This is a genomic window from Kitasatospora sp. NPDC001309 (assembly GCF_042896295.1).
Taxonomy (GTDB): domain Bacteria; phylum Actinomycetota; class Actinomycetes; order Streptomycetales; family Streptomycetaceae; genus Kitasatospora.
The window spans coordinates 55,031-112,701 of the sequence record NZ_JBIAXC010000013.1 but is presented as its reverse complement, the minus strand read 5'-3'; the positions used below and the strand labels follow the sequence as shown (position 1 = coordinate 112,701).

Sequence of the window (57,671 nt, the reverse complement as noted above, 5' to 3'; positions counted from 1 at the left end):
GCCCGAGGAGCCCGAGCACCCCGAGGAGCCCGAGCACCCCGGGGCTTCCGGGGAATGACGCACGGCGGCGGGCCCCCGAACTCCCGGGGGCCCGCCGCCGCGGGGCGTCAGCGCGCGCTGGCCTCGTGCACGAAGGCGACCAGGCGGCTGAGCGCGTCCGGGTCCATGGACGGCATCACGCCGTGGCCGAGGTTGAAGATGTGGCCGCTGGTGCCGAGCGCCTGGGCGGCGTGCAGCACCTCGCGGGCCTTGGTCTCGACGACCTTGGTGGGCGCGTACAGCACCGCCGGGTCGAGGTTGCCCTGGAGGGCCTTGCCCGCGCCGACCCGCTCGGCGGCGACGTTCAGCGGCACCCGCCAGTCGACGCCGACGATGTCCGCGCCGGCCTGGCCCATCAGCCCGAGCAGCTCGCCGGTGCCGACGCCGAAGTGGATCCGCGGCACCCCGTAGTGGGCGACGGCGTCGAAGACCTTGGTGCTGGCGGGCATCACCGAGCGGCGGTAGTCGTCCGGGGCGAGCGCGCCGACCCAGGAGTCGAACAGCTGGACCGCGGAGGCGCCGGCCTCGATCTGCACCTTGAGGAAGGCGGAGGTGATGTCGGCGAGGCGGTCCAGCAGGGCGGCCCAGAGCTCGGGCTGCCCGTACATCATGGCCTTGGTGTTCTCGTGGTTCTTGGAGGGCCCGCCCTCGATCAGGTAGCTGGCGAGCGTGTACGGCGCGCCCGCGAAGCCGATCAGCGGGGTCCCGCCTAGCTCGTCGACCAGCAGGCCGACGGCCTCGGTGACGTAGGGGACGTCGTCGGGCTCCAGCGGGCGCAGCCGGTTGAGGTCCTCGAAGGTGCGGATCGGGTCGGCGATGACCGGGCCGATGCCGGGCTTGATGTCCACGTCGATGCCGACGGCCTTGAGCGGCACCACGATGTCGCTGAAGAAGATCGCCGCGTCCACCTTGTGCCGGCGCACCGGCTGGAGGGTGATCTCCTTGACCAGCTCGGGCCGCATGCAGGACTCCAGCATGGGGATGCCCTCGCGGACCTTCAGGTATTCGGGCAGCGAGCGGCCCGCCTGGCGCATGAACCACACCGGCGTGTGCGGCACCGGCTCGTGCCGGCAGGCGCGCAGGAACGCGGAGTCGTGCGCGGCGCCGCGGCGCGCGGGGGTGCTTCGGCCGTCGGGGGTGGCCGCCGTCGGGTCTGCCGTAGTCTCGCTCACGGGTCAAATCTTCGCACGCGCCCGGGGGCACCCTTCCCGGGTGGTCTCGTCGGTTCCTCCAAGATCTGGCCGGGTTTGCCGTTCCGGCACGCCGCTCGGACGGAAGTTGCGGCGATAACCCCGGTCTTCGACCTAGTCTTCGGGTCATGGCAGCGGTCGGCGGGCACCCCGCGCAAGGTGGCGGAACAGGTGGCGGAACGGGTCGGGAGGGGGCGCCGAGCGAGTTCCGGGCCGCCGTGGAGGCCCTCGACGGGGCCCGGCTGCGGCCGGAGCTCCAGCTCTCCCCCGCGCCGGCCCCGCGCCGGCTGGCCCCGTACGCCTTCGCGCTGACCGCCACCGTGGAGGTGGACGACGAGGAGCTGGCCGACGGCCGGCTGGTCCTGCTGTACGACCCGGCCGGGCAGGAGGCCTGGAACGGGGAGTTCCGGGTGGTCACGATGACCCGGGCGGAGCTGGAGCCGGAGATGGCCGGCGACCCGCTGCTCTCCGAGGTCGGCTGGGCCTGGCTGCTGGACGCGCTGCAGGCGCACGGCGCCGGGTACGCGGAGCCGTCCGGCACGGTGACCCGCTGCGCCTCGCAGTACTTCGGCGGCCTGGCGGACCGCCCCGCGGCGACCGAGATCGAGATCCGGGCCTCCTGGACGCCGGCCGACGGCCGGTTCGAGCGGCACCTGGCGGCCTGGGGCGACCTGCTCTGCATCAGCGCCGGACTGCCGCCGGCCAACCCGTCCCCGCCGCCGGCCGAGGTCACGTCACTCGGTGGAGTGGTCCCGATGCCCGCCCGGCGACGCCCCCGGTCGCACTGAAGGGTGGCGTCCGGGCCGGACGGCACCGTCCGCCCCGATGCCACCCCCAGGACTGACGGAGTGTGGCTTCGGCCCTGCCCTGCGTCAATTACCTGCTCAAAGTCGATCGATCTGTCATGGATCTGATCGATTTTGTACGAATTCCAGGCATGTCGCATCAGTCATATGCGCGATTTGTCCGTATTGTTACTCACTAGATCGTGATCTTTCGCTAAAGCCGGGCACGGTAGCTGCCGAAGCAGACTGTGACCCTTTCCGAACGCGGAACACTCCGACCGCCCCCTCGGGGTTCCGTCCGCCACTCCCCGCAGGAGGCCTGGTGTCGGTCCTTCTTGAGCACCCCGCAAACGTGGTCGCCTACCGCCCGACCAAGCCCACCGCCATGGTGGTCATCGCCGATCCCCGCGTCCGAAACACCGTCACCCGCCACCTCTGGGCGCTCGGCGTCCGCGACGTGATCGAGGTGTCCTCGATCGCCGAGGCCCGCCCCCGGGTCTCCACCCCGCGCGACATCTGCGTCGCCGACGTCCACCTGCCGGACGGCTCCGGACTCACCATCCTCGCCGAGACCCGCGCCGCGGGCTGGCCCAACGGCCTGGCCCTGTCCGCCGCCGACGACATCGGCGCGGTCCGCAGCGCGCTCGCGGGCGGCGTCAAGGGTTACGTGGTCACCGGCACCCGCACCAACGTCGCGATGCCCGGCCGCCCGGGCCTGCCGCTCGGCGCCGCCGGGCTGGCCGGCCGGATGCGCCGCCCCGGGATGCCGGGCATGCCGGGTGCCGCCGGTGCCCCGGGCGCACCGGGTGCCCCCGGAGCGCCGGGCCCGCAGCAGACCGCCTACCGCGAGCTGTCCGGCCGCGAGGTCGAGGTGCTGCGGCTGGTCGCCGAGGGCCAGTCGAACAAGGCGATCGGCGTCGCGATGGGCCTGTCCGCGCTCACCGTGAAGAGCCACCTGGCCCGGATCGCCCGCAAGCTCGGCACCGGCGACCGCGCCGGGATGGTCGCGGTCGCGCTGCGCACCGGCATCATCCACTGAGCCGGCCGGGGCCGAAACCGCTCCGCGAACCGTCGGCGGCCCAGGAGGAACGTTCCTCCTGGGCCGCCGCACGCCCGTCCGGCGGCACCCGGGGCTCCGGGCCCGGCGGTCCGTCAGCCGGGCGCCCGGGCAGCCGGTCGGGCGGCCCGGCGGGTGACCCGGCGGGCGGGCGATCAGCAGTCTGACCAGTCCGACAACACTCCCAGTTCCGGTGACCGTCGTACCCTTGGTAGGTGACCGACGCCGTAGCAGCCATCCCAGAAGAAGCAGCCCCGGTCCCGCTCCTCGAACCGAAGGAGGGGATCCCGCCCGTCGTGGCGGACGAGCAGGCGCTGGCCGCCGTCGTCGCCGCCTTCGCCGCGGGCACCGGACCTGTCGCCGTCGACGCCGAGCGCGCCTCCGGCTACCGCTACGGGCAACGGGCGTACCTCATCCAGCTGCGCCGCGCGGGCGCCGGCTCCGCGCTGATCGACCCGATCGCCTGCCCCGACCTGAGCGGACTGGGCGCCGCCATCGCGGACGCCGAGTGGGTGGTGCACGCCGCCACCCAGGACCTCCCCTGCCTCGCCGAGGTGGGCATGAGACCGGCCCGGCTGTTCGACACCGAGCTGGCCGGGCGGATCGCCGGCTTCGCCCGGGTCGGCCTGGGGCCGATGACCGAGAACGTGCTCGGGCTGAGCCTGGCCAAGGAGCACTCGGCGGTCGACTGGTCCACCCGCCCGCTGCCCGAGCCGTGGCTGCGCTACGCCGCTCTGGACGTCGAGGTGCTGGTCGAGCTGCGCGACGCACTCGAACAGGAGCTGGACGCCCAGGGCAAGCTGGACTGGGCCCTGGAGGAGTTCGCCGCGATCGCGGCCGCGCCCCGCCCCGCCCCGCGCACCGACCCGTGGCGGCGCACCTCGCAGCTGCACAAGGTCCGCCGGCGCCGCCAGCTGGCCGTGGTGCGCGAGCTGTGGCTGACCCGCGACCGGATGGCCCAGGAGCGCGACGTCTCCCCGGGCCGGGTGCTCTCGGACGCCGCGATCGTCAACGCCGCGCTGGCCATGCCGCTGAACATCGCCGCGCTGCAGGCCGTCCAGGGCTTCGGCCCGCGGCTGCACCGGCGCCAGCTGGACCAGTGGCTGGCGGCCGTGCAGCGCGGCCGGGAGGTCCCGGAGAACCAGCTGCCGCCGGCCGCCGCCCCGCACGACGGGCCGCCACCGCCGCGGGCCTGGGCGGAGAAGGACCCGGTCGCGGCCGCCCGGCTCTCCGGTGCCCGCGCCGCGGTCAGCGAGCTGGCCGAGCGCCACCACCTGCCCGCCGAGAACCTGATCACCCCGGACCTGGTGCGCCGGGTCTCCTGGGAGCCGCCGGCCGACCTGAGCGGCGACGGCGTGGCCGCCGTGCTGCGCCGGCTCGGCGCCCGGCAGTGGCAGGTCGACCTGGTGGCGCCGGTGGTCGCCGCCGCCTTCGCCACCGCCGCCACCGCCGGCACCGCCGAGGCCTGATCCGGCCGGAGCGCCCGGGCCCGCCCACGCGGCCCCGGCCCCGCCGACCGACTCCCGTGAGGGGGCGCCGTCCGTTACGGACGGCGCCCCCTCACGGCGTTCCCGGGGAGCCTTCCTGGTCGCGGTGGTGCCGGACGTGTCGCGGGACACATGGTCAGAACCCTCCGAGGGGCCTGGGCAGGTTGGTTACCGACCGGTAGCATGGCTTCTGACGCGGCGCCGCTCGGGATCTTCCGGCGGCAGCCTGCACACCCGAAATGTTGGTCCCTGGGAGGAGAGCCCCCGTGCCTCGTACCGCGAGGGACGTCGTCTTCGTCGATGGCGTCCGCACCCCGTTCGGCAAGGCCGGCCCGAAGGGCATCTACCACGAGACCCGCGCCGACGACCTCGTCGTCAAGTGCATCCGGGAACTCGTGCGCCGTAACCCGAGCCTGCCCGTCGAGCGCATCGACGAGGTCGCCATCGCGGCCACCACGCAGATCGGCGACCAGGGTCTGACCATCGGGCGCACCGCCGCCCTGCTGTCCGGCCTGCCGAAGTCCGTGCCCGGCTATTCGATCGACCGCATGTGCGCCGGCGCCCTGACCGCCGTGACCGCCACCGCGGGCGGCATCGCCTTCGGCGCGTACGACGTGGTCGTGGCCGGTGGCGTGGAGCACATGGGCCGCCACCCGATGGGCGAGGGCGTGGACCCGAACCCGCGCTTCGTCTCGGAGAAGCTGGTCGACGAGTCCGCCCTGTTCATGGGCATGACCGCGGAGAACCTGCACGACCGCTTCCCGCACATCACCAAGGAGCGCTGCGACGCCTACGCCGTGCGCTCCCAGGAGAAGGCCGCCAAGGCGTACGCCAACGGCGACATCCAGCCGGACCTGGTGCCGATCACGATCCGCAACACCAACCCCGAGGTCGGCGAGACCGGCTGGGGCCTGGCCACCGTGGACGAGCCGATGCGCCCGGGCACCACGATGGAGTCGCTGGCTGGCCTCAAGACCCCGTTCCGCCCGCACGGCAACATCACCGCGGGCAACTCGGCCGGTCTGAACGACGGTGCCACCGCCTCGCTGCTGGCCGCCGAGGACGTCGCCGAGGAGCTCGGCCTCCCGGTCAAGATGCGCCTGGTCTCCTACGCCTTCGCGGGCGTCGAGCCCGAGGTCATGGGCATCGGCCCGGTGCCGGCCACCGAGAAGGCGCTGGCCAAGGCCGGTCTGACCATCGACGACATCCAGGCCTTCGAGGTCAACGAGGCCTTCGCCGTCCAGGTGCTGTCCTTCCTGGACCACTACGGCATCGCGGACGACGACGAGCGGGTCAACCCGTTCGGTGGCGCGATCGCCTTCGGCCACCCGCTGGCCTCCTCGGGCGTGCGCCTGATGAACCAGCTGGCCCGCCGCTTCGAGCAGCGCCCGGACGTCCGCTACGGCCTCACCACGATGTGCATCGGCTTCGGCATGGGCGGCACCATCATCTGGGAGAACCCCCACTTCGAGGGTGGTAAGTGAGCATGAGCAACACCACTGAGCTGCTCCAGCAGGGCGCCGAGCTGTTCCCGGGCGAGGTCGTCACGACCGCGCACGTGCGCCACCTGGACCTGCCGCTGCAGGCCGGCAAGCTGGCCATGATCACCCTGGACAACGGCTTCGACCACACCAAGCCGACCACCTTCGGCCCGGGCTCGCTGCTCAAGCTGTCCGAGGCGCTGGACCAGGTCGAGGCCGAGGCCGCCGAGGGCAGGATCGTCGGCGCCGCGATCACCGGCAAGCCGTTCATCTTCGCCGTCGGCGCCGACCTCAAGGGCGTCGAGCTGCTCAAGCAGCACGCCGACGCGCTGGCCATCGGCAAGGGCGGCCACGAGGTCTTCAAGCGGATCGCCGCGCTGCCCGTCCCGACCTTCGCCTTCTACAACGGCGCGGCCATGGGCGGCGGCGTCGAGGTCGGCCTGCACTGCGACTACCGCACGGTGTCCGCGGGCGTTCCGGCCTTCTCGCTGCCCGAGGTCTTCCTCGGCCTCGTCCCCGGCTGGGGCGGCTGCACCATCCTGCCGAACCTGATCGGTGCCGGTAAGGCCGTCAAGGTCATCATCGAGAACTCGATGAACCAGAACAAGCAGCTCAAGGGCAAGGACGTGTTCGAGCTGGGGATCGCCGACGCGATCTTCGAGCCGGCCGACTTCCTGGAGCAGTCGCTGCTGTGGGCCGCCCAGGTCCTCAAGGGCGACCTGGTCGTCGAGCGCGAGGCGATCGACCGCGGCAAGGCCTGGGACGACGCCGTCCTCTGGGGCCGCATGGTCGCCGACGCCAAGGTGCACGGGGCCGCTCCGGCCGCGTACAAGGCGCTGGACATCATCGCCGCCGTCAAGGACGCCGACCTCGCCGACAAGGCCAGCCTCCAGGCCGGCTTCGACGCCGAGGACGCGGCCCTGGCCGACCTCATCATGAGCGGCGAGCTGCGCAGCGGCATCTACGCCTTCAACCTGGTGCAGCGCCGGGCCAAGCGCCCGTTCGGTGCGCCGGACAAGTCGCTGGCCCGCCCGGTCTCCAAGGTCGGCATCGTCGGCGCCGGCCTGATGGCCTCGCAGCTGGCGCTGCTGTTCGCCCGCCGTCTGGAGGTGCCGGTGGTCCTCACCGACATCGACCAGGAGCGCATCGACAAGGGCGTCGGCTACGTCCACGCCGAGATCGACAAGCTGCTAGGCAAGGGCCGGATCGGCCAGGACAAGGCCAACCGCCTCAAGGGCCTGGTCAGCGGCTCGCTGGACAAGGCCGTGGCCTTCGGCGACGCGGACTTCGTCATCGAGGCCGTGTTCGAGGAGATGGGCGTCAAGCAGACCGTCTTCGCGGACCTGGAGGCCGTGGTCTCGCCGACCTGCGTGCTGGCGACCAACACCTCCTCGCTGTCGGTCACCGAGATGGCCTCGAAGCTCCAGCACCCCGAGCGGGTCGTCGGCTTCCACTTCTTCAACCCGGTCGCGATCCTGCCGCTGCTGGAGATCGTCCGCGGCGAGCAGACCGACGACGCGTCGCTGGCCACCGCCTTCGCCGTGTCGAAGAAGCTCAAGAAGACCTCGGTGCTGTGCAAGGACGCCCCGGCGTTCGTGGTGAACCGGATCCTGACCCGCTTCATGGGCGAGATCCAGAACATCATCGACGAGGGCACCCCGATCGCCAGCGTCGAGAAGGCCGTCGAGCCGCTCGGCCTGCCGATGTCCCCGATCGTGCTGCTGGAGCTGGTCGGCCCGGCCATCGCCCTGCACGTCTCGGAGACCCTGGCCGGCGCCTTCCCGGAGCGGTTCACCGTCTCCGAGAACCTCGGCAAGGTGGTCAAGGCCGGCAAGCGCGGCTTCTACACCTGGGTGGACGGCAAGCAGGTCCTCGACCCCGAGGTGCTGGAGCTGCTGACCTTCGGCGACTCGGTGCTCACCGAGGAGCAGGTCCTGAACCGCTCCCTGGAGGCCGTGGCCCAGGAGATCGGCCTGATGCTGGAGGAGGGTGTCGTCGGCGAGGCCCAGGACATCGACCTCTGCATGATCACCGGTGCCGGCTGGCCCTTCCACCTGGGCGGGATCACCCCGTACCTGGACCGTGAGGGCGTCTCGGAGCGGGTGACCGGCAAGAAGTTCCTCGCCCCCGGCGTGGCCTCGGTGCCCGCGTAAGGCGTAGCGGTACGAGCGGAGCCCCCGGCGACCTGGTCGCCGGGGGCTCTCGCGTACGCGGTGCCGGGCCTCGGTACTCGAGGCGGTACCTCGGTGCTCGAGCGGTGCCTCAGTGCTTGAGGCGGTAGACGACGGTGTCGCCGATGACGCCGATCATCTCGTAGTGGGTGTCCAGCAGGTTCTCGATCCGCGGGACCAGCACCGGCTGGTACGGGGCGACGCCGGAGTCGTCCACGAAGACCTCGGGCAGGCCGTTGGCGAGTTCCTTGTCGAAGGTCTGCCAGGCGTTGTTGACGCTGAACTGCTCGCCGACGTTGCCGCTGCCGTCCTTGCCGCCGCTGTAGTTGGTGAGGAAGCCGGCGGTCAGGTAGCGGCTCGCGGGCTTGCGGTCGGCCAGCCAGTACAGCTCGGGGTGCATGCCCCAGACCAGCACGGTGTCCTTGGGGGTGGTCTGGGCGGCGACCGCGGTGGCGACCTCGGTGTTGCGGCTCATCTGCTCCCCCGGCCAGGCCAGCGCCAGGCCCCAGAAGACCGTGGCGGCGACCGTGGTGTACACCAGGACGGGCTTCCAGCGGATCGCCGAGGTGGCGACCGCCCCGGTGCCCAGCAGCACCAGCGGGGGCATCAGCTGGAGGTAGTAGTGGCCGAAGAAGTGGAAGCCCACGCTGACCGCGACGGCCGAGGAGAGCAGCCAGACCCACAGGTCGGTGGTCGAGCCGTGCTCCTCGCCGGCCACCGGCAGCGGGCGGTGGCGGTACTTGAACCAGAGCCGGCGGCCGACCGGGAACAGGAAGCCGAGGCCCGCCGCGGCCAGGATGCCGAGGTTGCCGAAGGCCCGGCCGAGCATCTGCAGCCAGGCGCCGCCGAAGGAGGCGTAGTCGCCGCTGCCGGTGACCACCCAGAAGAGGAAGCCCTTGGGCTTGGTGAGGATGACCGCCACCAGCGCTATCGGCACCGCGAAGCCGAACCCGATCTTGAACAGGGCGGGCGGCCAGCGCACCCCGCGTCGGCGGGCGTCCTGGAGGAGCATCCAGAGCACCGGCAGCAGCACCGCGCCGCCGGTCTGCTTGGTCAGCGAGCAGAGCGCGACCGCGATGCCCGCGGCCAGCCAGCGGCGGCGCTCGGCGTACCGGAAGGCGGCCACCATCGCGGGCAGCATGAAGACCTCGAAGGTCGCCGCCTGGGTGTCCTCCGGGGAGAGCCCGATGGAGACCAGCAGGTAGAGCAGTCCGGCGCCGGCCCCGGCCCGGTTGCCCCAGCGGCCGCGGGCGATCGAGGCCAGCAGGATCGCGGTGACCAGGTGGGCCGCCACCGCGAGGGTGCGCAGCGGCCACAGCGAGGCGGAGCCGAAGACGGCGAAGCAGGCCTGGTAGAGCCAGGGCAGCAGCGGCGGCTTGCGGTCCACCACGGTGTCGTAGAGCACCCCGCCGTCCGCGAGCATCCGGGCCTGGGTGGCCAGGAAGCCTTCGTCCGGACTCCAGACGGGCCGGGCGAAGGACGGGATGTGGGTGGCCACCGCGACCAGGGTGAGCAGCGGCACCAGCCTCGTCCAGTACCCCTGTCGGATGTGGGTACGGGCGCGCGCGGGCAGGCGGTCGACCAGTCCGTCGAGGCGGGGGCGGGTGGGGGTGGGCACGGTTGACAACCTACCGGGCGGGAACGGCGCGGAGAGCGCCGGTCCCGCCATTCAGTGCGATTGTCAGCTCGTCCCGCGACGAACTGTTACGCAGAGACGACAATCGGGCGTCGGCGGAACGGGCGGCGGGTGGCCGGCCCGTTCCACCGGGGGCGGTTCAGGCCTCGACCGGCGCCGCGTCCAGCTTGGCGACCAGGGCGCCCACCTTCTCGGCGATGGCGGGGGCGGTCAGGCCGATCTCGGCCAGGATCTCGTTCCGGCTGGCGTGGTCCAGGAACTCCTGCGGGATGCCGAAGTCGCGCACCGGTACGTCCACGTCCGCGTCCCGCAGTGCCTGCGCGACGGCCGCGCCGACGCCGCCCACCCGGCCGTTGTCCTCGATCGTGACGACCACCCGGTGCTCGGCGGCCAGGCCCGGCAGGGCCTCGTCCACCGGCTTGACCCAGCGCGGGTCCACCACGGTGGCGGTGACGCCCCGGGCGGCCAGCAGGTCGGCCACCTCCAGGCTGGTCGGGGCCATCGCGCCGACCGAGACGATCAGCACGTCCGCGCGGTGGGCGCCGGAGGGCTCCCCGGCGGCGCGCAGCACGTCCATGCCGCCGACCCGGCCGACCGCGGCGACGGCCGGACCGACCGAGCCCTTGGAGTAGCGCACCACCGTCGGGGCGTCCTCGACCTGGACGGCCTCGCGCAGCTGGGCGCGGACCTGGTCGGCGTCGCGCGGGGCGGCCAGCCGCAGGCCCGGGACGACCTGGAGGATCGACATGTCCCACATGCCGTTGTGCGAGGCGCCGTCCGTGCCGGTGACGCCGGCCCGGTCCAGTACGAAGGTGACGCCCAGCTTGTGCAGCGCGACGTCCATCAGGACCTGGTCGAAGGCGCGGTTCAGGAAGGTCGCGTAGACCGCGAAGACCGGGTGCAGCCCGTTGGTGGCCAGGCCGGCGGCGCTGGTGACGGCGTGCTGCTCGGCGATGCCGACGTCGAAGATGCGGTCCGGGAACTCCTTGGCGAACGGCGCCAGGCCGACCGGGTGGAGCATCGCGGCGGTGATCGCCACGATGTCCTCGCGCTCGCGGCCGAGCGCGACCATCTCCTCGCCGAAGACCGAGGTCCAGTCCTTGCCCGAGTTCTTGACCGGCAGGCCGGTGTCCGGGTGGATCACGCCGACGGCGTGGAAGCGGTCCTCGTCGTTGTTCTCGGCGGCGTGGTAGCCGCGGCCCTTCTCGGTGAGGCAGTGCACGATCACCGGGCCGCCGAAGCCGCGCGCCTTGGTCAGCGCCGACTCCAGGGCGGTCAGGTCGTGGCCGTCGATCGGGCCGATGTACTTGAGGCCGAGGTCCTCGAACATGCCCTGCGGGGCGATGAAGTCCTTGAGGCCCTTCTTGGCGCCGTGCAGCGTCTCGAACAGCTGCTGGCCGACCACCGGGGTGCGCTGCAGGGCGTCCTTGCCCCAGGACAGGAAGCGCTCGTAGCCCTGGGTGGTGCGCAGGGTGGCGAGGTGGTTGGCGAGGCCGCCGATGGTCGGCGAGTAGGAGCGCTCGTTGTCGTTGACGACGATGACGACCGGCAGGTCCTTGGCGTCGGCGATGTTGTTCAGCGCCTCCCAGGCCATACCGCCGGTGAGCGCGCCGTCACCGATCACGGCGACGACCGGGTCCGCCTTGCCCTGGATCTTGTTGGCCTTGGCCAGGCCGTCCGCGTACGAGAGGACCGTGGAGGCGTGCGAGTTCTCGATCACGTCGTGCTCGGACTCGGCGCGCGAGGGGTAGCCGGACAGGCCGCCGCTCATCTTCAACCGGGAGAAGTCCTGGCGGCCGGTGAGCAGCTTGTGGACGTAGCTCTGGTGGCCGGTGTCGAAGAGGATGCGGTCGCGCGGGGAGTCGAAGACCCGGTGCAGGGCGATGGTCAGCTCCACCACCCCGAGGTTGGGTCCGAGGTGGCCGCCCGTCTTGGAGACCTCGGTCACCAGGAAGGTCCGGACCTCCTGGGCCAGTGCGGCCAGCTGTCCGGGCGTGAGCCGGTCGAGATCGCGCGGTCCCCGAATGCGGGTCAGCAGGGCCACCCGTTCCTCCTCGTTCAGTGTTCGCGGACCACGGACGGTCCGACGGGCGTCGCCGCCCGGTCCGGCGGCAGGCCGGTGGTCGCGGCCGGTACCGACCGGTCGAGTCTAATGTCCGCTACGCGGACGCCGAGCGGCGCGCCCGGTGCCACCGACCGGTTACCGCCATTCCCGGAGGTCGGTCGGGGGGCGCGGGTCAATCCTCATTGACGAACGGACGTTCTCCGGCGGTTGCGGCCGGACGGGTGAACGGGGGGAAGGCGGTCAGTGCCGGCCGAGCGCCCCGGACTCGCCCATCTCGCTCATGACCAGGGCCAGCGCGCCCAGCACCTCGGCCCGGCCGCCCAGGGTGCCGGGGACCACCGACAGCTGGCGGGCCGCGCTGGGGATCGCGTAGCGGGCCACCGAGTCGCGGATCGGGGCCAGCACCAGCTCACCGGCCTCGGCGAGGTCGCCGCCCAGGATCACCCGGCGCGGGTTGAGCAGGTTGCACAGGGTCGCCACGCCCGTACCGATCTGGCGCCCGGCGTCGGCGATCACCCGGCGGCAGCCCAGGTCGCCCTGGTGGGCCAGCTCCACCACCCGGGGCAGGGTGAGGTCCGGGCCGAGGGTCGAGGTGAGCAGCGACAGCAGGTAGCGGGAGCCGACGAAGGTCTCCAGGCAGCCCCGGTTGCCGCAGCGGCAGACCGGGCCCGCCTCGTCCAGGGTGATGTGCCCGATCTCACCCGCGGTGCCGCCCGGACCCCGGTAGATCTGGCCGTTGACGACCAGGCCGGCGCCGACCCCGCTGGCGATCTTGATGTAGGCGAGGTCGCTCAGGCCGCGGCCGGCCCCCCAGACCAGCTCGCCCAGCGCGCCCAGGTTGGCGTCGTTGTCCACGTGCACCGGCATGCCGAGCCGCTCCGCCAGCTCCCGGCCCGGGGCGATGCCCGTCCAGCCCGGCAGGATCGCGGTCGAGCCCAGCGCACCGGTCTCCACGTCGATCGGGCCGGGCACGCCGAGGCCCACCCCGATCACCTTCTCGGGACGGAAGCCGGCCTGCGCGAGGAGGCGCGCCACCATCGCCTCGGCGCGGTCGAAGCCCTGCGCGGCCGAGACGTCCACGTCGATCGGGGCGCTCTCCTCGGCCAGCACCCGGTGGGCGAGGTTGCCGACGGCCACCCGCAGGTGGGTGTGGCCGAAGTCGATGCCGACCACGATGCCCGCGTCCCCGCTCAGCGAGACGCTGCGGGCGCGGCGGCCGCCGGAGGAGGTGTCGGCGACCACGACGGTGCCGCTCTCCTTCAGTTCCCGCACGATGTTGGAGACGGTGGCCGCGGAGAGGCCGGTGCCGCGGGCGATCTCGGCCTGGGTGAGCGAACCGGCCATCCGTACCGCGCGGAGCACCCGTTCCAGGTTCGCCCGGTGCAGGGACGACTGTGAGCCCGGTGTGTCCGTCGACATGATCCACCCTCCCAGGGTGGGGAACCCTCCGCCGGGTGTCCCCTTCAACTCCTGAAGGGTACGGGTCGGGGGCCGGCGGGTGGGGGCCGCTGCGCGGGCCCGCGGCGGGCGGGGGCGCGGGGGCTAGCGGTGGGCCGGGGTGCGGGGCTCGCGGCGGGCGGGGCGTGGGGGCGGGGTGGCCGGGGGGTGAAGGTGTTGCGCGGTGGGGGAAGGCGGGGCCCGGATCGGGTGGTCCTGGGAGCGGGCGAAAACCGGCCGCCACTAGCATGGTGCCCAATCTCACCCGTCCCACCGGGCCGCGGTCGGTACCGGCAGGGGGACGCATCCAGACATGACGGGGAATCAGATGGCAGGGGATCACCCTACGCCGGGTGCAGGCGATGCATCCGGCAGCGGCCCGCAGGGCAATCGGGGCGTTTCGTTCGGGCGGCCGGCGGGCGGTGTGGATCCTGCCGCCGTCGCGGACCAGATGACCCAGCTCGACGGCTCGGCGGTTCCGGGGCAGGGCGGGCCGCCGGCCCAGCCTCCGATGCCCCCGGCACCCCCGGCGCCCCCGGTCCAGCCCCCGGCGGGTGGGGCCGACTACGCCGCGTACGCGCCGACGGCCGCCGGGATGCCGGCCCAGCCTCCGGCGGGTGCGCCGATCGGCCCGTACGACCCGGCGCCCGGCGGGGGCTACCCCGGGGCGGACGCGGGGCAGGGCTACGGCGGCGGGTACAACTACCAGCAGCAGCCGGGCTACTACCCCGGTGCGCCGGTGCCGGCGGCCCCGAAGCAGCGCAACCCCGTGATGCTCTGGGGCGGGATCATCGGCGGTGTGCTGGCGATCGCCATCGTGATCGGGCTGGTCGTGCTGCTCAAGCCCAGCCCCAAGCCGGACCCGGGCCCCGGCCCGGTGGCGAACTCGGGCGGCACCAGCACCGTCGGCGGCGACAACGGCGGGAACACCGTCGCTCCGGCGCCCGCGCCGGACGGCACCAAGGCCACGTTCAACGTCGCCTGGAACGCCCCGACGCCCTCCAACACCGATGCCACCAACCAGCTGCTGGGCATCTGGGGCACCGACAAGTACGCCGTCCGCGTCGACAGCGACGGGGTCAAGGCCTACAACCTGGTCGACGGCAAGCAGGCCTGGAACATCCCGGTGCCGTCCGGCAGCAAGGAGGTGTGCAGCGCCTCGTACACCGCCAACTCCAAGAACGTCGCCGCCGTCGCCTTCAACACCGGTGACTACGACTGCTCCACCATCGGCGCCGTGGACCTCACCTCGGGCAAGCTGCTGTGGACCGTCAAGGCCACCGCCGACCGGCTGTCCCAGCCGACCCTGAGCGTCACCGACAACGTGGTCGCCGTCGGCGGCAACGCGGTGGCCGGGCTGAACATCTCCAACGGCCAGCCCGCCTGGCAGTACCAGCCCCGCGACAAGGACTGCACCATGCGGGCCCGCGCGGCCGGCAGCCAGATCGCCATCAGCGACCGCTGCTACATGACCAGCGGCCCGAAGTCGCAGCTGGTCATCGTGAACGCCGACTCCGGCAAGGCGGCGAGCAGCCCGATCACCCTGACCGGCACGATCGAGCAGGTCGACTCGGTCGTCCAGGACAAGCCGCTGGTCCTGGTGATCACCAACGGCCCGAACGGCGACTACATCCTGCCGTTCGACAAGGACAACAAGCCGGGCAACCAGATGTCCGTCAAGGAGGCCGGCTCGGACAGCCTGCGCCTGTCCGGCCAGGACACCGCCTTCACCCGCAACGTGGTGAGCGGCAGCACCCTGTACGTCCAGGTCAACCCGACCAAGCCGGCCATCAACGCCTACGACCTGAACACCGGCAAGCGCCTGTGGGCGGCCAGCCCCGGTTCGGCCAGCGGCAGCGACATCCGCCTGGTCACCGGCACCGACAAGGACGGCAAGGTCCGCGCCCTGGTCTCGCAGGGCTACGACAAGCCGTCCCGGCTGGTGACGCTCTCGCCGACCGACGGCTCGATGACCGACATCGGCACCGTCGCGAACGCGAACGGGAAGTTCGACATCAGCATGAGCACCTCGGTGTACTACGTCTCGGACGACGGCAACGCGGTCTACGCGTTCCGCCGGTACACCAACACCGACGGTCCGCTGACCAAGTGGCGGAAGTGACGCACTCCGGTCGGTGAGGGCAGTGAGGGCGGGGCGGGTCGGGGCCGGTGGGCCCGGGCCCGCCCCGCCCCCGTTCTCCGGCCGGTTCTCGGGCTGGGTTCTCGGGCCGGGTTCTCGGGGCGGGATTTCCGGGCGGGTTTCCGGCCGGGTTCTCCGGTCGGGATTTTCCGGCCGGGCCGCTCGTCGGGCATGCGAGGATTCGGTCCATCAGCCTGACGAAGGAGTGCAGCGAGTGCCCGGCACCAACCTGACCCGCGACGAGGCCCGTACCCGGGCCGACCTCATCCGGGTGGACGCGTACGACATCGAGCTCGACCTCGGCTCGGCCCGCGAGGGCGGTACCTTCCGGTCCACGACCGTGGTCCGGTTCTCCGCCACGACCCCCGGCGCCGACAGCTTCATCGACCTCGTCGCCCCCGGCGTCGAGGAGATCACCCTCAACGGCACGTCGCTCGACCCGGCGAGCTTCGCCGACAGCCGCATCCCGCTGCCCGGCCTGGCGGCGGAGAACGAGCTGCGGGTCGTCGCGAACTGCGCCTACAGCAACACCGGCGAGGGCCTGCACCGGTTCGTCGACCCGGTCGACGGCGAGACCTACCTGTACACCCAGTTCGAGGTGCCGGACGCCCGCCGGGTCTACGCGAACTTCGAACAGCCCGACCTCAAGGCCACGTTCAGGTTCACCGTGACGGCCCCCACCGGCTGGGTCGTGGTGTCCAACTCGCCCACCCCCGAGCCGGTCGGCGAAGGCCCCACCCAGGTCTGGGAGTTCGAGCCCACCGGCCGGATCTCCAGCTACATCACCGCGCTCGTGGCCGGCCCGTACGTCGGGGTCTTCGACACCTACGAGAACGGCGAGCAGCGCGTGCCGCTGGCCGTGTACTGCCGCCCCTCGCTGCGCGAGTTCCTCGACGCCGAGGCGATCTTCGAGGTCACCAAGCAGGGCTTCGACTACTTCCAGGCGAAGTTCGACTTCCCGTACCCGTTCCCCAAGTACGACCAGCTCTTCGTCCCGGAGTTCAACGCCGGCGCGATGGAGAACGCGGGCGCCGTCACCCTGCGCGACCAGTACGTGTTCCGTTCCAAGGTCACCGACGCCGCGTACGAGGCGCGCGCCGCGACGATCCTGCACGAGCTCGCCCACATGTGGTTCGGCGACCTCGTCACCATGGAGTGGTGGAACGACCTCTGGCTCAACGAGTCCTTCGCGACCTTCGCCGAGGCCGTCTGCCAGGCCGAGGCCCCCAGCTCCAAGTGGCCGCACTCCTGGACCACCTTCGCTAACCAGATGAAGACCTGGGCCTACCGGCAGGACCAGCTGCCGTCCACCCACCCGATCATGGCGGAGATCAACGACCTGGAGGACGTCCAGGTCAACTTCGACGGCATCACCTACGCCAAGGGCGCCTCGGTGCTCAAGCAGCTGGTGGCGTACGTCGGCCAGGACGCCTTCTTCGAGGGCGTGCGCGCCTACTTCAAGCGCCACGCCTGGGGCAACACCCGGCTCAGCGACCTGCTCGGCGCCCTGGAGGAGGCCAGCGGACGCGACCTCAAGGCGTGGTCCAAGTCCTGGCTGGAGACGGCCGGCATCAACGTGCTGCGGCCGTCGGTGGTGCTGAACACGGACGGCGAGATCGAGTCCTTCGCCGTGCTGCAGGAGGCCCCCGCGCTGCCGGCCGGTGCCAAGGGCGAGGCCGTGCTGCGGCCGCACCGCATCGCGATCGGGTTCTACGAGCTGGTCGACGGTTCGCTGGTGCGGACGGACCGGATCGAGCTGGACGTCGACGGCCCGCGCACCGAGGTGCCGGAGCTGGTCGGCCGCCACCGCCCGGCCGTCGTGCTGCTGAACGACGACGACCTGTCGTACGCCAAGATCCGGCTGGACGAGGACTCGATGGCCGTCGTCACCGAGCACCTCGGCGGCTTCACCGAGTCGCTGCCGCGCGCGCTGTGCTGGGCCTCCGCCTGGGACATGACCCGCGACGGCGAACTGGCCGCCCGCGACTACCTGTCGCTGGCGCTCTCCGGCATCGGCCGGGAGAGCGACATCGGCGTCGTGCAGTCCGTGCAGCGCCAGGTCAAGCTGGCCCTGGACGCCTACACCGACCCGGACTGGAGCGAGCAGGGCCTGCTCCGCTGGGCCGCCGCCGCCGAGGAGCACCTGCGCACCGCCGAGGCCGGCAGCGACCACCAGCTGGCCTGGGCCCGCACCTTCGCCTCGGTCGCCCGCACGGACGCCCAGCTCGACCTGCTGGCCGGGCTGCTGGACGGCTCGGTCGAGCTCAAGGGCCTCGCCGTGGACACCGAGCTGCGCTGGGCGCTGCTCGCCCGGCTCTCCGCCACCGGCCGGGCCGACGAGGCCGCGATCGTCGCGGAGCTGGAGCGGGACAACACCGCGGCCGGCCAGGAGCACGCGGCCAGCTGCCGCTCCGCCCGCCCGACCGCGGAGGCCAAGGCCGCGGCCTGGGCCTCGGTGGTGGAGTCGGACACCCTCACCAACTACGTGCAGGAGGCCGTGATCGCGGGCTTCCAGCAGTCGGACCAGCGGGAGCTGCTGGCGCCGTACGCGGAGAAGTACTTCGCCGCGGTGAAGGACATCTGGGAGACCCGAAGCCACGAGATCTCGCAGCAGATCATCGTCGGCCTGTACCCGGCGTTCCAGGTGACGGAGGAGACGCTCGCCGCCACGGACGCCTGGCTGGCCTCGGCCGAGCCGGCGCCGGCGCTGCGCCGTCAGGTCGTCGAGTCGCGGGCCGGGATCGAGCGCGCGCTCAAGGCCCAGGTGGTCGACAAGGCGGCCGGGGCTCGCTGAGCCGGCTGGTGACCTGCCGTTGAAGGCCCGAAGGGGCGCCGGACGGATCGTCCGGCGCCCCTTCGGGGTTCCTGCGGGTCCTGGTGGACCTGTCGCGCGTCCTCGGCGGACGCGGAGGTTTCTCGCGGTTACTTCTTCTTCTTGCCGTAGGGAAGACCCGCGAGGGCCGCGATGACGACGAACGCGGCGAGCGGGATCAGCACGTACAGGCCGATGGTCTGGCCGACGCTCAGGCCGGCACCCGGGTCGTCGCCGTCGTCCCTGGTGAGGGCCATGGCGGGCGACGACAGCAGCATCATCAGCGTGACCGTTGCGGAGACCGCGCCGGCTCGCAAAGCGTTCCTCTTGTCCACGATTCCAACTTACCCGCCGCTTACGGGAGGGCGCGCGTCGGGGTGGTGCTGGGGGTTCCGCTTGCGGGATCCGGCCTACGGGGTCCGGGGGGCGGGGGGTGTGTCGCCGGCTGTGAGGAGCCGGCCGAGCAGGCGGGCGGTGGGGGCGGCGGCGAGGCGTTCCAGGGTGACCGGGGCGCCCGTGCCGTCGGCGATCGGCAGGCGCCAGTTCGGGTACTGGTCCCAGGTGCCCGGCAGGTTCTGCGGGCGCGGATCGCCGACCAGGTCCGGCAGCCAGACGCCCACCAGCTCGGCCGGGGTCCGGTCCAGGAAGCGGTACAGGGCGGGCATGGCGAGCGGCTCGTCGGGCGCGAGCAGGCCGAGGGCGGTCAGTTCGGCCCGCCAGGCCGCCAGTTCGTCGGCGGCCTCCTGCTGCTCCTCCGCGAGCGGGCGGGCCAGCAGGCCCAGGCGGTGGCGCAGCTCGACGTGCTCGCCGGAGAGGCGGGCGGCGGTGCTCGGCAGGTCGTGGGTGGTGAGGGTGGCCAGGCAGCCGGGGCGCCAGCGGTCGGGGGGCAGGATGCCGCCGTCGGACTGCCAGTCCCGTTCGAACCAGAGGACGGAGGTGCCGAGGATGCCCCGGTCCGCCAGCTCCTCCCGTACCCCCGGCTCGACCGTGCCCAGGTCCTCGCCGATCACGGCGGTACCGGCCCGGTGGGCCTCCAGGGCCAGCACGCCGAGCATCGCCTCGGCGTCGTAGCGGACGTAGGCGCCCTCGGTGGGGGGATGGCCCTCGGGCACCCACCAGAGGCGGAACAGGCCCATCACGTGGTCGATGCGGAGCGCTCCGGCGTGCCTCGCCGCTGCGCGCAGGAGTTCCGCGTACGGGGCGTAGCCGGCCTTCGCCAGGGCGTCCGGGCGCCAGGGCGGCAGGCCCCAGTCCTGGCCGTGGGCGTTGAAGGCGTCCGGCGGGGCGCCGGTCGAGATGCCGCCGGCCAGCACGTCCTGGAGCGCCCAGGCGTCGGCGCCGTCCGGGTGGACGCCGACGGCGAGGTCGTGGACCAGGCCGACCGGCATGCCCGCGTCCCGGGCGGCGCGCTGGGCGGCGGCGAGCTGCTGGTCGACCTGCCAGGCGAGCCAGCGGTGGAACTCGACCGCGTCCTGGAGTTCCTTGGCCGCCTGCTCGATCTGTGGGCCGTTCGGGTGACGCAGGCCCTTCGGCCAGTGGTGCCAGTCGGCGCCGTGCACCTCGGCGATCGCGTTCCAGAGCGCGTGGCGGCGCAGCCACTCCCCCTCGCGGCGCTGGTACGCCTCGTAACCGGCCTGGCGGCCGGGACCGCGCGGGACTTCGTGGAGGAGTTCCAGCGCCTCGCGCTTGAGCGCCCAGACGGCGTCCCGGTCGACCAGGCCGTCGTGGGTGAGGACCTCCTCGCGCAGCCGGGCCGCGCGGCGGGCGAGGTCGTCGGTGGCCGTCCGCTGGGCCGGCGTCAGGTGGCCGTACTCGGGGACGGCCTCGACCCGCAGGTGCACGGGGTCGGCGAAGCGGCGGGAGGAGGGGCGGTACGGGGAGGAGTCGGAGGGGGTGCCGGGGGTCGCGGGCAGGGCCTGGTGCAGCGGGTTGATCTGCACGAAGCCCGCGCCGAGGGCGGCACCCGCCCACCCGGCGAGTTCGGCGAGGTCCCCCAGGTCGCCCATGCCCCAGGAGCGGTCGGACAGCACGGAGTACAGCTGGGCGAGGAACCCCCAGCTGCGGCCGGGGAGTCGGGGCAGCTGCTGCGGGGCGACGACGAGCGGGGCCTGCTGCCGCCTCTCGCCGCTCGCCGCGGTGAGGGTGTGCCGGCCGAGCGGGAGGTCGGCGGGCAGCCAGTGCGAGTGGCCGCGCGGCAACTCCCAACTGCCGCCGCCCTCCAGCTCCACGTACAGCCGGACGTCCGCCGGTACGTCCAGCGCGGTGCGGCGGCCCTGCCGGACCACGATGCACGGCGGCAGCAACCGCTCCCGCTGCTCGGCCCGGTGGCGCTCCAGCGCCTCCCGCACCTCCTCCGGCGACCCGGCCGCCACCCCCAGCGCCCCCAGCACCGCCACCAGCGTCCGCGCCCCCACCGTCTGCCCCCCGGCCCCCGGGTACCGGGTGTCCACCCCGTACGCCCGTGCCAGCGCGACCAGTTCGGCGGGCGGCGGCGGCGCGTCCTGCGCCGGGACCTTCCGTCCTTCGGCTCCGTCACTGTCGTGGTAAGCGGCCACTCGCGGCTCCTGCGATGTCTCGGCGTCACCCGGGTAGGACAGCCAAGTCCTACCCGGGTGACACCTCGATCACGCTGCGCGACACGAAGGGTCGGCACGTTGCACCTCCCCACCTCCGGCGCGACACTTGCGCGCACAGAGTGCGAACGAAAGCCTGCGACCCCGGGAAAAATACGGTGGCCCCGCCAGCAAAAAATCGCCGACGGGACCACCTGAGGCCTTAAACAGGGCTCTGCGTCACTTCAACTGCCGGATGCCAAGCTACTCAAGGTAATCGCAATAGGCATCGAACGCCGGGCCAGCCATATTCCGCATTTCAAACTCCGTAAGCCAGCGATGACTCGAAGAAATTCGAGCCACCTCCTTGCCGAGACAAGTGAGGATGCCTGGAAGCTGATCCGAATTCTCAGTTGCTGCCAGGGCGACCATTAGCCCGCTCTCCGGATCCAAATCGGCCAGGAAGTGCAACGCAGAAATCCTGTCCAAAATATCCGCAGAGGAATCTAGCGCCACTTCGCCAGCAATCGCCACCCGATCACTCACTCTCGCCTCCTAAGCAGAACGTTCAGCGACCGCGTGACTTCGTCTGTCACTGGATCGGGCAGATGAACGGTATGGTGCGCGTTATTCTTACCCGTCTGCTCCACCTTGAATCCGGCCTCTCGGAGCTCCCCTACGGTAGTCGTCCGATATTCCCCCGATGCCTTGATCTTGGGAGGGAGACGTGTAGATGTTGAGATTCCATGCGGGAAGTCATTCTGTACAGCTTTAGCGGAGTCAGTCGCCAGATTTTCCGTGGTCTCCGGACCGCTTCCAAATCGATAGAGAGTTGTGTCGTCGGCGATCTCACCGCAGCTATTGTGAACCAGGACCGGCGTCGACCCTGCCTGCACATAGTACGTGTGGAGCAGGCTGACGGTGAGGTTGTGGGTGGTGACGGCGTAGGGGTAGTTGCGGACGGACTGGATGGTGAGGGTGGTGCCGTCGGGCTGGCGGAGCTTTTCGCCCGGAGTGAGGTCGCCGGCGTCGACCCACTGCTGGCGGGTCTCGCTCCAGTAGGGGTGGTGGTGGGTGGAGGTGATCTTCGACTGGTCTGCGGCCGGGGGGCCGCGGGGGCTGGCGTCGTCGGTGAGGGTGAGGTCGGTGAAGTCCTTGTCGTCGGGGGTGGTGATGGTGGCGGTGACGGTTTCGGGGCGGGTCTCACCGGTCTGAGGGTCGGTCGCCATGACGACGTCGCCCTCGTGGATGTCCTCGATCGACTTGAGCGTGCCGTCGCCCATCAGCACCTGGGTGCCGGTCGGGAAGCTGTTCCGACGGATCGGGCAGCTGGCGCCCGCCGAGTCGTCGGCTTCCTTGGCTGCGGACTTTTCCGAGGTTCCTGCTGCGTCGGCCGCTGATTCTTTTGCTGCTTTTTCTTCGGCTGCCTTGGCTGCTGCCGCTTCGGCCGCGCGTGCCTCCGAGGCGGCGGTCTTGGCGGTGACGTAGGCGGCTTCGGCTTCCTTCGCGGCGCGTTCGCCGCCCCTGATGGCGTCGTAGATCCTGTTGATCTCCTTGTAGATCTTCAGGGCCTGGATGCCGACCTTGATGGCCTTGAAGATCTTGCCCCAGGGCAGGGTGTTGAGGGCGGTGTTGATGCAGGCCATCACGTCGCCCTTGGTGAAGCAGTCGCGGGCGTCGTTGAAGCCGATCAGGTCGCCGACGATGTCGACCACCTTGTGCACGAGTTCATCGCGCTTGTGCTTGTTCTCGTTGACGATCTTGTTCGCGTCGTCGAGGGCGTCCTTCGCGTGCTGCTCCGCCGGAGTGGGCGGTGCCACGGGGAGCTTCCGCTTCGGGGCGACGTGGTCGATGTCGGTGACGTTGCCGTGGGAGTCCCCGTACCAGCCGGTGCACTCCGTTTCCTGGTTGCAGTCGACGCGCAGGCCGTTGGCGTCCGACTTGTTGATGGGGCTGTTGTTGGCGTACGCGTAGGCGTTCCACTGCTGCGGGTCGCCGGCGACGGTGATGGGGTCGGGGCTGATGAAGCGGCCCGTCCTGGGGTCGTACTCGCGGGCGCCGAGGAGGGTGAAGCCGGTGCTTTTCTCCTTGGTGCCGCCGACGAAGCCCTTGTCGCCGGCCCAGACGCCGGCCGCGGGCTGGGTGCCGCGGTCGTTGCCGAACGGGTCGGTGGGGCGGCGGACGTGGTCGAGGGTCCCCGCGTCGAACTGGACGCCGTTGGTGCCGTGCGGGTCCGCGCTCTGGTAGGCGAGCGTGGAGTTGCCGCTGGTCATCGTGCGGGTGATGGAGAGGCCGTTGGGGGCCGAGTAGCTGCGGACCGCGGTGATCGCCCCGGTCGCGGTGTCCAGGGTGATCTGGTCCGCGCCCACGTTGAGCGTGGTCTTGCCGGCGTCGCGGCGGATCAGCTGGTTGCCCGACACGTCGTACAGGTAGCTGGTGGCACCGTTCTCGCCGGTGCCGGTGATCTGGTCGAGCTTGCCCTGGGCGTTCCAGGTCAGCGTCCTGGTGCCCGGGGTGTCGGTGATCGCGGTGGTGTTGCCAGCCGAGTCGTAGGCGTACGAGGTCACCGCGGTGCCGGCCGAGCCGGTCTGGGTGGACTTCATCAGCGCGTGCGGACCGCCCGTGCCGCCGCCCGTCTTCGGGTCGGTGGACGGGGTGTTGGGGCCGGTGCCGAAGGTCTGGGTGGTGGTGACGTCCTTGGCGGTGTTGCCGGTGACGTCCTTCTGGACCATCTTGGTGCGGTTGCCGATGAGGTCGTACTCGTACTGCTGCCAGTACGGAGCCGGACCGCCGACGCTCGGCGCCGCTCCGACGGACGGACCGTCGGAGTTGGTGCAGGCGCCGACGCCGGGCACGCTCGGCTGCGGCTTGGTGGTCTGGGTGCCGGTGTCGGTCCAGGCCTGGGTGAGGCGGCCGAGGTAGTCGTGGGTGAAGCACTGCAGGTCGGCGACCTGGCCGTCCTGCGCGTTGCGGGCCGAAGTGACCTGGCCCAGCGGGTTGTAGGTGTAGTCGACCGAGTCGACGTGGGCGGTGGTGGCGGTCTGCTTGTCGACGGTCGAGCGGGTGACCCGCCCCGTGGCGTCGTCGATGACCATGGTGGCGACCACCTGGACACCTGCGCCACCCACCGTGGTGCGGTACGGCCGTCCGTACGGGTCGTAACGGACGTCGGCCACATAGGTCTTGGGCTGGGCATTGCCGAAGGCACCGGACAGGGCACCGAAGTTGCCGACGTCGTCGGGGGCGAACTTCAGCCTCTCCCGGCCCATCCCGGCCACGGCCGGAAGGACCGTGGCCGACAGGCGACCGCCCTCGTCGTAGGTGTTGTCGGTCTGGTAGACCCCGCCCAGGCCGCCCTCGACCGCCGGGATGGTGGTCTTGGCGCCGAGTTCGCGGTAGCCGATGTCGTAGCCGGTGATCTCCGACTTGTAGGCGGCGCCGTTCACGCCGCCGACGTAGCGGGTGGTGGAGGTCGGCTTGCCCAGGGCGAGGTTGTCGTACGTCCAACCGGCGACCTGCTTGGCCGGGTCGACCGCTCCGCCCTCGTAGGCCGCGGTGGTACGGCCTAGCAGGTCGGTGACGGTGGTCGCACTCTTGCCCCGCGAGTCCGTGGCGGTGACCAGGCTGTTGCTGTCGTCGTAGGAGGTGGTTCCGGTGCCCGCGTCGGGGTCGGTGGTCTTCACCGGGCGGCCGAGCAGGTCGTACTCGTACGACCAGGTGTTGCCCGCCGCGTCCTTGCGCCAGAGCTCCTTGCCCTCCGGCGAGTAGCCGTAGGTGGTCTCGTCGTACGCGCCGGTCGGGGTGTTGGACTTGTACTGGCGCAGCGCCACGGTGTTGCCGCGGGCGTCCGACACGGTCGCGCTGGCGAAGCCGCCGGCCGGCGGGGTGACCCGGACTTCGTCGGCGCCGACGAAGTCGGTGTGGGTGCGCCACTGCTCGACGCCGTACGACTGGAAGATCGAGTCGACGGTCCGGCCCATGCCGTCGAACTTCTGGACGGTCTGGGCCGGGATCTTGCTGTCCGGCTGCACTCCGCCGTTGGGCAGGAAGAGCTGTCCGCCGGGCTGGGCCTGGTCGTTGTAGTAGGCGGCGCTGGTCTTAGTCTGTCGGCCTTGCGAGTCGAACAGCGCGTCGGTGATCATGCGACCGGTGGCGCCCGAGGGCGGGGTCGCCTGGGTCTGCCGGACGCGACCGAGGCCGTCGTAGATGGTGTAGCTGGAGGTGTAGAGCTTCAGGCTGCCCATCAGCGCCTGGCTGAGCACCTGCGAGGGTGCGTTGGTGCCGTTGACCGCGTAGGAGAACTTGCGGTTCGGGCGGTCCGGGTTCTTGGTCCGGTCGTTGCCCGGGCTCCAGGCCGCGACCGCTCGGCCGAGGGCGTCGAAGTCCTGCTCGCTGATCCGGCCGTTCTCGTCCTTGATCTTCAGCGGCGAGCCGCGCCCGACGTCCAGCGTGCTGAAGGTCTGCCAGCCCACCGGGTTGGTGTGGGTGATCTGGGTCGGCAGCTGGCCGGTGGCCGGGGAGTAGGCGGTCTTCGTCTCGGCGCCGGTGGCATGGGTGGCGTCGGTGCGGGTCGGGTCGACGGTGCTGATGACGCGGCCGTAGACGTCGAAGCTCGCCCGGCCGGTCGCCCGGTACACCGGCTGACCGTTGCCGTCGTACCGCTCCAGGACCTCGGTCGAGGTCTGCTCCGACTTGTCGCCGGCCTGGCCGAGCGGCAGGCCGTCGAAGTACGCGCGGGTGTCGGAGACCGTGTTGTCCTTGTTCGCCGCCTGCCCACAGGCGCCCTTGAGGACGAGGGTGTGCGAGGCCAGCTGCGTGGCGGTACCGCCGGGACGGGTGGCGTACTCGAAGGAGGTGCAGAGCAGTTGCTCGGGGTGGGCCAGGTCCCCGTTGTCGTAGACCGTCAGCGGACGGGCGAACGGAGTCGAGTCGTAGCTGGTGGAGCGCTCGCTGGTACGCCAACCGTTCGCCAGCTTCTCCCGGTTGGTCACCTTGAGGGAGTTGACGGCCCGGGCGGTGATCGCGGGCATCCCGCCGGACTGGCTGCGGGTGGCCGTGATCGGTCCGATCCACGGGTCGGAGACCGTGGTGGAGAGGAGTTCGCCGTTCTCGCCGTTGTAGTTGGCGGAGTCTCGGATGTAGCCGGCCAGGACGTTCTCGTCCTTGATCGTTCCGCCGTTGACGTCCGTGACGGTCACCTGGCGGGTGGATCCGTTGGCGAGGACGTCGCCGTCCATACCGCGGAGGAAGGTGGCCACCGACTTGGTACGCGGCGCCTCGACGTCGCTGCCGCTACCGGCGAGGGTGGTGACCGTCGCGTAGCCGCGGAACTGGTCCCAGGTGCGGGCCTTGGGGTTGGGCATCTCGGAGTCGTTGCGGTGCCAGGCCGCGCCGCCGCCGTAGACGTAGTTTGTGACGACGATCGGGTTGCCGCCGGCGACCGCGTCCTCCTGGGTCACCGACTGCACGATGATCTTGTTGAACCAGTCGTTGACCGGGTCCGGGTCGCTCTGGCCGGGCAGGTACCACTTGACCGGCATGCAGGCCAGCGTGTTGCTGTCCTCGGACGTCGGCATCGTGCCGCCGGCTTCGCGGGAGCACTCGGCGGGGCGGTAGACGACGTTGATCAGGCCGCCGGTCTCGGTGGTGATCTTCTGGATGCGCGGGCGGTTGTACGGCTCGATCGAGGCCGAGGTGCCGTCCGGGCGGACGATCTTGCCCTTGACCCGGTTGGCGATCTGCAGCGGCTGGAAGGACACCGCGGGCAGGGTGATGGGCGTGCGGTTGTTGCTGCCGGTGTGCTGGACGGAGTCGAGCCACAGCGACGGCGAGGTGCCGTCGCCCGGGTCCTGGAAGGACTGGTTGAGGGCGAAGGAGTCGACCGGGCGGTAGGAGCTGCCGGTCCACACCTCGGTGTCGATCTTGGTGAGCCGCTTGGTGGTCCAGAAGGTGGGCGAGGAGACGGTGCAGTCACCGGTCGCGTCGCAGTTCTGGTCGATCGGGGTGTCCGGCCAGTGCTTGGCGTTGGCCTTGTTCCGCTGGGACGGGTCACAGGAGAAGGCGCTGTCCGGCAGGCAGCGCTCCGCGGTGCGGAACCACACCTGGGCGGCCGGGTTGGCCTTGCCCTTGGCCGCGATCTGGTCGGGCAGGCGCTGGCCGTAGCCTACCCAGGTCGGGTAGCTGGCGCGCTGGTACTGGGTCCGGGGGCCGTTGCCGTTGTTCTGGCCGCCGCCCTGGACGTAGTAGTTCTGCTCCTGGTCGTACCGGTAGGTGATCAGGTTCTGGTGCGGGTCGACGACGTAGTCCAGCGACCACTGCCAGCCCATCTGGTTCCAGGTCTTGGTGGCCGGGGAGCCGTCCTTGAGGCACGGGTCCTGGCCGCCGGGCCAGTAGATCGGCACGGTGGAGACCGAGTTGCTGGCCTGGTCGCTGCCGTCGCCGCCGGGAAGGTGGTTGGCGCCGAAGTAGTACTGGGTGCCGTCGCCGGTGGTGATCCGCCAGGCCTCGCCGTTCCAGGCGCCGTTGCTCTGGCCGGTCAGCCGCTCGACCTTGGTGCCGTCCTCGCCCTGGAGGTGCCACTCGCAGGACTTGTCGTCCTTGACCAGCTGGCCCGCGTGGCCCGCGAGCGAGAGCTGGAGCAGGTCACCGCCCCAGCACTGGTCGCCGGAGCCTTCGACCCCGGCGTCCTTGCAGCTCTTGTAGCCGCGGACGATGGACCCCGGGTGCCACTCCCAGCCGTCACCGATCCAGGACGGCTGGGCGTTGGTGGAGGCGGTCCTGCCGTCCACGGCGGAGGAGTCGTAACCCAGCGAGACCGCGGGCGCCGCACCCGCCAGCGCGGAGGGCAGCTCGACGGTGTAGCCGTAGGTGAAGTTGCCCGCGTTCGCACCGGCCTGCCAGGAGGCGGACGGGGTGATCGGCGAGGCGGTGAAGTCACCGCCGCTGCCCTTGGCGTCCGCCTCGACGGCGAGCGCGACGCCCGAGGAGGAACCGGCCGCCGGGCTGTCGAACGCCCCGGCGGAGAAGGACTTGGCGACGGAGGACTTGGTGGCGGTCGCCTGCGGAACGTCGACCTCGACCGTCAACCGGCCGGTGGCCTCGTCACGCTGCGACCGGACCGGGGTACGGGTGGTGCAGCCGGCGGCACCGGGGGTGGTCAGCGCGCACCCGGGCAGCTGGACGATCCGGGCGCGGGAGCCCCAGTTGGCGCCCGCGTTCTTCGCCCAGGACTCGACGTCGATCCCGATCTGCACCCGGTCGGCCCGGCCGCCCTCGCCGGTGTCGGTGACGGCGAGCAGGGCGCCGTTGACGCCTGCGGCCTTGGTCCGGCCCTGGTCCGCCAGGTCGACCTGGACGGTGGGTGCGGCGGCCGGGGCGTCGTTCGCCGGAGCCGCGGACCCAGCGGTCTTGGCGGTCCTGGCGGCGGTCCCGGCACCCGCGACGGGTGCGATCCAGACCGGCAGCGAGCCCGCCCGGACCGGCTGGGAGGGCAGGGCGGTCGGCGAGGCGTCGGCGGCGGCCGGCGCCATGGCGGCCTTGCCGGCGACCGCGGCGCCGCCGAGCACGGCGGTCGCTCTCCCCGAGGGTGGACTGGAGTCCGCCGGTGGCGACCACTTCTTGCCCGGGTCGGGCGTGTGCCCCGCGGGCTTGCCGTTCGCGCCCTTCACCGGGCGGACGTCGGGCACCGGTGTGTTCGGCGGTACCCAGACCTCGGGCGGACTGGCGGCCTTGGCGACCGCCTGGACCGACGGAAGCGTGACCACCGACATGCACACGGCCAGAGCGGCGGCCGTGGCCAGCTGTGAACTGCGTGTTCGGGTAAACAGACGGAAACGACGCGACACCTGACTCCCCCACAGATTGCCAAGCCTTTAGGCGGACCGTCCCCAACGGCCCAGGCCCCCGGCACCTTAGGTGCATACGACCGACCCAAGGTAGGGAAAGCTTAAAATCTCATCGCGTGATGAGGGTCACACGGAGAGCAATGTGGCAACAGTCCGACAACTCGGACGACCTGTCGACAAAAAGCTTTGACGGCGGAGCAACTGTGAAGGCAGCGTGCGGCTGACCTCTGCTCACACCTTCTTCCACGACGGGGACTTCATGTCGAGGCCACAACCTCCCTCTTCTGCAATTCGTCGACGAACAGTGAGAAAGCGGACATTCGGCGCCGCCCTGCTCCCGCTCGCCTGCACCGCCGCACTCTCCCTCGGCGCGGGTCTGCTGGCCGTACCGACCGTCGCGGCCGCCGCCCCGGCCGACCGCAACCACGGCCCCGCCGACCCCTCCTGGCCGACAACACCGACCCCGCCCGCCAAGAACGGCTCCGACCCCCGGGCGGCGCAGGTCGCCGCGGTCCGCGCGGCCCAGGCGACGGCGAAGAGCACCGGAAAGCCCACCGTCGTCGACGCGTTGACCACGGGCAGCAGCCGGACCACCGCCAACCCGGACGGCACCCTGGCCACCGACTCCACCCCGGTGGTGGAGCGGGTCAAGAACGCCGACGGCAGCTGGCGACCGGTGGACGCGACGCTCCGCACCAACCCGGACGGGACGCTCGCCCCGGCTGCCGTCCCCTCCGCGCTCACCTTCTCCGGCGGCGGCAGCGGTCCCCTCGCCACCATGACGACGGCGGACGGCAGGAAGCTGTCGGTCAAGGCACCGTTCGACCTGCCGAAGCCCGAAATCGGCGGCGACAGCGCGCTCTACCGCTCCGTCCTGCCGGACGTCGACCTGGAGGTGAGCGCCACCACCGCCGGCGGCTGGCGGCAGGTCCTGATCGTGCGCAGCGCCAAGGCGGCGACGGACCCGAGGATCACGAAGCTGCACCTCGACACCGTCACCGACGGCCTGACCGTCAAGGCGGACGCCAACGGCAACCTGACGGCCGAGGACGCAGCCGGCAAGGCCCGTTTCACCGCTCCCGTCCCGGTCCTGTGGGACTCCGGCACGGCCACCGGCGCGCCCGCCGCGGCCCAGTCGAAGACCCGGAGCAAGCTCGCGGCCGCGCCCTCGGCGGAGGACGCCCCGGCCGTTCCCGGCTCCAGCAGCAAGGCACCGGGGCCCGCCGCGAAGACCGCGCCGATCGCCACCACCGTCAGCGGTGGCGGCATCGACCTGGTACCCGACGCTTCGGTCCTCGGGCAGGGCACCGGCCCGTGGTTCATCGACCCGGGCTGGAACCCCAGCGTCGACAACGGCGCCCAGGCCTGGGCCCAGGTGCAGTGGGCCTACCCGGACAACCGCGAGTACAACGGCACCCAGTACGGCCAGGACAAGCCCGCCGCGGGGTACTGCGGCTACATCGACACCAACAACCGCTGCACGAAGGAGGGCAGGGAGCGGGCCTACTTCCAGGTCGGCCTGAACTCGGTCTTCTGGGACTCGGCCGTGCAGAGCGCCAAGCTCTACGCCACCGTGGCGGCCTCGTCCAGCCCCTCGACCCCGTCGCCGATGGGCCTGTACTCGACCGGCGCGGGCACCAGCAACCCGATCAACCAGTGGACGACCTGGAACGCCCAGCCCTGCCCCGAACTCGGGAACTGCTCCAAGGTCCTGACGAACTGGATCAAGGGCGAGGGCGGCGTCGAGTACGACGTCACCGGCCAGATGGCCCAGGCCGCGCGCGAGCACTGGGGCGGCTGGACCTTCCTGTTCGCTCCCGACGACGAGGGCAACAAGTTCTTCCGGGAGCGGTTCGCCAACAACCCGCACATCGTCGTCACCTACGACTTCGCCCCGCACGTCGGCAGCCCGGGCACCAGCCCCACGCCGGGCTTCGCCCGCGACGCGGCGTACAACCAGTGCCAGACCCCCGGCACCACGAACCCCTGGGAGAACCCCGGGTGGGTCGGGATCAACACCGACATCAACCTGGCCGCCGACACCTGGTCGCCGACCGGTGAGCAGCTCTGGACCACCTTCAAGATCTGGGACGACGACGACAACGGCTCGTCGAAGATCTACGAGACCGGCTGGGCCGCCAGTTCGGGCCGCCGGAACGTGAGCGTCGGCTCGCTGATCGACGGTCACCAGTACGGCTGGTTCGCCCACACCGGCGACGGCACGCTCGACAGCGGCAACACCGCGATGTGCTTCCTGCGCATCGACCGCACCCCGCCGACCGCCCGCATCACCTCCACCGACTTCCCCGAGTCCGGCACCCTGGGCGGGCACCCCAAGCTCGTCGGCCAGGAGGGCGCCTTCACCCTCACCGGCACCGACCCGGCCCCGGCCGGCGGCGGCCGCTCCTCCGGTCTGGCCTGCGCCCGCTGGACCACCGACCCGATCCAGGCCGCGGCCACCGGGTGGGGCTGCAACGACGGCGGCAACATCGTCAAGATGGACGGCAACGGCAGCTTCCAGTTGAAGTACACCCCCTGGCACTGGGGGACCAACTTCCTGTACCTGCAGACCCAGGACAACGCCGGCAACATGTCGCAGCCGGTCGCCTACACCTACTTCGTGCCGAGCAACCCGGCCGCCGGCGACCCGGTCATGGGCGACGTCGACGGCGACCGCAAGGCCGACGTCCTGCTGCCGGACGGCACCGGCTCGCTCCGCCTGGTCGGCGCGAACGCCGACCCGTACGCGGCCCCGAACACCAAGCCGGCCTCGGCGCCGGGAGCGGCCGACAACCAGGACTGGAGCACGGCCCAGATCACCCACCGGGGTTCGTTCAGCGATCGGAACGTGGACGACCTGGTCGCCCACGCTCCCGGCAGCCCGTTCCTCTCCCTCTACCCGAATGACGACATCGCCGGACACCTCGACGGTCAGGCGGCGACCACCCTGGCCAAGAGCCGGACCTGCGCCCTGCCGGACGGCACGCCGATCGACTGCGCGGCCAACGGCAACGGCGGCGACTGGTCCGCGGTGACCCAGATCGCCGCGTTCGGTTCCCCCTACGGCGACACGCCCGACAGGCCGGGCACCTCCACGGTCGGCCTGCCCCGTTCCTCCCTGTTGTTCGTCGAGAAGAGCCGGCTGTGGCTCAACCTGTCGTACAACGTCAAGCAGCTCGACGGCCCCGCCATCCTGCTCTCCCAGAGCCAGGCCTGGGACTCCTACGACCTGATCACCCCCGGCCCGACCAAGGGCACCAACATCCCCACCGTCTGGGGCCGTTCGAAGTTCGACGGCACCATCCACGCCTACCAGTTGGCCAAGGGCAGCGCCCAGGGCGCCTTCGACGCCTCGGCCTTCGCCGATCCCACCAAGGGCTGGCTGGCCAACGGCGTCGACGCCAAGCTCTACCCGAAGGTCGGCTCCAACGGCGACGTGACGGGTGACGGCGTCCCGGACCTCTGGGCCGTCGACACCAACAACCAGTTGGTGGCCTGGGCGGGCGTCGGCACCAAGGCGCCGGACGTCAACAGCGGTCCGACGGTGACCGGCCTGGAGGCCACGCCGGTCGTGCTCGGCAACCTCAACCGCCCGATCGGCAACTGGCTGGCCGCGCCCGACGGCGGCAACACCGTCAAGGACGGCCAGAAGAAGGCCGACGGCACGGCCGCGGGCGTGAGTTGGGTCCAGGACACCGTGGACGGCCGTGCCGCCACCGTGGGCGCCTTCAGCCCCGGGGCCGGCTCCACCGTCACGATGTCGCGCCCGGTGGTGGACGCCCGCAAGAGCTTCACGGTCTCCACCTGGGCCAAGACCGGCCCGAAGGGCGGTATCGTCGCCAGCCAGGACGCCGCGCACAGCAGCAACTTCATCCTGTACGCCGACGCCAAGTACGGCTTCTGGGCGTTCGCTCTCTCCGTCAGCGACGACGACACCTGGTCGTACGACTTCACGGACACCAGGAACGCCTCCGCCTACTTCCGGCCCGGCGTGTGGACCCGGCTCACCGCCTCCTACAACGCGGACACCGGCGCGATGTCGCTGTACGTGGACGGCGTGCTCGCCACGACCGGCTACCACCGGGCGAGCACCAGCACGCCGCCCTCGGGACCGTTCGTGCTGGGCCGGTACAAGTACCAGTCCAAGCCGACCGACAGCTTCGACGGGAGCATCAGCTCCACCGCGGTCTACCCGTTCGCGGTGGCGCCCAGCGCGCCGGGCGCCGCGAGCGTCGTCCGCTCGCGCGTCGACGGCAACAAGTGCGTGGACCTCAACGGTGGTGCGGCCGCCAACGGGACGGCGATCCAGCTGTACGACTGCAACGGGAGCAGCGCCCAGCAGTTCTCGCTGGGCGGCGACGGCACCGTCCGGGTCCTGAACGGGTGCATGGCCCCGGCGAACGCCGGCACGGGCAACGGCGCGCAGATGGAGTACCGCACCTGTGACGGCACGGCCGCGCAGAAGTGGATCCCGCTCGCGAACGAGGTGCTGTACCACCCGGCCTCCGGCCGCTGCCTCGACCTGCCGGGCGGGCACACGGACAACGGCACGAGGCTCCAGCTCTGGGACTGCCAGATGGACCAGCTCGGTCCCAACCACCAGTGGTTCGTGCCGAACCTGCGGACGGCTGCGCTGCCCGCGCCCCCGCGTTCCTGACGCATCGCCCTGACACCGCAGTACCCCTGAGCACGCGCTTCGGGCCCGTTCCGCCACCTGGCGGGGCGGGCCCGAAGTGTTGTCAGGGGCAGGGCCGACAGGTGGATGAACCATGACAAAGCCGTCATACCAGTCGGTGACGTTGACACCGGTTCGGGTAGCTGGTGGGGTTGCTCGCATTGTGGTCCAGGCCTGGCGAGGAGGCCCCTGTGCAAGCCCGTGTGTCCGTGGTGGCCGGGCGGCGGCTGCGTCAGCAGTTGGAGCAGAGTCCGGTGCTGCGCGAGGTGCTGGACCATCCGACGGCGCTGGCGGCCCGGCGGGCGACGGCGCGGACGTGCCGTCAGCTGGTGCCGCGGACCGCCGACCGGCTGATCGCCGACCTCAAGGGGACGGAGCCGCTGCTGGCGTCGGTGCGGGCGGAGCGCGCGGCCGGGCGGCCGGGGCGGCGGACCCTGCAGATCGCGGCCGGGGTGGTGACTGCGGCGGTGGTCGGCGGGCTGCTGGCCGGGCCGATGCCCTCGGTGGCGTACGCGGCGGGCCCCGGGCCGGACGTGGTGAGCACCGCGCCCCAGACGCCGCTGGGCAGCGTGACGAACCCCCAGGTGTTCCCGCACCCGCAGGAGCAGATCGCGGCCGGACGGGCCGTCACCGTGCCGACCGCCGTGACGCTGGTGACCGCGCCCAAGGTGGACCGGGGCGCGGTGGACGCCGTCCGCGAGGTGCTGACCGTCGCCGGGGCCACCGTGCTGACCCCCCAGGCCGACGGCGGCACCCCCGCCGCCGGCTCGCTGGTGGTGTACATCGGTGGGCCCGCCGAGGGCGCCGAGGGCGAGGCCGACCGGACGCTGCGCCAGCTCGCGGCCGCGGCCGGCGGCAAGGACGGCGGCGCGCCGTCCACCGCGGGCATGCCGCCCGGCGGCTACGTGCTGTCCGCCGGCCAGCTGCCCGCCCAGGGCGGCGGCACGTACGGCGCGGTGGTGCTCGCGGGCGCCGACCCGACCGGCACCTTCTACGCCGCGCAGAGCCTGCGCCAGCTGCTCGCCGCCGTACCCGCGGGTCAGGGCCAGGGGCCGGGCGCGGCCGGGCTCGGCCTGCCCGGCATCACCCTGCGGGACTGGCCCAGCGGCGCGCCGGTGCGCGGCACCGCGGAGGCCTTCTACGGCACCCCGTGGACCGCCCAGCAGCGGCTCGACCAGGTGGACTTCCTGGGCCGCTCCAAGCAGAACTTCTACCTCTACGCCCCGGGCGACGACCCGTTCCGGCTCAGCCGCTGGCGCGACGCCTACCCCGCCGACCAGCAGTCCGAGCTGCGCGAACTCGGCGACCGGGCCCGGCAGAACCACGTCACCCTCGGCTACGCGATCGACCCCGGGCAGTCCCTCTGCTTCAGTTCCGGCAAGGACGTCGACGCCCTGGTCGCCAAGCTGGACGGGCTGCGCAAGCTCGGCTTCACCGCGTTCCAGCTGCAGTTCCTGGACGTCAGCTACGACGAGTGGCACTGCGACGACGACCAGGACGAGTACGGCCGCGGCCCGGCCGCCGCCGCCAAGGCGCAGGCCGCGCTGGTCAAGAAGGTCCAGGACCGGCTGGTCGCCAGGAACCCGGGGCTGGCGCCGCTGTCGATCGTCCCCACCGAGTACCACAAGCAGGGCTCCACGCCCTACCGCAAGGCCCTGGCCGACGCGCTGCCCGGCGGCGTGCAGGTCGCCTGGAGCGGCGGCGGGGCGATCCCGGAGAAGATCACCGGCGCCCAGGCCTCCGACACCGGCAGCCTGTACGGGCACCCGCTGGTCACCATGGACAACTACCCGGTCAACGACGCCAGCCCGGACCGGCTCTTCCTCGGCGCCTACACCGGCCGCGAACCCGAGGTGGCGACCCGCTCCGCGGTGCTGCTGACCGGCGCCATGCAGCAGCCGGTGGCCTCCCGGATAGCCCTCGCCACGGCCGGCGACTTCGCCTGGAACCCGACCGGCTACAAGCCCGAGGACTCCTGGCAGGCGGCCGTGCGCTCGCTGGCCGGGCCGACCGGCGCCAACGCCACCCCCGCCGGCTCGGCCCTGGCCGCCGTCCAGGCGCTGGCCGGCAACAGCACCTCCTCCCCGCTGGCCAAGCAGGAGTCCGGCTACCTCCAGCCGCTGCTCGACCAGTTCTGGGCCAACGCCGAACCCACCTCCGGCGCCACCCCGGACCTCGCCAAGCTGATAGCGGCCGCGGGCCCGCTGCGGGACGCCTTCACCGCCATGGCCGGCGCCCGGCAGACCCTGGCCGGCACCGACGCCACCGCCCAGCTGGCCGCCGAGGCCGGCCCCTGGCTCGGCCCGCTGCGCGACTACGGGCTGGCCGGGCAGGCCGCCCTCGACATGCTGCTGGCCCAGCACGGCGGCGACGGCGCGGCGGCCTGGAAGGCCCGGGTGCAGCTCAACCGGCTGCGCGCCCAGCTCGCCCAGGCCCCGGCGACCATCGGCGCGGGGGTGCTCGCGCCCTTCCTGGACCGGGCCGTGCGCGCCGCCGACAACTGGTCGGGCGTGGTCAGCGGCGGGGTCACCCCCACCACCAGCATGGGCACCGCACAGGACCACCTGCCCGCGCTGATGACCGACGGCCAGGCCGACACCTTCTACTGGAGCTCCGCTCCCCCGCAGCCCGGCGACTCCGTCGGCGTCGACCTCGGCGCCGGGCGGCCGATCAGCGGCGTCACCGTGCTGATGGGCGGCTGGGGCAACGGCTCCGACGCCCGCACCGCCGTGGACGACTACATCCGCGACGGCGTGCTGGAGTACAGCACCGGCGCGGGCGGCTGGCAGCAGCTCGCCGTGGTGAAGAACCAGAAGACGGTCAGCGCCCAGCTGCCGCCCGGCACCGTGGTGCGGGCCGTACGGCTGCGGGCCACCGCCGCCCAGAAGACCGCCGTCGCGGTGCGCGAGTTCACCGTCACCGCCCCCGACGAGTCCCCGGCCAGCGTCACCGGCGGCCCCGCCGCGCTGCCCGGCTCCTCGGCCGCCGCCGTCCTGGACGGCAACCCGGACACCGCGTACCGCGCCGCCAAGGCGCCCACCGCGCAGGACGAGCCGCTCACCGTCGAGCTCGGCGCGGCCCGCCCGCTGGACCGGCTGACCGTGCTCACCGACCCCACCGTGCACGCCAGCGCCACCGTCGCGGTGCGCCGGGCCGACGGCGGCTGGACGGACATCGGCGTCATCCAGCCCGGCTACAACGAGCTGCCGGCCGGCGGGCAGGTCGCCGACGCGTTCCGGATCACCTGGAAGCCCGGCGGCGACCCGCCGGTGGTCAACCAGGTCATCCCCTGGTACGCGGACATCCCGGCGGCCCGGCTGAGCCTCGCCGACCCGGCCCTGGACGTGGTCACCGGCGCGGCCTCGCCCGCGAGGACCCAGGCCACCGTGGAGGCCGGCCGCCCCGAGGGCACCACCGGCGAACTGCGGGTCGAGGTGCCGGCCGCCGCCAAGGGGCTCACCGTCACCCCGGCCGGGCCGGTCACCGTGCCGCGCGGCGGCCGGGTGGGCGTGCCGCTGCTGGTCACCGCCGTACCGGGCACGCCCTCCGGGACGTACCAGGTGCCGGTGTCCTACGTGGCGGGCGGCACCACCGTGAAGCAGGTGCTGCAGGTCCACGTGGTGCCGCCGACCGGCGGGCCGGACCTGGCGCCCGGCTCCCAGGCCTCCTCCTCGGGCGACGAGACCCCGAACTTCCCGGCCGCGGCGGTCGCCGACGGCGACCCGAAGACCCGCTGGTCCTCGCCGGCCAAGGACGACGCCTGGGTGCAGCTGGCGCTGCCGCAGGCCGTCCACCTGGGCGCGGCGACGCTGCACTGGCAGTCCGCGTACGCCTCCTCGTACAAGATCCAGGTCTCCTCGGACGGCAGCAGCTGGACGGACGCCGCGACGGTCGACAACGGCAAGGGCGGGGACGAGACGGTGCGCTTCGACGCCTCGAACGTCCGGTACGTACGGATGCAGGGCGTGGCGCGGGCCACCAAGTTCGGCTACTCGCTGTACGGGATCGAGCTCTACGCCGTCACGGCGCCGGCCGCTCCGCCGCAGCCGCCGACCCCGCCGGTGGCCCCGGCGGGCCAGCCGGGGACGCAGCCCGGCACGCCGGCGGTGCCGCCCAAGCAGTGAACGCGGCGGGCCGCCGGGCTCCCCTTCGCGGGGGGCGCGGCGGCCCATGAGGCGCGTACCGACGGTGTGACGGGCGGGCCCTTGTGGTGCTGGGGTCAGGCGGAGAGCGGTTCGGGCTGCTCGCCGCGGCGGACGGGGGCGGGGTGGGCGACGTGCGCCCGGCCGATCGGGACGGAGTGGTTCGGCTCCGTATGGTCGTGGTGCTCGTACTCGCCCCACTGCGGGGCGCGCAGTTGGTCGCCGCCGCCGTACGGCTCCAGGTAGGGCCGCCAGCGCGGGTCCTTGATCCCGGTGCCGATGATCCGCCAGGCGAGGCCGCTGGGCGGTGCGGGCGGGCGTTTCATCCGCCAGCCGAGCTCGGTCAGGTGGCGGTCGGCCTTGGTGTGGTTGCAGCGGCGGCAGGCCGCCACCACGTTGTCCCACCGGTGCTGGCCGCCCCGACTGCGCGGGATGACGTGGTCGACGCTGGTTGCGGCGGCCCCGCAGTAGACGCAGCGGCCGTGGTCCCGGGCGAACAGCGCCCGGCGGGTGAGCGGGACGGGCCCGCAGAACGGGACCCGCACGAAGCGGGTCAGGCGGACGACGGACGGCGCCGGAAGGGCGCTGGTGGCGCTGTGCAGAGTGACTCCCGAGTCCTCCAGGCTGACCGCCTTGTGGTTGAGGACCAGGATGAGTGCGCGGCGCATCGATACGACGCCGAGTGGCTCGTAGGACGCGTTGAGGACCAGGACATGCGGCACGGATGCCTCCTTGGACGCCTGCGGCGCGTGGCTCGCGCCGGGACGAGCGGTTGGATCGCGCAACGAGTGCGTGATCTCCCCCAGTGTCGCCTTACGCCTTCGTACGGCGCCACCACTCCTATGTAACGGACCTGACGTGAACTCCGGGTGTGGTCTCCGTCATACCCCGTAGTACCCGGTATGCCCTGGGGAAGGTCCACTTGCACCCCCGCGCCGCCGGGCCCGGCGCGGCGGACCGCCGGGGAGGTGCGGCTCGGCCGGTCGGAGCAGCCCCGGGGCCGTACGGCGGGCGGGGGCGCGGCCGTTCGGGGGTGGTGGGACCGGTGGTGCGGGGGTGGTGGGGGGACGGTGCCGGGGCGGTGCGGGCCGCGCGGGCCGGGGAGCGCACCGGGGCGTTGACGGGGCGTCCGGGACGGGCCGCACGCCCACCGGTGTGTCCGGGCTGGTGTTCGGTGCCGGATAGGCTGGCCCGCACGGTCCGCGGGCCGCTCGTGCGGCGCGGGACCGGGTCACGCCCCCAGCAAGGAAGGTAGGTCCCGCACGTGTTCCGCTCCGGCGCCACCGGTCCGACCGACGCGTCCTCGACGCTCTCCACCCCGACGCCGGCCCCCTCCGCCACCACACCGCAACTGCCGGACCTGCGCATCCCCACCAGCGCGCAGGAGGTCACCGACACCACCAAGCAGGCGGCCAGCTGGTTCGACACCCACTGGCAGAGCTGGCTGGCCGGCGGCCTCCGGATCGTCCTCATCATCGTGCTGGCCCTGGTGCTGCGGGCCGTGGTGAACAAACTGGTCACCCAGCTGATAGCGCGGATGACGCGCAGCCACGACCAGCACCGGGAGGAGAGCCGGTTCGGCGGGCTGCTGGCCAACCACGGGGTGGTCAACCCGGAGCGGCGGCAGCAGCGCTCGGAGGCGATCGGCTCGGTGCTGCGCAGCCTGGCCTCCTTCACCATCCTGGGCACGGCCGCGCTGATGGTGCTCTCCGCGCTCGGGATGAACCTGGCGCCGCTGCTGGCGAGCGCCGGTGTGGCCGGTGTGGCGATCGGTTTCGGCGCCCGCAACCTCGTCACGGACTTCCTCTCCGGGGTCTTCATGATCATGGAGGACCAGTACGGCGTCGGCGACGAGATCGACACCGGGGTGGCCACCGGCACCGTGCTGGAGGTCGGCCTGCGGGTCACCAAGCTGCGCGGGGCCAACGGCGAGATCTGGTACATCCGCAACGGCGAGGTGAAGCGGATCGCCAACATGAGCCAGGGCTGGGCGACCGCCTCGGTGGACGTGCAGGTCGGGTACAAGGAGGACCTCCAGCGGGTCGAGGACCTCATCCAGGAGACCGCCGAGGCGCTGTCCAAGGAGGCGCCGTACGACGAACTGGTCTGGGCGCCGGTCTCGATCCTCGGCGTCGAGTCGGTGGCGGCCGACTCGGTGGTGGTCCGGATCGAGGCCCGCACGGCCCCGGGCAAGGCCCCCCTGATCTCCCGGGCACTGCGCCAGCGCCTCAAGACGACCTTCGACCTGGCCGGTATCAAGGTCAAGGAGGAGGCCGCCGCCGTCGCCACCGGCGTCTCGATCACCGCGGCGGAGCCCTCCCCGCCCTCCGCCCTCTCCGACCCCACCTCCCCCCGCTACCGCGCCACCGAGCCCATCCCCCAGCCGAAGCCCCCGACGGACGACCCGACGCTCACCAAGCCGTAACGGTTCGGCGGTACACAGAGCCCCGCTCCCCACCACGATGGGGGCGGGGCTCTCCGCTTCCCCGCGGGGCGGGAGGTCACGGGTCTACGGGCAGGGCACGCCGTGCTCCAGATAGACGGTCGCGGACCGCGCCCTCGCCAGGCACGCGGCCCGGACACGGCGGGCGAGGCGCGGGATGAGGACTTCGTCGAGCTGGTCGGTGGCGTGGAAGGCGTACTCGCCGATCTCCACCTGGTCGACGGTGATGCTGTCGAGCTCGTCGGCGGAGAGGACGCCACCGTCGAAGACGAAGAGGAGCTTGTCGCCCTCGGTGGAGTGGGGTGCCCAGTCGGCGACGAGCAGGCGACCGATCGGCGGGGTGATGCCGAGTTCTTCCTTGACCTCGCGGGCCGCGCCCTCGCTCGGGGTCTCACCGGCGTGCAGGTAACCGCCCGGGATCTCCCAGCCCGGCTTGTAGGTCGGCTTCACGAGGAGGACGCGGTCATCCTCGTCGAAGAAGAGCACGCCGGCGGCGGTACGGGGCTGGGCCACGACCTCGGGGGCCTGGGAGTCGCTCATGACGACGACTGTAGCCACCCAACCGCATCACGCGACGATCTGGAAGCGCTGCGCGACGCCTGCCGGCAAGTAGCCGGGTTTGCCGCGCTGTTGGCGGCCCAGTTGGTCACCAGGTGCCGGGGAGGGTGAAGTGGTAACGGACTCTACTCGGGGGCCGTTCCTCAGCGCCCTGGCGGGTGGCGGGAAGGGGCTTGGGATCGACCGAGTACGTTCCCTACTTGGGGGCCGGCGGGAGGTTAGGGAGCGTGCGCGGAGCCTGATCGCGCGCGCGGAACCCGAAGCTGATGAGGGTGACGCTCTCTCCGGCACTGAGCGGCGTTCGGCCGTGAGGAGTGAGCGCGCCGTCGAACACGACGCAGTCACCTGCGGCGAGATCGCACTCGAGGTAGCCGTCGGCCTTGATGAACACGGTAGTGCTGACCTTGGACCGGCCGGTGGGGCGCTCGTGCTTGAGGCAGAGGATCAGGTTGGCCTCACCGAAGCCGGACTCGTCCACGTGGAAGTCGAGGAACTGCTCTTCCTCCAGGTAGGCGATGTAGACGGCGGCGTGCGGCTGCGCGACCTCCAGACCGGTGGACCGTGCCACGACTGCGGCGAGATCGATCTGTGTGGCGAAGCGGGTCGCGGCGTCACCGACGGCCGCGTTCCACTTGCCGTTGTGGAGGTATCCGTCAGCCGCGACAGCCTTCTCGGCCTCCTCCGCCATGGCGGCGATCAGCTCGGCGGGGAACGACTGATCCCGCAGGTGGCACGGGTGCACGCGCTGCTGTGCGGTGAGCCCACGCACAGCGTCCCGGAGGTCGGGGAAGTCCTCTGCCCACCGGGCCGGCGTCCGGGCCGTGGTACGGGACTGGAGCCATGAGGTCCACTGACCGCTCCACTCGCGCGGCACCGCACCGCCTGCCGCCGATGCGTCGGGCCGGCCGATCAACAGCTCGACCCGGTCGAGTGCGGCCTGCGTGGACTCGATCAGCCCGGCGTCCTCCTTGGCGATCCGCAGCCGCAGCGCTTCTTGGAGACGGGCCTGGGCGCCCATGAGGTCGCCGCGCTCCATGAGGTGCTTGCCGGTGTGCTGGAGGGCGAAGTCAACGAGCTCCGGGTGCCGGCTTCGCGCGGTGTTCAGGGCGCTGAGGTAGAGCGCGTCCGCAGTCTGCACGTCACCGGCGTAACGGTGCGCGTCGCCGAGGTTGAGCCCGGTGGCGACGACGGCCCGGGTGTTGCCGATCGCTGCGGCCAGGTCGATCGACTGCCGGAGGAACGCGCGGGCCTCCTCGTGGTGGCCCAGGCACATCCGGCCGATGCCGATCCACCTGGTCAGGACCCTCGCACGCCCGGGGTCGTCCTCCTCGGGCAAGGCCCGTAGCTCCGCATGGAGTTGATCGACGGCGGTGGTCAGCTCGTTCCGGTCGGTGGGGACCATCCGCAGGTTGTCGTCCTGGTCGATGAGGTGCTGGAGCACAAGACTTCCCTCGTTCGGTTCTGCTCGGTGTGGTACTACAACTGATCGGTCTGGTGGCGCAGGTCGGCCAGCAGCTCCACCCCGTGCGAGGAGAAGTGCTCCCGCAGGAGTTCGAGTTCGCGCATGAGGTAGCGGACGGCCGGCAGGCCCTCGTCGTAGGCGCTCTGAAAGCTCGCCCGCTCGGTGGGCGTCAGGTCGTCGCGGCGCAGTTCGGTCCGGCGGAACCGCAGCAGCTGGTTGTACACGCAGGTCGCGTGGAAGGCCCTGTCGATCTCCCAGTACTGGTTGCGGCCCTCTCCCTGCCCGGCCCGCCACTTGATCTCGATCTTGGGAGAGGTCTTGGACGAGTACCCGTCGGCGAACACCCGGCGCTGGAGGACGTGGAAGCTGATCGACTGGTGCACGCCTTCGTGCAGCAGGTTCTCCGCCAAGAAGTGGGGGGACGGCTGCCCGCTGACCGTGTTCGGCGGAATGTGGCGGCATGCTTTGTCGGAGAACGTGATGATGTACGGGAGCGCCGGGTCGCTGGAGCTAGTCAGCGAGGAGGTGCGGACGCCGGGCTTGAGGCCCACCCACAGCAGCCCTCGGACGAACTCGCGCACGCGGGCGAAGCCTTCGGGGTGGATCAGAGACAGGTGGTCCAGGGCCTGGGTCAGCACCGCGCGACGCTCGTCGGTGTGTTGGACGATCCCGTAGTCCGCCAGGTTGATCTCGTCGGCGATCTCTTCGGGCAGCTCGGCGTCGAACCAGTCGAAGGTCACTCCGGCCACGGTCACGGGTTCGCTGCGCAGCGAGCGGGCGTGTTCCGCGTAAGGGGTGCCCGACCTCACCAGGCGCTCCATCAGGGCGAACGGAAGGGCCAATTCGGCCCCCTCCTCGCGGAGCCGGGTCAGCACCGGATCCTTCCGGTCGAGGTCGAAGAAGGAGCCGGCGGGGACGCGGGTGGCGATAGCGGTCTTCACTGCGGACTCTCCTTGATTGGGGATGTGTGTGCGACGCCGGGCGGCGGGTCGGCGCGGATGATCACCCACGCCGACCCACCCATGCCGTCAACCGACCGGCATCAGTTCGGAACTGCGATCAGGCCTCAGTACCCACCGGGGCGAAGTCGCCGTCCGGGACCGAGTGGTCCAGTCGGCGGGTCAGGGACTCGACCTCCGTCTCCGTGACGAAGCTTCCGCCCTCACTCTTCGGCTTGTCACCGTTGTGGTCGCCCGACCCGCTGCTGGTGCCGTTCTTGTCGTGCATGCCGTGCACTCCTTCCGTATCGCCCGCTGAGAAGCGCAGGGGTGGTGGGCTTTCGAAGGTCGCCGTGCGCAACCGGCAATCCCCGAAGCGCAACCAACTCTGCACATCAGCGAGTAGTCGCTCCGTCACTCCGACGGGCAGGGACAAGTTGACCGCCACGGCGAGATCAACGGCTGCTGACCGACGGACTTTTCGACGGACTTTTTCGCTGGTGGACCTCTGCACGGTCAGCGACCCGCGAGCTACCGTCTGCCATGTGGAGACACAATTCACCTGCCTGTGTACAGAGTTCGGCTGGAGTAGCCCGGCCCGGTTCAGACAGGTGTACGCCGCGACAGCACGCAAGCTCGGAGAGGACGAAGAGGTGAGCAGCCGCCAGTACCACCGCTGGCGACAGCCGCTACCGCCATGCCCTCATCCGGCACGCCAGCGGGTTCTCGAAGCGATGTTGGGTATCCCGTTGGAGCAGGCGGGATTCACTGTGCCGCCACACCGTCGATCAGGAACACCACCCACGCCACGAGAAGAGTCAGAAGACGTGAACCGCCGATCCTTCATCGCCCTGGCCGGCGGTGCCGCCGTGTCCGCCAAGCTGACGCCGCCGCGAATCGGGGCCGAGACCGTCATGGACCTTCGCGCCGGGCTCGCCTCCTTGTACGGGCTGGACGACCGGTTTGGCGGCGCGACAGTCGGCCCCCTCGCCCGAGCCCACCTCGCTCGGGTCGAACGGCTGATCGCCACCAGGAGCTACCCGGGTGCGATCGGCCGTCAGCTCCGACTGATAGCCGGGGAGACTGCGGAACACGTGGCGTGGCTGGCCTTCGACGCCGGCGACAACACCCGGGCCCGGACGCATTGGGAACACGCACTCACCCGAGCCGAGGAGTTGCAGGACAACTCACTCGCCGTGGTTGTGATGGCGTCCATGGCCCTGATGAGTCTTCGAGAGCGCGATCCTGCTGCCGCGCTCGACCTCGCTCGCGGAGCGCAGACGAAGGCCGCGTCGTGGGCGCCTCCCTCATTGATGTCCATCCTGATGACCCGGGAGGCCCGCGCGCTCGCCATGTCGGGCGACCCTGTCAGGGCCCGATCCACTTTGGCGCAGGCGACTCGCACCTTCGAGCAAGAACGCAACGAGCGGCCGGTACCCGACTGGGCGGTGTTCCACGGGCCGGCGGAGTTGGCGCTGGCGCAGGCATCCCTCTTCACGGAGGCGGGGCACCACAAGGCAGCCGTGGACTGGCTGCGGCGCTCGCTCCAGCACCAGGAGACGACCTACGCGCGGAACGAGGCACTGGTTCGGTTCAGCCTCGCCGGGGCGCTCGCACGAGCAGGTGAGGCCGAGGAGTCGGCCCACGAACTCACCTCGGGGGCCGTCCTGCTGACCGAGGTGTCGTCAGGCCGGGCCCGTACATCGATGGAGGAGGCGCACTCCCACCTGAAGCTCCTGAATCCCTCCCTGGCTGCTGCCAGCACCGCCCACCTGATCGCCTAGAAGGAGAACCGTGCAGACACCCGCCTTCGAGACCTTTACGGATCCGGATGCCGCTGCCCGAGTGCTGGACGAGATAGCGCCGCTGTACGAGCAGGTGTTCGCAGAGCCGCCCTACTTCGAGGGGCCCCGCGACCTGGCCGGGTTCCTGGAGGGCTACGAGGCCTTCCGGGCCATGCCCGGCTTCCGACTGGTGCTGGCGCGCTCGGGTGCTGCGTTGGTCGGATTCGCTTTCGGCGTCCTGCTCCAGCCGGACAGCGGTTGGTGGAACGGCCTCGGCTTGGACAAGGGCTTCACCCGCGAGGACGGACACCGAACGTTCGTGATCCGGGAAATCGCCGTGGCTCCGGGGCAGCGCCGTCGGGGGCTGGGCCGGGAACTGCACTCAGCGGTACTCGAAGGAGCCCGGGTGGAGCGTGTGACGCTTGCGGTCCGGCCCGAAGCACAGGCGGCGATGAAGATGTACGAAGCCCTCGGCTATAGGGACCTGGGCGACAAGCCCCCGGCCTGGGAAGGGGCCCCGGTGTACCGCTACATGGTCCGATGACCCGCTACTCGGCTCCGGACGGATGCGTCCGGAGCCGAATCACCCTGTCAAATGGTCGAACTCTCCTGCCCTGACACCGCGCAGGAAGGCGCGGAGCTTGCCGGGCGTTGTGGTGATGATGACGTCGGGGTCATCGCTCTCACGGAGCTTGATGCTGCGGTCAGGGCCTTCGGCAAGGTTGATGCAGTTGACCGACTCGGAACTGTGGCTGGACTTCTGCCAGTTGAGAGCTGTCACGGCGCTTCCTCTCAGATGTCCTTCTCGATTCGGGCAATGAGATCACGCGACTTCGCAGGACTGAGGGCACAGGCCTCCATGAGGTCCGCGGGCCCGCCCTTCTCATCCGTTCCCGGTTCGCCCTGCATCGCACCCCGTTCCGCCGCGATCACGATCGCGGCGGAACGGCGAAGGAACTTTGATTGACCCACAGAATTCCCATCTCCTGCGCAGGAAGTCGGTCTGGCCGACTTCCTGCGCAGGGGCGTGGCAATGGCGTCGCCGCTTCGGCCATGCCGCAGTAGCTGGATTTGCTTTTTGCTGCCCGCCTCAGCACTCGTGCGAGGCGGGCAGCAAAAAAATAGAACCTTCCTCTATATGGCCCCGATGCCCACTTGGCTCGCCAAGGGGGCATCGTTGTCGACCAGTACTTCCACTGCACGCCTCTCCCTGGAGGAGGCCTGAGCCCTTCCAGTCCTTATTTCCCTCTCGATTTCCCAAGACCCCCTTCTGCTGATATCGGGTTTTTCTTGCGGTGCCCCTCGGCCTGCCGAGGGGCACCGCAAGCAATTCAAGGAAGCCCTCAACGATCCAGCGAGAGCCCGAAAGACGACCTCCCCCATTTCACTTCGTTTCCATTGGTGTCGTCTCTCGGTGCGCCGAGGGGCCACACCGCAATCCCCTCTTCTTCAGGAGTCCCGCCCCCGCCGGGGTGGGGGTGGGGCCCGCCGTGGGTCCGGTAACGCTTCGGCATCCGAGGGTGTGGGGGGCATTGACACTGTGCTGACGGGGATCGTACGGTCCTGTTCCGAGCGACTGGAAAGTTTCCTAACAGTTCACGCAGGGGCGGCGGAAGGGGAGGATCCCGGCATGACCAAGAGCACCGCCAAGGCTCCACTCGCCGGTACGCCGAGCCTGTTGCGCGCCATCAACGACCGGGCCGCGCTGGAACTGCTGCTGGAGAACGGGCCGTTGTCCCGGACGCAGATCGGCGCGCTGACCGGGTTGTCGAAGCCGACGGCCTCGCAGTTGCTGTCCCGGTTGGAGGCGGCCGGGCTGGTGCTGCCGGTCGGGACGACGGAGGGTGGGCCGGGGCCCAACGCGCAGCTGTACCAGGTGAATCCGGCGGCCGGGTACGTGGCCGGGCTGGACGTCACCAACAGCGGGATCCGGGTCGCCGTCGCCGACATCACCGGCAACACGCTGACCGAGCACACCGTGTCGACCAAGGGCGTCCCGGCCGCCGGGACGGTGCCGCGGGTGGCCGCGGCCGTCGCCGAGGCGGTGCGCGCCGCCGGGGTGCCCGCGGGGGGTCTGCGGACGGTCGCGATCGGGCTCGGCGGTGCGCCGGACCCGGTCACCGGGAAGCTGCGCTACGCCTCGCACCTGCCCGGTTGGCACTCGCCGCGGCTGGTGGAGGAGCTGACCGGGGCGATCGGCGCGCCGGTGTCGATCGAGAACGACGTGAACCTGGCCGCGGTCGCCGAGCAGGTCTCCGGTGCGGCGGCCGGCTTCGAGGACTTCGTGCTGCTCTGGGCCGAGTCGGGGGTCGGCGCCGCGGTCGTGATCGCCGGGCGGCTGCACCGCGGCTTCACCGGCGGCGCCGGGGAGGTCGGCTACATGCCGGTGCCCGGCTCGCCGGTCGAGTGGGACGCCCGGCGCCGCAAGTTCGGCGGCTTCCAGGACCAGGTCGGGGCGGTCGCCGTCCGGACCCTGGCCCGCGAGCACGGGCTCGGCGCGCCCACCGCCGAGGAGTCGGTCGCCAAGGCCCTGGAGACCCCGGGTGCCGGCGACGCGTTCCTCACCGAACTGGCCGGGCGGCTCGCCGTCGGGCTGTCCGTGATCGTCGCCGTGGTCGACCCCCAGCTGGTGGTCCTCTCCGGCGCGGTGCCGAACGCGGGCGGCGAACGCCTGCGCGCGCTCGTCGAGGACGAACTGGCCCGGGTCTGCCACGCCCGGCCGGAGATCCGCAGCAGTGCCCTGTCCGGCTCGCCCGTCCTGCTCGGCGCCCTGCAACGGGCCCTCACGGACGCCCGTGAGGCGGTCTTCTCCACCCACTAGCGCTCCCCGCTCCCCCGCTCCCCCCGCTTCCCTGCTCCCGCTCCCCAAGACGCCCTGCACCCACCTCTCCCCCAACCCCTACGCGGGCCCCGAGGCAATGACGCCTGTCCGCGCACCCCCAGGAGGACCTCGAAGTGCACGCCACCCCCTCCCGCAGAGGCCGCCGCACCGTCGCCGCCGTCGCCGGCAGCGCCGTCCTGGCCCTGCTCGCCTCCGCCTGCACCGGTTCCAGCGAGTCCGGCGGCAACGACGACTCCGCCAGCGGCAAGGACGTCACCATCACCTTCTGGCACGGCTGGAGCCAGGACAACGAGGTGAAGGCGATCAACGACACCATCGCCGCCTTCGAGAAGGCCCACCCCAACATCCACGTCAAGCCGGTCGGCAACGTCGCGGACGACAAGGTCAACCAGGCCCTGCGGGCCGGCGGGGACGACGCGCCGGACGTGGTGTCCTCCTTCACCACCAACAACGTCGGCATGTTCTGCTCGACGAAGGCGTTCATCGACCTCAAGCCCCAGCTGCAGAAGAGCGGCATCGACGCGGCCAAGACCTTCCCGGCCGCGATGCTCAACTACACCCAGTTCCAGGGCAACCAGTGCTCGCTGCCGCTGCTCGGCGACGCGTACGGCCTGTACTACAACAAGAAGGCCTTCGCCGCGGCCGGCATCTCCGCGCCGCCGAAGACCTTCAGCGAGTTCGCCGCGGACGCCAAGGCGCTGACGCTCGCCGACGGCGACTCGTACAAGCAGCTCGGCTTCATGCCGCTGTACCACGGCTACGAGTCCACCACCGAGCACTTCCTCGGCCAGTACGGCGCCACCTACTTCGGCGCCGACGGCAAGTCGAACCTGGCCGCCGACCCCAAGGTCGCCGCGATGCTCGACTGGCAGAAGGGCATGGTCGACCAGCTCGGCGGCTACGCCAAGCTGGAGAAGTACCGCGCCACCTTCGGCGAGGAGTTCAGCGCCAAGAACCCCTTCCACACCGGTCAGGTCGCGATGGCCATCGACGGTGAGTGGCGGACCGCCTCGCTCGCCGAGAACAAGCCCGACTTCGACTGGGCCACCGCGCCGTTCCCGGTGCCGGACGACCAGGCCGACACCTACGGCCGCGGCTACCAGACCGGCACCATCGTCGGCATCGCCAGCACCAGCAAGAAGCAGACCGCGGCCTGGGAGTTCGTGAAGTTCCTGACCACCGACACGGACGCCGTGGTCAACTTCGCCAACGCCATCCACAACGTGCCGAGCACCTTCGACGCGCTGAGCTCGCCGAAGCTGGTCAGCGACCCGAACTTCAAGACCTTCCTGGACGTCGCCAAGAACCCGAACTCGGGCACCACCCCGGCCAGCGTCAACGGCGGCGCCTACATCGTCTCGCTGCAGAACCTCGGCTACGACTACGAGTCCGGCAAGCAGACCGACCTCAAGGCGGGCCTCGCCGCCACGGCCAAGCAGGTCGACACCGACATCGCCCAGGCGAAGTAGCGGGAACGGTCCACGGAGCACCCCATGTCAATCGCGTTCGGCACCCGCAAGGGCGCCGCGACCACCGACCCGGCGACGCCCTCCACGCAGCAGCTGCTGCGCCGGAAGCGCCGCCGGGAGGCGGCCCGCACCCTCGCCTTCCTCTCCCCCTGGCTGATCGGGTTCAGCGTCTTCTTCGTCTACCCGCTGGTCTCCACCGCCTACTTCTCCTTCACCCGGTACAACGGCATCGGCGCCGCGACCTTCAACGGCCTCAAGAACTGGGACTACGTCCTCAACCAGCTGCCGACCTTCTGGCAGGGCCTGCGCAACACCCTGTGGCTGGTGCTGATCATGGTGTCGCTGCGGGTCGCCTTCGGGCTCGGCATCGGGATGCTGATCACCAAGGTCAAGACCGGCGCGGGCTTCTTCCGCACCGTCTTCTACCTGCCGTACCTGGCCCCGCCGGTGGCCGCCACCGTCGCCTTCGCCTTCCTGCTCAACCCGGGCACCGGCCCGCTGAACCACCTGCTGGGCGAGCTCGGCCTGCCGCAGCCCGGCTGGTTCGCCGACCCGGACTGGTCCAAGCCCGCGCTCACCCTGCTCGCCATGTGGGGCATCGGCGACCTGATGGTCATCTTCATGGCCTCGCTGCTGGACGTCCCCAAGGAGCAGTACGAGGCGGCCGAACTGGACGGCGCCGGCCCGTTCCAGCGGTTCCGGTACGTCACGCTGCCGAACATCTCGCCGATCATCATGTTCGCGGTGGTCACCGGGGTCATCCAGACCATGCAGTACTACACCCAGGCGATCGTCGCCGGGAAGGTCGCCAGCGGCATCGCGGGCAACTCCGGCCAGCAGTTCGAACCCGGCTACCCCCAGGGCTCCACCTGGACCCTGCCCCAGATGGTCTACAACCTCGGCTTCCAGCGCTTCAACTACGGTGCGGCCTGCGCCGTCGCGATGGTGCTGTTCGTCATCTCGATGGCCGTCACCTCGATCCTGCTCCGCCGCAAGTCCGGCTTCATGGCGAGCGACGACTAGCGGACAGTGAGGACCCGACCATGACTCTCAGCTCCACGCTCCCGAAGCCCCCCGCGGGCGCCTCCCGCACCGGCACCGCGGCCGCCCGCGCCGCCCGGCGCCGCGCGCTGCTCAACTGGGTGGCGGTGCACTCGCTGGCGATCGCCGCCGCGCTGTTCTTCCTGCTGCCCTTCGTCTTCGTCTTCCTCACCTCGGTGATGAACGACCAGCAGGCGCTCACCACCGACTACTGGCCCACCTCCTGGAACTGGGGCAACTACGGCCAGGTCTGGCACACCCCCGGCTTCCTCACCTGGTGGCGCAACACCCTGGTGTACGCCTGCGCCGGCACCCTGCTGACCGTCGTCTCCAGCCTGCCGGTCGCCTACGCGCTCGCCAAGTTCCGCTTCCGCGGCCGCAACCTGGCCCTGATGGCCGTCATCGCGATGATGATGCTGCCGCCGCAGGTCACCGTCATCCCGATGTTCCTGTTCTGGACCAAGCAGCTGGGCCTCGGCGGCTCGCTCTGGCCGCTGATCATCCCGATGGCCTTCGGCGACGCCTTCTCGATCTTCCTGCTGCGCCAGTTCCTGCTGACCATCCCCAAGGAGTACCTGGAGGCCGCCCGGATCGACGGCTGCGGCGACCTGCGCACCCTGCTGCGGGTCGTGCTGCCGATGGCCAAGCCGGCCATCGCCGCCGTCGCCCTGTTCCAGTTCTTCTACTGCTGGAACGACTACTTCGGCCCGCAGATCTACGCCAGCAACAACCAGCAGGCCTGGACGCTCAGTTACGGCCTGGAGTCGTTCAAGGCCGCTCACCACACCAACTGGAACCTCACCATGGCCGCCACCCTGCTGGTGATGGCACCGGTGATCGTCCTCTTCTTCTTCGCACAGAAGGCCTTCATCGAAGGCGTGACACTGACAGGGGTCAAGGGCTGATGTCCGCACTCAAGTTGGCCATCGTCGGCGGCGGTTCGACGTACACCCCGGAGCTGATCGACGGCTTCGCCCGGCTGCGCGACACCCTTCCGGTCGGCGAACTGGTCCTGATCGACCCGGCCGCCGAACGGCTGGAGCTGATCGGCGGACTGGCCCGGCGGATCTTCGCCAAGCAGGGCCACTCCGCCACCGTCACCGTCACCACCGACCTGGCGGCGGGCGTCGCCGACGCCGACGCCGTCCTGCTCCAGCTGCGGGTCGGCGGCCAGGCCGCGCGCGACCAGGACGAGACCTGGCCGCTGGAGTGCGGCTGCGTCGGCCAGGAGACCACCGGCGCGGGCGGGCTCGCCAAGGCGCTGCGCACCGTGCCGGTCGTCCTGGACATCGCCGAGCAGGTCCGCCGCACCAACCCGGACGCCTGGATCGTCGACTTCACCAACCCGGTCGGCATCGTCACCCGGGCCCTGCAGAGCGCCGGGCACAAGGCCGTCGGGCTGTGCAACGTCGCCATCGGCTTCCAGCGCAAGTTCGCCGGGCACCTGGGGGTGGACCCGGAGCTGGTCCGGCTGGACCACGTCGGGCTCAACCACCTCACCTGGGAGCGCGGGGTCACCCTGCTGGACGGCCCGGGGGCCGCCGGCGGCCGCGAGGTGCTGCCGGAACTGCTGCGGGACTTCGGCAAGGAGATCGCCGAGGACCTCCACCTGCCGCAGGCCTTCGTGCAGCGGCTCGGCGTGGTGCCCTCCTACTACCTGCGCTACTTCTACCAGCACGACGCGGTGGTCGAGGAGCTCAGGGTGCAGGGCTCGCGGGCCGCCCAGGTCGCCGAGATCGAACGGCAGTTGCTGGAGCTGTACGCCGACCCGGCCCTCGACACCAAGCCGGAACTGCTCGGCAAGCGCGGCGGGGCCTTCTACTCGGAGGCCGCCGTCCAGCTGATCGCCGCCCTGCTCGGCACCGGCGGCGGGACCTCCGTCCAGGTCGTCAACACCCGCAACGACGGGGTGCTGCCGTTCCTGCCGGACGACGCCGTCATCGAGGTGCCCGCCGAGGTGGACGCCCGCGGCGTGCGGCCGCTGCCGCAACGGCCGGTCGAGCCGCTGTTCGCCGGCCTGGTCGCCGCCGTCACCTCGTACGAGCACCTCGCGCTCGACGCCGCCCTGCGCGGCGGCCGCGACCGGGTCTTCGACGCCCTGCTCGCGCACCCGCTGGTCGGCCAGATCGAACTCGCCGACCGGCTCACGGACCGGCTGCTCGCCCACAACCGCGAGCACCTCTCCTGGGCCTGAGAGCCCTCACCGGGCCCCCCGCGTGGGGGCCCGGTCCCCGGCCGGAGCTCGCGGCCGGGCCACGTACGAGCCGCGGGGACCTGATGACCCACCAGCCCGAACCACTCCTGCCCGGCGTCCTCGCCATCGACGCGGGCAACTCCAAGACCGACGTCGCCCTGATCGGCGCCGACGGCACCGTCCGCGGGACCGCCCGCGGCGGCGGCTTCGCCCCGCAGAAGATCGGCGGCGCGGCGGCCGTCGCGGGCCTCGCCCCGCTGGTCGAGGAGGCCGCCGCGGCGGCCGGATTCCCGTCCTTCCGCGGCGTGCTGACCAGCCACGTCAGCGCCTGCCTGGCCAACGCCGACCTCCCGGTGGAGGAGGAGGCGCTGCGCGCAGCCCTGGAATCGCACCCGTGGGGGCTCAGCAACACCGTCGTCAACGACACCTTCGGCCTGCTGCGGGCCGGCACCGACGGCCCGCGCGGGGTCGCGGTGGTCTGCGGCGCCGGGATCAACTGCGTCGGGCTGCTGCCGGACGGGCGCACCGCCCGCTTCCCGGCCCTCGGCGAGCTCACCGGCGACTGGGGCGGCGGCGGCGGACTGGCCGCCAGCAGCATGTGGCACGCCGTCCGCGCGGAGGACGGGCGCGGCGGGCCCACCGGGCTCGCCGCGGCTATCGCCGAGCACTTCGGCCTGTCCAGCGCCGGGGCCGTCGCCGAGGCCGTCCACCTCGGGCACCTGCCGGCCAGCCGGCTGCACGAGATCGTCCGGGTGCTGTTCGCGGTCGCGAACGCCGGGGACGCCGTCGCCCGGGAGCTGATCGACCGGCAGGCCGACGAGATCGTCCGGCTGGCCGTGGTCGCCCTCGGCCGGCTGGACCTGCTGGACTCCGCCACCCCGGTGGTGCTCGGCGGCGGGGTGCTCGCCTCCCGGCAGCCGCTGCTGCTCGACAACCTGAGGGAGCGGCTGGCCCGGGCCGCGCCGCTGGCCGAGCCGCGGGTGGTCGTCGCGCCGCCGGTGCTGGGCGCCGCGCTGCTCGGGCTGGACCACCTGGGCGTGGACGCGGCCGCGCAGGCGCGGGTGCGCGGGGCGTACGAGGCGCAGCCGGCGGTCACGGTCTGACACCTGGCGCCTGGCGCCTCGCCCCTGGCGTCCGACACCTGGCGCCTGCCCCCTGAACCTCCCGCCCCCACCGGACCCGCACGTCCGGCGGGGGCGGGAACCGTACGGTGCGCGCCGCTCGTGGTACCCGGGTACCGACCACCGCCGCCGCCCGGGGAGACTTGTGTCATGGCCGTGCCCCGTACCCTCCTCGCCGCCGCCGCCCTGACCGGACTCACCCTGGCCGGACTCACCGGCTGCACCCCCGCGGACTCCCGCCCGACGGTGACCGCCGCCTCCTCGGCCGAGGCCCTCGCCGACGAGGGCCTGGACGACCCGCTGCTGGACGGCGACGACGACTTCGCCGACGAGGAGGCCTACGCCGCCACCGGCACCGCCGCGGGCACCGTCGCCGCCGCCCCGGGCGCGCCCGTCGACCCCGCCCCGGAGTGCACCGCGCCCGCCCTGCGGCCCGGCCACCAGGTGCTGGTCGTGGTCGCCGCCGGCCCGGCCGAACTCACCGCCCAGCCCGCCCGGTTCGCCTGCACCCCGCCCCGCTACGAGGCCACCGGCTCGCCCGTCCACTACGGCTTCGCGGCGGCCGGCGTCACCGCCACCCTGATCGACCGCCCGCGCGGGGAGAGCGCGCGGCCCGTCCACCTGGACGAACTGGTCACCCACCTCAACGACTGCCTGGCCGAACGCGACCCGGCCGACCCGTACGGCTGCCACGGCAACGCCTACGACGTCGTGCTGGACTCGCACGGGCGGATCATGCGCATCACGGAGGTCCGGGGCACGGAGCTCCAGGGCGCGGACGTCCAGGGCACCGACGTCCAGGGCACGGAAGACCCGGAGGTCGAGGGCGCGCAGCGCTGAGCCGGACGGCGGGCCGGGCCGGGGCGGGCCGCCATACGGTGTAGAAGGCCCCTTCAACTGTTGAGGCATGTCTTCGTCAAGCGCGTCAACCACCTGTCAACTGCGGGTTTTTGACGTTCAATACCTCGTCCGAGGCCGCTCTTGGGGCTGGTCTTACTCCCGGCGTCGTTGACCCGGTTTCCGCGGCGGTGCTTTGCTTCCCGCCGTCGGCAGTGAACCGGTCCCCCATCCCCGTTTCACCGACCGTCCCTGACGGGCGGTCGGTGGACACCGGCCTGCCGTCGTCGCTCCTCCCCCTTTGTCCCCCACGGTGTCGCCGCGCCCCCACCGGCGTGCGGTCGGCATGAGAGAGGAACCCTCACGATGGGCATCTCCCCCACTTCCCGCCGGGCACGGGTCCGGGCCCTGACCGGGCTCAGCGCGCTGGCGCTGGCCGCCACCGGCTTCGCCGCCGCGCCGGCCGCCCAGGCCGACCAGCCGGGCAGCGAGTTCGCCGGGCAGTCCCACCCGTACCGGCACGGCACCGTCCCGACCAAGGAGGCCGCCGAGCACGCCAACGCCGCCTCCGCGGCCGCGAGCCGCACCACCAACCTCAAGTACGGCGGCGCGGTCGACGGCATCGGCGTCACCACCGGCGCCCCGAAGGTGTACGTGGTCTTCTGGGGCTCCCAGTGGGGCACCGCGGGCACCGACGCCAACGGCTACACCACCCTGTCCGGCGACCCGTCCGGCGAGGCCGTCCGGGCGCAGCAGCTGTACAAGGGCCTCGGCACCAACAGCGAGACCTGGTCCGGCGTCATGACCCAGTACTGCGAGGGCGTCGCCAAGGGCGCCACCACCTGCGGCTCCACCGCCGCGCACGTCGGCTACCCGACCGGCGGCGCGCTGGCCGGGGTCTGGGTGGACAACTCGGCCACCGCCCCGGGCCAGGCCACCGGCAACCAGATCGCCAACGAGGCCATCAAGGCCGCCGGGCACTTCGGCAACACCACCGCGGCCGCCAACCGCAACGTGCAGTACGTGGTGCTCTCGCCGACCGGCACCCACCCGGACGGGTTCAACACCTCGACCGGCAACTTCTGCGCCTGGCACGACTGGAACGGCGACACCACGCTGACCGGCGGCGCGGCCACCTCCCCCTACGGCGACGTGGCGTTCAGCAACGACCCGTACGTGACCGACATGGGCACCTCCTGCGGCCAGAACTACGTCAACAGCGGCAGTGCGGGCCTGCTGGACGGCGTGACCATGGTGTTCGGCCACGAGTACGCGGAGACGGTCACCGACCAGAACCCGGCCGGCGGCTGGACCGACTCCTCCGGCTCGGAGAACGCCGACAAGTGCGCCTGGAAGGGCGTCGGCGGCACCGGCGGCTCGCAGAACGTGGCCTTCGCGACCGGCTCGTTCGCGATGCAGGGGACCTGGTCGAACGCGGTCAGCGGGTGCCAGATCTCGCACGCGATCGTCCACTGAGCGGTCGGGCACTGAGCGGTCGGGCACTGAGCGGTCGGGGACCGAACGGTCGGGGACCGACCGACATCGCCTGAACGCCTCCGAACGCCGTCCCCCGAGCAGCGTGGGGCAGCTCGGGAGCTGACGGGACCGACGGATCGGACGGGCCGGAGGGGTCTTGTGCCCTGACGATCCGGTACGGGGGAAGCGCCGGGGCGGGCTGTGCGGGCCCGCCCCGGCGCTTCGCGCTGTCCGGGGCCGGCCACCGGGGCGGCACCGTCACGAGGGCGCGACGAGCCCGAACTCGTAGGCGTGGATGACCAGGTGGACCCGGTCCCGGGCGCCCAGCTTGGTGAACAGCCGGGCGACGTGCGCCTTGGCGGTGGCCACGCTGATGGTGAGTTCCTCGGCGATCTCCGTGTTGGACAGGCCGCGGCCGACCAGGGTGAGCACCTCGCGTTCGCGCCCGGTGATGCCCTCGGCGGACGTCCGCGGCCGGGCGGCCGTGTCCGGGCGGGCGGCGAACTCGCCGATCAGCCGGCGGGTGATGCCCGGCGCGAGCAGGGCGTCCCCGGCGGCGACCACCCGGACGCCGTCCAGGATGGTCTCCAGGGCGAGGTCCTTGACCAGGAAGCCGCTCGCCCCGGCGCGCAGCGCGCCGTACACGTAGTCGTCGTCGTCGAAGGTGGTCAGGACCAGCACGTGGGTGGGCAGGTCCGGGTCGGCGAGGATCCGGCGGGTGGCCTCGATGCCGTCCATGCCGGGCATCCGGATGTCCATCACGGCGACGTCCGGGCGCAGTCGGGCGACCACGTCGACGGCCTCGGCGCCGTTGCCGGCCTCGCCGACCACCTCCAGGTCGGGGGCGTCGGCGATGAGCACGCGCAGGCCGGTGCGGATCAGCGGCTGGTCGTCGACCAGGACGACGCGGATCACGGTCCCACCTCCAGGGGGGTCGGTTCGGGGCTCCCGGCGGGCACGGCCGGGAGCGGCAGCAGGGCGGCCACCCGGAAGCCGCCGCCGGGGCGCGGGCCGGCGCTGAACTCGCCGTCCAGCAGGGCGACCCGCTCGCGCATCCCGGCCAGGCCGTAGCCGGTGCCGGGGGTGGCCGTGGGCGTGCCGGCGCCGAGGTCGACGACGGTGACGGCGAGGTGCTCGGGCGCGTACGCGACGGTGACGTGGCAGTCCCGGGTGCCGGAGTGCTTGACCACGTTGGTGACCGCCTCCTGGACGATCCGGTAGGCGGCGAGGTCCACCTCGGGCGGCAGCGCCCGGGCCTCGCCGCTGCGGCTGAGCGCGACCCGCACCCCGGCGCCGGCCGCCTTCTCCCGCATCCGCTCCAACTCGTCCAGCCCGGGCGCCACTTCGAGCGGTGCGGACTCGCCCTCGCCCTGCCGCAGCGCGCCGAGCATCCGGCGCAGCCCGGCCAGGGTCTCCCGGCTGGTGGCCTCGATGGCGTTCAGCGCGTTGCGGGTCTCGGCGGGCTGGGTGTCCATGACCCGGCTGCCCATGCCCGCCTGGATCGCGATGATGCCGATGTTGTGGGCCACCATGTCGTGCAACTCGCGGGCGATCCGCAGCCGTTCGGCGGTGACGGCCTGCTCGGCGGCGCGGCCGCGCAGCGCCTCGGTGTGGGCGCGGCCCTGGCGGACGGTGTTGCCGATCAGCCAGGCGATCAGGACGGTCGCGGCGATGCCCAGGTAGGCGTACGGGTTCACCGGGTAGCCGTTGACGGCGCCCCAGGCGAACAGCGTGGCGAGCACGGTCAGCGGCATCGCCACCGCGATCGTCGAGAGCAGGCGGGAGCGGGTGACCACGCAGTAGCCGACCACCGCCTCGGCGATCAGGAACTGCACCGGCGCGGTCGCCGTGACCGTCCACATCCCGAGCGAGAAGACGCCACCCGCCAGCGCGACCGCGACCGCCGCCAGCGGCAGCCGCACCAGCAGGAAGGCGACCAGCGTGGTGACCACGGCGGTGACCACCAGGGCCATGTCCTCGGTGTTGCCGTCGT

At 71.7% G+C, this 57,671-nt stretch carries 37 protein-coding genes (2 of these 37 running past the window's edge); 21 read left to right on the top strand and 16 right to left on the bottom strand.

Translation table 11 applies throughout. From position 1 onward, the window contains the following. Positions 1-58 carry the end of a DUF4349 domain-containing protein gene (locus tag ACFY2K_RS16120; protein WP_387711869.1) on the top strand. It extends 920 nt beyond the left edge of the window, so 58 of the gene's 978 nt are visible here — the last part of the coding sequence; the start codon falls outside the window, past its left edge; the stop codon is at positions 56-58. Between the two features lie 49 nt (positions 59-107). On the opposite strand, the gene hemE is transcribed toward ACFY2K_RS16120, so the two are convergent. Next, positions 108-1,121, bottom strand: coding sequence for a uroporphyrinogen decarboxylase (gene hemE, locus ACFY2K_RS16115; protein ID WP_375888482.1), 1,014 nt, complete (start codon positions 1,119-1,121; stop codon positions 108-110). Between the two features lie 236 nt (positions 1,122-1,357). Between hemE and ACFY2K_RS16110 the strand changes: the two genes are divergently transcribed. From ACFY2K_RS16110 to ACFY2K_RS16090, 5 genes are all read left to right on the top strand, one after another. Continuing rightward, positions 1,358-2,017, top strand: a complete 660-nt coding sequence (locus tag ACFY2K_RS16110; protein WP_375888289.1) for a DUF3000 domain-containing protein — start codon at positions 1,358-1,360, stop codon at positions 2,015-2,017. A gap of 319 nt (positions 2,018-2,336) precedes the next feature. Beyond that, entirely contained in the window at positions 2,337-3,053 is a 717-nt protein-coding gene (locus tag ACFY2K_RS16105; RefSeq protein WP_350511717.1) for a response regulator transcription factor, read from the top strand. Between the two features lie 233 nt (positions 3,054-3,286). Continuing rightward, the gene (locus tag ACFY2K_RS16100; RefSeq protein WP_375888286.1) at positions 3,287-4,540 is read left to right on the top strand and encodes an HRDC domain-containing protein; all 1,254 of its coding nucleotides are present in this window, start codon (positions 3,287-3,289) and stop codon (positions 4,538-4,540) included. Between the two features lie 284 nt (positions 4,541-4,824). Beyond that, positions 4,825-6,042 carry a thiolase family protein gene (locus ACFY2K_RS16095; RefSeq protein ID WP_375888284.1) on the top strand — a complete coding sequence of 406 codons (1,218 nt, stop codon included), beginning with the start codon at positions 4,825-4,827 and terminating at the stop codon, positions 6,040-6,042. A 2-nt stretch (positions 6,043-6,044) separates the two neighbouring features. Further along, entirely contained in the window at positions 6,045-8,192 is a 2,148-nt protein-coding gene (locus tag ACFY2K_RS16090) for a 3-hydroxyacyl-CoA dehydrogenase NAD-binding domain-containing protein (protein WP_387711867.1), read from the top strand. A gap of 109 nt (positions 8,193-8,301) precedes the next feature. Here the strand turns inward: ACFY2K_RS16090 and ACFY2K_RS16085 are convergent, their stop codons facing one another. The 3 genes from ACFY2K_RS16085 to ACFY2K_RS16075 all read right to left on the bottom strand — a co-directional run bounded on the left by ACFY2K_RS16085 (position 8,302) and on the right by ACFY2K_RS16075 (position 13,330). After that, on the bottom strand, positions 8,302-9,828 hold the full coding sequence (locus ACFY2K_RS16085; RefSeq protein ID WP_375888279.1) for an ArnT family glycosyltransferase: 1,527 nt from the start codon (positions 9,826-9,828) through the stop codon (positions 8,302-8,304). A 157-nt stretch (positions 9,829-9,985) separates the two neighbouring features. Continuing rightward, complete coding sequence (gene dxs, locus ACFY2K_RS16080; RefSeq protein WP_380407892.1) at positions 9,986-11,890, bottom strand: 1-deoxy-D-xylulose-5-phosphate synthase; 1,905 nt, start codon at positions 11,888-11,890, stop codon at positions 9,986-9,988. A gap of 261 nt (positions 11,891-12,151) precedes the next feature. Continuing rightward, entirely contained in the window at positions 12,152-13,330 is a 1,179-nt protein-coding gene (locus ACFY2K_RS16075) for an ROK family protein (RefSeq protein ID WP_375888275.1), read from the bottom strand. Between the two features lie 529 nt (positions 13,331-13,859). Between ACFY2K_RS16075 and ACFY2K_RS16070 the strand changes: the two genes are divergently transcribed. Next, on the top strand, positions 13,860-15,470 hold the full coding sequence (locus ACFY2K_RS16070; protein ID WP_380594000.1) for a PQQ-binding-like beta-propeller repeat protein: 1,611 nt from the start codon (positions 13,860-13,862) through the stop codon (positions 15,468-15,470). A gap of 232 nt (positions 15,471-15,702) precedes the next feature. Continuing rightward, positions 15,703-18,282 carry an aminopeptidase N gene (pepN, locus tag ACFY2K_RS16065; RefSeq protein WP_375888273.1) on the top strand — a complete coding sequence of 860 codons (2,580 nt, stop codon included), beginning with the start codon at positions 15,703-15,705 and terminating at the stop codon, positions 18,280-18,282. 128 nt (positions 18,283-18,410) lie between these two features. On the opposite strand, the gene ACFY2K_RS16060 is transcribed toward pepN, so the two are convergent. From ACFY2K_RS16060 to ACFY2K_RS16045, 4 genes are all read right to left on the bottom strand, one after another. Next, the gene (locus tag ACFY2K_RS16060) at positions 18,411-18,635 is read right to left on the bottom strand and encodes a hypothetical protein (protein ID WP_188303613.1); all 225 of its coding nucleotides are present in this window, start codon (positions 18,633-18,635) and stop codon (positions 18,411-18,413) included. A gap of 75 nt (positions 18,636-18,710) precedes the next feature. Further along, on the bottom strand, positions 18,711-20,855 hold the full coding sequence (malQ, locus tag ACFY2K_RS16055; protein WP_387711863.1) for a 4-alpha-glucanotransferase: 2,145 nt from the start codon (positions 20,853-20,855) through the stop codon (positions 18,711-18,713). 261 nt (positions 20,856-21,116) lie between these two features. Then, complete coding sequence (locus ACFY2K_RS16050) at positions 21,117-21,398, bottom strand: hypothetical protein (RefSeq protein WP_387711861.1); 282 nt, start codon at positions 21,396-21,398, stop codon at positions 21,117-21,119. Beyond that, entirely contained in the window at positions 21,395-28,621 is a 7,227-nt protein-coding gene (locus ACFY2K_RS16045) for a polymorphic toxin-type HINT domain-containing protein (protein ID WP_387711860.1), read from the bottom strand. Before ACFY2K_RS16045 ends, ACFY2K_RS16050 begins: the two co-directional genes overlap by 4 nt. A gap of 379 nt (positions 28,622-29,000) precedes the next feature. Here ACFY2K_RS16045 and ACFY2K_RS16040 point away from each other — a divergent pair, with 379 nt between their 5' ends. Further along, positions 29,001-33,353 carry a ricin-type beta-trefoil lectin domain protein gene (locus ACFY2K_RS16040; protein ID WP_387711858.1) on the top strand — a complete coding sequence of 1,451 codons (4,353 nt, stop codon included), beginning with the start codon at positions 29,001-29,003 and terminating at the stop codon, positions 33,351-33,353. 209 nt (positions 33,354-33,562) lie between these two features. Then, positions 33,563-37,495, top strand: coding sequence for a beta-N-acetylglucosaminidase domain-containing protein (locus ACFY2K_RS16035; RefSeq protein WP_387711856.1), 3,933 nt, complete (start codon positions 33,563-33,565; stop codon positions 37,493-37,495). Between the two features lie 95 nt (positions 37,496-37,590). Here ACFY2K_RS16035 and ACFY2K_RS16030 read toward each other — a convergent pair whose 3' ends face one another. Further along, a complete protein-coding gene (locus tag ACFY2K_RS16030) occupies positions 37,591-38,235 on the bottom strand; it encodes an HNH endonuclease (protein WP_375888265.1) in 645 nt (214 codons plus the stop codon). 542 nt (positions 38,236-38,777) lie between these two features. Here ACFY2K_RS16030 and ACFY2K_RS16025 point away from each other — a divergent pair. Continuing rightward, positions 38,778-39,938, top strand: a complete 1,161-nt coding sequence (locus ACFY2K_RS16025) for a mechanosensitive ion channel family protein (protein ID WP_380407868.1) — start codon at positions 38,778-38,780, stop codon at positions 39,936-39,938. Between the two features lie 84 nt (positions 39,939-40,022). Here ACFY2K_RS16025 and ACFY2K_RS16020 read toward each other — a convergent pair whose 3' ends face one another. From ACFY2K_RS16020 to ACFY2K_RS16005, 4 genes are all read right to left on the bottom strand, one after another. After that, a complete protein-coding gene (locus ACFY2K_RS16020) occupies positions 40,023-40,496 on the bottom strand; it encodes an NUDIX domain-containing protein (protein WP_387711854.1) in 474 nt (157 codons plus the stop codon). 214 nt (positions 40,497-40,710) lie between these two features. Beyond that, positions 40,711-41,955 (bottom strand): hypothetical protein, encoded by a 1,245-nt coding sequence (locus ACFY2K_RS16015; protein ID WP_387711852.1) that lies wholly within the window; start codon positions 41,953-41,955, stop codon positions 40,711-40,713. Between the two features lie 35 nt (positions 41,956-41,990). After that, positions 41,991-42,917, bottom strand: a complete 927-nt coding sequence (locus ACFY2K_RS16010) for a hypothetical protein (RefSeq protein WP_380593992.1) — start codon at positions 42,915-42,917, stop codon at positions 41,991-41,993. A 118-nt stretch (positions 42,918-43,035) separates the two neighbouring features. Further along, positions 43,036-43,203: a hypothetical protein gene (locus tag ACFY2K_RS16005; protein ID WP_380593990.1), complete on the bottom strand. Its 168-nt coding sequence runs from the start codon at positions 43,201-43,203 to the stop codon at positions 43,036-43,038. A 538-nt stretch (positions 43,204-43,741) separates the two neighbouring features. On the opposite strand from ACFY2K_RS16005, the gene ACFY2K_RS16000 reads away from it, so the two are divergent. After that, positions 43,742-44,698, top strand: a complete 957-nt coding sequence (locus tag ACFY2K_RS16000) for a hypothetical protein (RefSeq protein ID WP_380593988.1) — start codon at positions 43,742-43,744, stop codon at positions 44,696-44,698. Between the two features lie 10 nt (positions 44,699-44,708). Further along, a complete protein-coding gene (locus tag ACFY2K_RS15995; protein ID WP_380593986.1) occupies positions 44,709-45,242 on the top strand; it encodes a GNAT family N-acetyltransferase in 534 nt (177 codons plus the stop codon). Positions 45,243-45,281: 39 nt separating this feature from the next. On the opposite strand, the gene ACFY2K_RS15990 is transcribed toward ACFY2K_RS15995, so the two are convergent. Then, on the bottom strand, positions 45,282-45,479 hold the full coding sequence (locus ACFY2K_RS15990; RefSeq protein WP_380593984.1) for a DUF397 domain-containing protein: 198 nt from the start codon (positions 45,477-45,479) through the stop codon (positions 45,282-45,284). Between the two features lie 849 nt (positions 45,480-46,328). Between ACFY2K_RS15990 and ACFY2K_RS15985 the strand changes: the two genes are divergently transcribed. The 8 genes from ACFY2K_RS15985 (at position 46,329) to ACFY2K_RS15950 (ending at position 55,678) form a co-directional block, all read left to right on the top strand. Further along, a complete protein-coding gene (locus ACFY2K_RS15985; RefSeq protein WP_375888260.1) occupies positions 46,329-47,519 on the top strand; it encodes an ROK family transcriptional regulator in 1,191 nt (396 codons plus the stop codon). 134 nt (positions 47,520-47,653) lie between these two features. Next, positions 47,654-49,009: an ABC transporter substrate-binding protein gene (locus tag ACFY2K_RS15980; RefSeq protein WP_387711849.1), complete on the top strand. Its 1,356-nt coding sequence runs from the start codon at positions 47,654-47,656 to the stop codon at positions 49,007-49,009. A gap of 24 nt (positions 49,010-49,033) precedes the next feature. Further along, a complete protein-coding gene (locus tag ACFY2K_RS15975) occupies positions 49,034-50,032 on the top strand; it encodes a carbohydrate ABC transporter permease (RefSeq protein WP_375888255.1) in 999 nt (332 codons plus the stop codon). Between the two features lie 20 nt (positions 50,033-50,052). After that, on the top strand, positions 50,053-50,955 hold the full coding sequence (locus tag ACFY2K_RS15970; protein ID WP_375888253.1) for a carbohydrate ABC transporter permease: 903 nt from the start codon (positions 50,053-50,055) through the stop codon (positions 50,953-50,955). Beyond that, the gene (locus tag ACFY2K_RS15965; protein WP_375888251.1) at positions 50,955-52,244 is read left to right on the top strand and encodes a 6-phospho-beta-glucosidase; all 1,290 of its coding nucleotides are present in this window, start codon (positions 50,955-50,957) and stop codon (positions 52,242-52,244) included. Before ACFY2K_RS15970 ends, ACFY2K_RS15965 begins: the two co-directional genes overlap by 1 nt. 83 nt (positions 52,245-52,327) lie before the next feature. Next, positions 52,328-53,347, top strand: coding sequence for an N-acetylglucosamine kinase (locus tag ACFY2K_RS15960; RefSeq protein WP_380523231.1), 1,020 nt, complete (start codon positions 52,328-52,330; stop codon positions 53,345-53,347). A 168-nt stretch (positions 53,348-53,515) separates the two neighbouring features. Next, positions 53,516-54,205, top strand: a complete 690-nt coding sequence (locus tag ACFY2K_RS15955) for a hypothetical protein (protein WP_387711845.1) — start codon at positions 53,516-53,518, stop codon at positions 54,203-54,205. 363 nt (positions 54,206-54,568) lie between these two features. Then, positions 54,569-55,678 (top strand): hypothetical protein, encoded by a 1,110-nt coding sequence (locus ACFY2K_RS15950; protein WP_375888243.1) that lies wholly within the window; start codon positions 54,569-54,571, stop codon positions 55,676-55,678. 258 nt (positions 55,679-55,936) lie between these two features. Here ACFY2K_RS15950 and ACFY2K_RS15945 read toward each other — a convergent pair whose 3' ends face one another. Both ACFY2K_RS15945 and ACFY2K_RS15940 read right to left on the bottom strand, forming a co-directional pair. Beyond that, a complete protein-coding gene (locus ACFY2K_RS15945) occupies positions 55,937-56,593 on the bottom strand; it encodes a response regulator (RefSeq protein ID WP_380407619.1) in 657 nt (218 codons plus the stop codon). Beyond that, positions 56,590-57,671: the 3' portion of a sensor histidine kinase gene (locus ACFY2K_RS15940; RefSeq protein WP_380523235.1), read on the bottom strand. Its footprint extends 130 nt past the window's final position; the window shows 1,082 of its 1,212 coding nt (coding positions 131-1,212); the start codon falls outside the window, past its right edge — the gene reads right to left on this strand; it ends in the stop codon at positions 56,590-56,592. Before ACFY2K_RS15940 ends, ACFY2K_RS15945 begins: the two co-directional genes overlap by 4 nt.

Bases quoted from the DNA above. Each gene is read 5' to 3' on its own strand.
- ACFY2K_RS16110 (WP_375888289.1), top strand. From the start codon at position 1,358: ATGGCAGCGGTCGGCGGGCACCCCGCGCAAGGTGGCGGAACAGGTGGC.
- ACFY2K_RS16090 (WP_387711867.1), top strand. From the start codon at position 6,045: ATGAGCAACACCACTGAGCTGCTCCAGCAGGGCGCCGAGCTGTTCCCG.
- ACFY2K_RS16075 (WP_375888275.1), bottom strand. From the start codon at position 13,330: ATGTCGACGGACACACCGGGCTCACAGTCGTCCCTGCACCGGGCGAAC.
- ACFY2K_RS16070 (WP_380594000.1), top strand. From the start codon at position 13,860: ATGCCCCCGGCACCCCCGGCGCCCCCGGTCCAGCCCCCGGCGGGTGGG.
- ACFY2K_RS16045 (WP_387711860.1), bottom strand. From the start codon at position 28,621: ATGTCGGTGGTCACGCTTCCGTCGGTCCAGGCGGTCGCCAAGGCCGCC.
- ACFY2K_RS16020 (WP_387711854.1), bottom strand. From the start codon at position 40,496: ATGAGCGACTCCCAGGCCCCCGAGGTCGTGGCCCAGCCCCGTACCGCC.
- ACFY2K_RS16005 (WP_380593990.1), bottom strand. From the start codon at position 43,203: ATGCACGACAAGAACGGCACCAGCAGCGGGTCGGGCGACCACAACGGT.
- ACFY2K_RS15985 (WP_375888260.1), top strand. From the start codon at position 46,329: ATGACCAAGAGCACCGCCAAGGCTCCACTCGCCGGTACGCCGAGCCTG.
- ACFY2K_RS15975 (WP_375888255.1), top strand. From the start codon at position 49,034: ATGTCAATCGCGTTCGGCACCCGCAAGGGCGCCGCGACCACCGACCCG.
- ACFY2K_RS15970 (WP_375888253.1), top strand. From the start codon at position 50,053: ATGACTCTCAGCTCCACGCTCCCGAAGCCCCCCGCGGGCGCCTCCCGC.
- ACFY2K_RS15965 (WP_375888251.1), top strand. From the start codon at position 50,955: ATGTCCGCACTCAAGTTGGCCATCGTCGGCGGCGGTTCGACGTACACC.
- ACFY2K_RS15960 (WP_380523231.1), top strand. From the start codon at position 52,328: ATGACCCACCAGCCCGAACCACTCCTGCCCGGCGTCCTCGCCATCGAC.
- ACFY2K_RS15955 (WP_387711845.1), top strand. From the start codon at position 53,516: ATGGCCGTGCCCCGTACCCTCCTCGCCGCCGCCGCCCTGACCGGACTC.
- ACFY2K_RS15950 (WP_375888243.1), top strand. From the start codon at position 54,569: ATGGGCATCTCCCCCACTTCCCGCCGGGCACGGGTCCGGGCCCTGACC.